Origin of the sequence: Virgibacillus ndiopensis (assembly GCF_900187325.1) — a bacterium.
Taxonomy (GTDB): domain Bacteria; phylum Bacillota; class Bacilli; order Bacillales; family Amphibacillaceae; genus Virgibacillus_E; species Virgibacillus_E ndiopensis.
Map to the genome: position 1 here is coordinate 288,358 of NZ_FZMZ01000004.1, position 57,671 is coordinate 346,028.

Consider the following 57,671-nt stretch of genomic DNA (forward strand, 5'->3'; position numbering starts at 1 on the left):
AAAAATTCAAAGGATCACGTGCCTTCTTAGAAGGCAGGCCATCTATAATTATCCATAACGGAAAATTAATACGCGAGGAAATGAAAAGGAACAAGCTAGACATTAATCAACTCCAGCATATGTTACGTGCGAAAGATGCATTTTCGATTCAGGAAGTTGCGTATGCTATTTTAGAGACAGATGGAACCGTTTCAGTTCTCAAGAAACCAGCATATCAAGCTCCAACAAAGTATGAAATGAATATTCCATTAGAAATCGAGTCGCTTGCTATGACAATTATCAATGATGGTGAAGTGTTATGGGACAATCTGAGGGAAGCAAAACTAGATGAAAACTGGCTGGAAAATCAATTAAGGGCACAAAACATAAACTCTGTTCGTGATGTGTTTTATGCAGAATGGTCAAAAGGTAAAAACCTTTTTGTCCTTCCTTTTGATCATAAGTAAAAATACGAGTGATGCTTTTGCACCTCTCGTATTTTTTACGTTTTAAACATCCACTTGCCTGCTTCTATCACACTTGTAATTTCCTCACGCTTTACCAATCCGATTAAATACGCGGTCACGGTCGTTCGGTAAAGCAACCACTGGGATAGTGATGGACTATTTATCTGAAAATGTCTACACATGTCGGCAACAATTGTCTCATGCGAGATCCCATCAGGTTTCGTTTTTACCTTGTCCAAAACCAACTTCAATAACTCTTCATGGTATGTAATATTTTTCCTCACTGTTTCCTTGAAATTGGCTTCAAAGACGCCGTATCCAGGTACAGCACCTTCACACTCAATTTCCAACAACTTTTTAAGGCTGGATACTGTCGCATCAGCATCCGTTATATAAGGGATTTTATGCTCATGTAACGCTTCTTCGCTAACGTAGCTATCTCCAGCGAACAAAATGTTATCGATTTGGATTCCAATTTGGTGAGAACTATGGCCCGGCAAAAAATGGGCCGTGAACGTGAAGTTGCCAATACTATATTCTCCACTGTCAATCACTTGATCAACATTGATGGATTTGTTTTGCTGGAATTTATTGTTTAATTCTGGAAGTAGATCATTTCCACCGAATAGATACATAGGTTCTAGTTTGGGGTTACGTAAAACTGCTTCCTCTAATACCGGGGCAATTGTATATACACCACGTCTTTTTTGCAAAAAATTAGCCCCACCATAATGGTCGGCATGTGCGTGGGTAATAAATAAATGGGTAATCGGCAAATTTCCAGCCTCGAGTTGCTTTAAGACTTTTCTCATTACAGAATCGTCAATTCCAGCATCAATTAACATGCCTTGATTTCCGTGATGGACATAACCGATATTCACAGCTGCATCAAAGTAATAACATGTATCGTTCAGCAATGCTACCTTCATATCATTCTACTCCCTTAGCCCATTCTAAATACTTTGGCTATAATTCCTTCCCTTGCCAGTTAAATCAGCGTAAATTTTATCGACTTGGGGTTGTTTTGGTTTTTGTTGAATAACCTGATGGTGCCGATGATCAGGTTCAGTAAATTCTTCGTCATTATCGTTTTGGAGAATATCTTGATGTTTTGCATCAAAAATAATTTTATACGGCCTTTCAATATAAAATGGGTCTTGTTTCACTTTCATATCACGATTCTGATAATCTTTATATTGGTAGTGCTGGATTGGTAAAACATATCCCATAAATAACCGCCTCCTTATATTATATTTATTCGAAAGTGTTTTGAAATTTATGTCCTTTTAGTTAACAATACCCATATTTTTTGCTAAATATGCTTATCCATCCATCTTTTTCTCCAGTTCTTTGATAGCCTTTTCAATCTGATCGATTCCTTTTAGAAAATCGTTATTCCATTTGTTCATGTCATTTTCAAACGTATGCATTTTTTTCTCGGGGTATTGGAACCACTTTTCATTTTTTTCCAAATGCTTCTCGATATCCCTTAAATGCTTTAACCATGGTATGTTTGGTTTTTTGTCCATAAAGTTAACTCCTTAAGAAAAGGCAGCTAGTGTTAGCTGCCTAATTTATCATGTAAAATTATATCCACGAAAATGGTCTTCTGTCGCCCCTATCGTCATCATTATGGTGATCATGGCCATGATCATGCTCATGGCTCGCTGATTCAACATCTTCATCCATATGATCTCGATGATCCCGTTCATCTCGATCATCCCGCCTACCTCCGAAAAACGGATCACGATGTGAGCGTCTTGTTGGTTCGATAAAAACATTATCAGCTTTTATAACTAAATCCCTTACATGAATTACCTTTCTCCTGTCTTCTCTTCTTTCGTCGGACATCCTTCTTTCACTCCCTCTAGAAAACTTGGTCGCTATTAGTCTATGTGGACTCCTCCCCATGGGTATAGACTCATGCCCTTATCTGATGTATTTTTAATTACTAAACTTATTTCCGATAAATGCCCACACCAACTAGACAAAGACACATATTCTATTAGAGACAATAGGTCAATAATTTTTGGGAAGGAGTAATAATTCATGGGTTGTGGAAAAAACTTCGATACGGGTAACTGTGTATGCGATATTCTTAAAGAAATAGCAGACGTACAAAGTGATGTTGTAGAAAATTGCTGTGACACGAGTTGTGAAAGGTCAATCAATGATTTACTTGGTGACAGAGACAATGGCAATAGATTAGACACGGTGCCAGTTCTATTATACTGTAAAGACGGTTGCAAACCTTTTGAAGGATTCGGAGCATTTGAAGATCCGAGAAACCAACATGGTCATGGTCACGACAGAGGAGACAGAGGTGGAGACAGAGGTGGCGACAGAGGCCACGATCACGACCGCTGTGACTTTGGCGCAGTTGTCGGAAGCTTCTTCTTCCGCGTAAAACGCGTTGACAACGATTGCTGCGCAGTTCTTGAACTATTAAGAGATGGCGATGACAAGGATAAGAATCCGGAAGATCCAACTAAGCAAAAAACATGTCAATTACGTACAACTGGAATCTGCATTAGTGTTGATCTAGACTGCTTCTGCCATGTAACATGCTTACCAGCAATCCAAGCTCAGTAAGAACAAAAAAACATTGAAAAAAAGAGGGCAAATGTCCTCTTTTTCAATGTTTTTTTATTGTTATTTTTTTAAAATCCCAGTAAGCGAATCCATTCTATTTCATCAACAGCTATTTTCACACGGCGTCTCCCTGACAACATGAAAATGTCGTCCTCTTTTTTATCATTAATTATACCGCGATAGGATCTTTCTCCCGTTTTCACTTCACATTTCATTTTCGGTAAACTACTTGGCATATTTACAAAATAATCGATTTTCTCATCAATAGTCATTTCCTTGAATTTTGCACGTCTTGACGATCTCTTATCTTCCTCATCATCATTGTCTTCATTATTTTCTTGTATTTCATTTTCTATTTGCTTATCATTTAGCTTCGTTTGCGTATCTGAAGCAGCTTTCGGAGTCATGTAGTCGTACTGCATCTTAGCTTCAGGTATATCAACATTTGGTTGATGGATATACAACAATGGGGATCTAGCCAATTTCTTTTCAGCCATCGATTAACCTCTCCTTTATACATTTCGTCAAAACCATTATATGAACCCAGATTGGGAAATGTGTTTTGGTGTGATTTTAGGGAGCATGTTCTGGTTCTCGGACTGATGTTTTGGCTTTCGAACTGATGTTTTAGTTCTCGGGCTCATGGGTTTCAGCGTTCGGGCTGATGTACTAATGTTTCGGCTCTCGGGCTGATGTTCTGGCTATCACCTCGATATCCTGACCATTCTAAATTTCTCTTCCCCAAACTAAAAAGAGCTGCTCCCTTAATTAGCTATTAATAAGTCCATAAACACTGTTGCCATACCAAAATAGATTAAAATAGAAATAATATCGTTGATTGTTGTAATAAACGGACCCGATGCAACTGCTGGGTCAATTTTCAATTTGTCCATAAGAATTGGCACGAGTGATCCCGCTAATGTTGCTACTATTAACGTTGCCATAATGGAAAGTCCGACAAGGATTCCTAAGAAAATTTCACCTTTCCATAAATAAATCACGACCGTAATGACAACTCCGCATACTGTTCCTGTTATAAACCCTGTCCCTGCTTCTCGCAATATAAGTTTTACCTTCCCTTGTTCACCATACTCACCTGTTGCTAAACCACGAACAGCAACAGCAAGTGCCTGAGTTCCAGTATTACCAGCCATCCCAGCAATCAATGGAATAAATATCGCTAAGAATGGTACTACCTCGAGGGTTTCTTCAAATCTCCCAATAAGGCTTGCCGTTAACAAGCCTAAAAATAATAAAATAATTAACCATGGCAGACGTTTTTTTGCTGAAACTAATGCGTTTTCATCTGGTCTACCAACATCAGATACTGCAGCAAACTTGGAATAATCGTCATCCGCTTCTTCTTCCATAACGTCTAAAATATCATCGACCGTAATAATTCCGAGCAAATGCTGTTGGAAATCAACAACCGGCACCGCTAAGAAATCATAGTCTCTCATCATTTGTGCAACTTCTTCTTGGTCAAGGGCCACCGATACGGAAACAATTTTCTCCCCCATAACTTCTTCAATTAGCGTATCATCATCGGCAATGATCAAATCCCTTAAGGATAGCACGCCAACCAATCGCTTATCTTCGTCAATAACATACAAATAATAGATTGTTTCGGCATCAGGAGCCTCCATTTTTAAATGCTGCATTGCTTGTTTGGCAGTATATGTTTTGTACAATGCAACAAACTCGGTTGTCATAATACTCCCGGCAGTTTTTTCTTCATAATGTAACAATTGCTTAATCTCTTCTGCGTCTTCGTTGTTCATGATCGTCAAAAAGCTTGCGACCTTATCCTTTTCCAACTCATTTAAAATATCAACAGCATCGTCTGTTGACATTTCCGCAAAAACCATTGCAGCGAAGCGTGGATCCATTTCTGAGAAAAACGGTTCCGTATCTTCTAATTCAATGTTTTCCATAATTTCTGCAGTTTCTTCAGGTGATAAATAAGCATATATTTTTAAGCGTAGTTCACGTGATTGTTCCATAAAGAACTGTGCCTGATCATATGGATGCAAACTTAAAAATTCTGTGCGAAATTCATCGATGTCTTCATTTACCAACGCTGTTTTAATTACTACTAGATGTTCAATTTGTTCATTCGTATTTTCCATATGCACACTTCCTCTCGTACAACAGTTTATCACAATTTTTCACGTGCGCTAACAGCTTATTTTACCTTTTTGAAATTCAGTAAAACACTATTCAATAACAAAATATAAAAATAACTCAAGGAACACTTAAAAAAATTACTCATTTCGTGTAAACTTGAGATTAGAGTTTTTTGCATTCTAGTCAAACAAGATTATACAGAAAGTATGGAAAAATTTATGAGCAATCAAACGATTAAATCGAATTTAGATTATACATTAATTTCTATCGTACTACTTTTAGGGTGCGTTAGTTTATTTGCACTACACACAATCGAACCTACTTTACCGGCAAAATATGATGGTTCACATTTTCTGTTAAAACAAACATTATGGTATATTGGCGGTGCTATTCTCATTTTTTGTACGATGCTGATTGATTATGACCGTTTCCGTCAGATTACTTGGATTTTGTATGGTGCGGGAATAACGTCATTACTAATGCTTTACTTTCGTTTTCCAGCAGCTATTGTCCATGAATCAAACGGTGCAGTCAGCTGGTTCAAGTTTCCTGGATTAGGCACAATTCAACCAGCAGAGTTTATGAAGGTTATACTCGTTTTGACAATTGCCCATATTCTGGTTATGCATAACGAAAAATATATAATGCGTACAATGAAAAGTGATTTATTGTTATTACTAAAAATAGCAGCTGTTGCACTCCCACCTATGGGATTAATTGCTGTACAACCGGACTTAGGTGGATTTTTAGTAATCGCAGCGATAACTGGAAGCTTAATTCTCATTTCGGGGATTAAATGGCGCATAATTTTTTCAGGATTGCTTATTGTTCTTCTTATTGTCGGTGGAGCAATTGCAATGTGGTACTTGTTTCCTGGACCGATAGCGGACTTTCTTGAGGAATCTGTTTTTAAGCATGTGTCCAGTCGTTTTTACGGTTGGCTTAATCCAGAACAGAATTCTGACGCTGGATTTCAATTAATACGTGCGATGCTAGCGATTGGTTCTGGTCAATTATTTGGTAAAGGAATCGGCGACATGCAAGTCTATATCCCCGAACGTCATACCGATATGATTTTCACAGCAATATCAGAACAATTTGGGTTCATTGGTGCAAGCCTTGTTGTAACTCTATTCTTCTTATTAATCTATCGTTTAATTCATATCGCATTATTAAGTAATGATAAATATGGTAGTTATCTTATAACCGGTCTAATAGGAATGTTTGCCTATCAAATTTTCCAAAACATTGGGATGTCGATTCAGCTATTACCAATTACCGGACTCCCCCTTCCATTTTTAAGTTATGGCGGAAGCTCTACACTAACCTATATGTTAGCAATAGGCATTGTGTTAAATGTTCATTCCAGAACAAAGAAATACATGTTTGAATAGAAAAAAATTGGCGGTTACCATTCACACTATCAAATCACGTAAAAACTCCGACGGCTCATTCTGTAGCCACGGAGTTTTATTTATACATATTTGATACATAGTAAGAGTAATATAACAAAAAAACAAGGTGTGAAATCCACATGAAAATAGATGTTATTGGTGATATACATGGCTGTCTTGAAGAATTACATGATCTTTTTTATACATTGGGCTATCAAAAAGAAACTAATATCTTTATCCATCCGGAGGGCAGAATTCCGGTTTTCCTTGGGGATATTACGGATAGAGGTCCAAAATCCATCGAAGTGATAAAGCTTGTTTGTGAAATGGTGTTGCAACGGAAGAAAGCAAAGTATGTTCCTGGCAACCATTGTAACAAGCTGTATCGTTATTTTTTAGGGAACAGGGTACAACAAAAACATGGATTAGAAACAACGGTAGTTGAATATAAAACATTGGCACAATCGGAACAGGAAATAGTTAAGCAGCAGTTCATGCGTCTGTATGAAAGTGCCCCACTTTATCTGGAAATCCCTGAAGTAAATGCAATTGTTGCACATGCGGGTATTAAGGAATCGTTCATTGGAAGGACAGATAAAAAGGTAAAATCGTTTGTACTTTATGGAGATGTCTCTGGTAAATTTGATGAGGATGGTCGCCCAATCCGTGGAGATTGGGCCAAATATTACCAAGGTGCTCGCTGGATCGTTTATGGGCATACACCAGTCTTAGAGCCACGCTTGGTAAAAAAGACGATTAACATTGATACAGGCTGCGTCTTCGGCAAGGATTTAACCGCATTTCGTCTGCCTGAAGAACAAATCGTATCTGTTCCATCAAAACAGCCTTTTCTCGAGGAGAAATTTACTCATTTTGAATGATTTTCATATCGTCTGGAATCGCCGATTGAAAATGCAAGACTTCCTTTGTAATTGGATGTTCAAAGGAAATTTCATAGCAATGTAACGCTTGCCGCTTTATCCGATTCAATGATCCACCATACAAATCATCCCCAGCAAGTGGATAACCAAGGTGTGCGAAATGAACACGAATTTGGTGGGTTCTCCCAGTTTCTAATACGACATTGACCATGGAATTACTAGTTGATTCATCAACCACCTCATAATGGGTAACTGCTCGTTTCCCTGATGGAACAACAGTACGTTCGATAATGGAACCTTCTTTTCGATCAATTGGTGTATCGATTGTACCTGTTTTCTGTGAAAGATGACCTTCGACAATGGCACGATACTTCCGCTTTATTTGCCTAGATTTTTGTTGTGTGGCGAGAATCGAATGGCTGTATCGATGCTTGGCCACAAGCAACAAACCAGATGTGTCACGATCAAGTCTAGTTACAATGTGAATCGTATAGGGGATATTATGTTTCGCATAATGAGCTAACAGTCCATTCGCAACTGTACCAGTGGGATGATGCAGTGACGGGATAGTTGCCACTCCAGCCTGCTTATCAATGACCATTACGGCATCATCTTCGTATACAATTGATAGCGGTATAGCTTCCGGTTCCATAAACGTTCCTATTTCTTCAGGTGGGAATTGAATGGTGAGTACTTCATATGCCGTTAAACGATAACGAACCGTTTGATGAACACCATTAACAAGAATCTGTCCCCCATCCAGCTTTACTGCCTTTAAAATCCTTCTGGAAAATCCATGTACCTGTTGTAAATAGTCACGAATGAGCATGCCCTCATGTTCCTTCTTGATTGTCCATTGCACTTAAGTCACCTACTAAATGGAGTCTTTTTTTCGTGTATTGTTCTCTTCCGCAACGAAGGAATCACGAACCCTGTTCCAGAATGGGAATGGTTTAAACCTAGCAAATCGAACTCTCTCTTTTGCTACACGACATTGTATCGATTTTACATTTGTATACGTTTCTGTAAAATGGTCCACTGCAATTAAAAAACTTCGATCCACAATCGGTTTCAACAAACACGTATGGTGTTTTGGTAATATCAACGGCGAACCAATTGTCCGAAACACACGATTGTTGATGGACGCCATTTCTGTCAGCTGAATTGCCTCGAGTGATGGGTGGATAATTCCCCCACCAAGTGCTTTATTGTACGCGGTACTACCAGACGGTGTCGATAAACAGAGGCCGTCACCACGAAACGTCTCAAAGTGTTCCCCTTTAATTTCCACATCAAACACAACTGAACCATCAGCAGTCTTAATGGTAGCTTCATTTAAAGCAAGATATTTATCTTCCTGTCCACCTGTATTAGACCGAATCGTTACCTCTAGTAATGGATATTCAATTACCTGAAATGGCGTTTTAGCAATTTCAATAATCAATTTTTCCACTTCATCGGGGATCCAATCAGCATAAAAGCCTAAATGACCAGTGTGTACCCCAACAAATGCTGTATTTTTTAATCGATGTACATAACGATGAAATGCTTCCAGAAACGTTCCATCACCACCAACAGAAATGACGAGATCTGGTTCATCTTTACAATATTCCAAATCAAAATCGATTAAATACTGCTTCATTGTTGCTTTAATTTTATTTGACCGTTCATCACCTTTTGATACGATTGCAAATTTCACTTTAGCCATCCCCCTCATTGACATGAATTAAATATGTATAGATTATTTCCGATGAAAAATTCGTTGTGCTTCCTGAACTTCATTTTTTATTTTCGACATTTCTTCGTCAAGTTTAAACGCCGCTTCGGCAGCACGTTGTAATCGCGCTTTTATCTCAGATGGGATTCTGCCTTCATATTTATAATTAAGTGAATGTTCATTGGTTGCCCAAAAATTCATTGCCAGTGTACGGACTTGGATTTCCGCCATGACAATTTTTTCACCATGTATGGTTTCAACAGGATAGTGAACAATCATATGATAGGAACGATATCCACTGTCTTTCTTATGTGTAATATAGTCTTTTTCCTCAATAATGGTTAAATCATTTCGCGATCGAATCATTTTAACAATTGTATAAATATCGTCAACGAATTGGCAAACAACACGAACTCCAGCAATATCTTGTATGGTTTCCTCGATTTTGTCTAATGGGGTGTGCTTTCGTTTTGCTTTTTCGATAATACTTGTGACCGGCTTAACTCTTCCAGTAATAAATTCAATTGGTGAATGTCTTGATTCGTATTCAAATTGTGAACGCATTCCTTTTAATTTTACTTTAAGCTCTTCCACAACTTGTGAATACGGTGCAAGTACTGCCTCCCAATTCATCTTTCCACCACCTATATTTCATGTATGCATGTACGACTATAGCCTTATCTATTTTACCATAACATGGTTACTCCCACCACTTACTCGCCCTTCGTAATGATGATCCGAATTCCGTGTTTTCGGGCTTTATAGGTGATCTTGGAAATTAAAATAGCATGTGGAGGTTTGATTAATCCATTTCCCCATAGTTTCTCTAGCTTTATCGTACAGGGATTTTTCTGTAAGTCCGTCAGGTGCTGGACTTAGCTTACATCAGCAAAAAAATATACTTTTAATGGATAACTTTTGCATATTTAACCAATTTTGTCCATAATCAATACTAATCCAATTTAGGAGTTAATGGAGGTTTCTACTAAATGACACAAGAAATAGAAATTGAGTATAAAAACTTATTGACAAAAGATGAATTTGACGCATGTTTACACAATTATCCTTTTCCCAAGAATGGGGTTAAACAAACAAATTACTATTTTGAAACAAACGATTTTTCGCTTAAAGAACATGGATGTGCATTACGAATTCGTGAAAAAAATGGAAAGTTCGTCCTAACCTTAAAAGAACCGCATCCGAACGGTTTATTGGAGACACATGCACCGCTTTCGAAAGAAGAAGCACTCGAAATGATTAATGGAAAAATAAATAAACGGGATACTACTATAAACAGCCAACTTATGAACTTGAATATTCCTATTCATGCGTTAGTCTACTGTGGTCAACTAACAACTGTTCGCCGGGAAATCGAATACGAAAATGTACTTCTTGTTCTCGACTATAGTATGTACAATGACACGGCAGATTACGAGTTGGAAATTGAAGCACCAACAGATGCAATTGGCAGTGAATTTTTTAACAACTTTTTAATAAAAAATAATATAAATAAAAGAGACACACCAAATAAAATTAAGCGATTTTTTGCATCATTGTCGTGATCCAAAGTCAATAGTCCAAACAGATTAATTGCCGAAATGAATGATACGTTGCTACAATGTATACAAACGTCTTAGGAGAGAATAAGAACATGACAGTACCTGGTACAATGTTTGAAGCCATTGGAGGCTTTGATTCAATAGATCGGCTTGTAACAGCCTTTTATAAACGAGTTGGAAAACACCCTGATTTAATACCGATTTTCCCTGAGGATTTAGCCGAAACAGCAAGAAAACAACGAATGTTCCTCACACAATTTTTCGGAGGTCCAAGATTATATTCCGAAGAACGCGGAAATCCCATGCTGAGAAGAAGACATTTACCATTTGAAATTACACCAACGCGAAAAGATGCATGGCTGGAATGTATGGCAAAAGCACTTGAAGAAGCTGAAATTGAGGAACCCTATCGGACAGCTATATTTGAAAAATTAACCATGACTGCACACCATATGATGAATACACCGGAATAATAGAAAGGAGAATTCGATGTGAGTTGGAATCAAACTGAGTTAGCAAGCTCACACAAATCAAACACATCGGCGGAATATAGCTTTTATGATTATGTGCAAAAACCGATTGAGATTTACGTTTTCATTGACCCACTTTGTCCCGAATGCTGGTCATTAGAACCATATTTACGAAAGCTTTCGATAGAGTACGGAAACTATTTTACGATTAGACCGATAATCAGTGGTCATTTAAATACATTAAATAAAGATAAATTTGATAAACCGAAAAAGCTAAAAGATATTTGGGAAAAAACTGCTAGCCGAACTGGTATGAGTTGTGATGGAGATCTATGGATTGAAAACCCGATCTCCCACCCATGGATTGCATCACTCGCGATAAAGGCTGCAGAACTTCAAGGTAAAAAAGCCGGCAGAGTCTTTTTACGCAAGCTACAAGAAAACCTCTTCCTAATGAAGAAAAATATTACAGATGAAGATGTCCTAATTCAATGTGCCAAGGAAGCAAACCTGGATATACGTGAATTCAAAGATGATTTATATTCACCATCCGCCAAGAAAGCATTTCAATGTGATGTGAAACTTACGCATGAAATGGAAGTTGATTATATTCCAACGATTGTATTCTTTAATCAAGAAATTGAGCAGCATGGCATAAAAATTTCAGGACTGTACCCATACGATATCTATGTACGCGTATTACAGCAAATGCTTCAAAAGGATCCCACACCTGCAGAAAAACCTCCAATTGAAGAGTTTATCGCATTATATGGAGTCGTCGGAAATAAAGAAATTGCAGTTGTTTATGACTGGACCACTGCTAAAGCAGAAAAGGAAATGAAAAAATTACAATTAAAACAAACCGTTGAAAAGATTCCTGTTAAGTATGGCGTGTTTTGGAAATATATAGGAAAGTGAAACCCTCTGGATTGGAGGGTTTTTTGTTAGGATTGGTTGGGGGTTGTGCATTCGTACAGGGTTGCGCGATCGTTCGGGGGATTGCGCGGTTATTCGAGGTTATTGCACGGTCATTCAAGGGTATTGCGCGCTTGCACGGGATTATTGCACGGTCATTTGGGGTTATTGCACGATTGTTCAAGGTTATCGCGCGGTTACTCGAGGGTATTGCACGATTATTCAAGGGATTGCACGGTTATTCAAGGTTATCGCGCGTTTGCACGGGGGATTGCGCGGTCGTTCAGGTTTTTGCACGCTTATTCGAGGTTATCGCGCGGTTACTCGAAGTTATTGCACGATTATCCGGGGGATTGCGCGGTCATTCAAGGGTATTGCACGATTGTTCGAGGTTATCGCGCGGTTACTCGAGGTTATCGCACGATTATCCGGGGATTGTGCGGTCACTCAAGGGTATCGCACGGTCACTCGGGTTTATTGTGCGCTCTCTCAAAATTATTGCACGCTCACCCTAAGCAATAATTTAATTAAGTTTCGGTTACTTTATATTATGGGGTTGGGATCCGGTACAACACAAAGAAGGATATACGGGGCAGCGTATATCCTTCACTATAATATGTCCTTGCTCTAAACAAAGGGGATGGGAGAAAGTTTCATGGTCAAACAAAGGGGTTTTTGTTTGGTAACTCATCCACATCCTTACTATATCAAGCCTATATTAATTATTCAATAAGTATGCTCATAGTTTCACAAAAATGTCACACTTCATAACACAACGCTTCTAATTTGTCATCTGCTCTCATATAATTTAATGATCTTTATGTTAATTCTATTTTGTGATTGGAGTGGTTTTATGCAAGATCTATTACCATTTTTGTTTCTACTTATGACAGTTGTTGCTTTTTTTCTTAATATACTAGGGCTAATGCAATTAATACCGCTATTTATCAGTTTACCGTTACTGTTCCTTTCAATCTACTTAACCATATACACATTCACACATAAACGCGTTTTTCGGGGGATGAGGCAATAGCTAATGAGACCGCATATGAAATGCACCTTCAAATTTTAGACACTATCTAAAATTTGAAGGTGCTTTTTTGATTGATAGGATCGCAACTTATATACTGCTTTTGACTTTATTATTTCCAACAATGCCCATTAACACTAACATCAACATATAAAATAATGATGTGAACACTGCAAATGTAGCATAATTAACGTTGAATAGCATATTAGCGCCAAAGAAAGGTGTTGTAAAAAATACATATAATGGATATTGAATGGAAGCTATAATATCCAAAATTGCGTATTTAAGTGTGTAATCCTCCAACATTTTTAATACTAAAACCAGTACACCTGCTATAATGCCAAATATGTAAAATATCCTCAATAATTTAGGACTTCTTTTAGTACCCCTCATTTTGTTCGTAAAAATTATTAATACTCCCAACAATAGAATAGTAGCAAGCAAGTTTACTAGGTTTATATTTGCATCAGGATACTTCATTGATGGTAAAAAATTAATTACAAAAGCGATTAAGTAGGAAATAATTAATAATATTCCGATTTTAATCTTCATTCGTCTCCCCTCCTTTGATTTACTTAAATCATTTCCGCATAAAATTGTATGTTTACTAATCTCCATTATACCTTCCCATCAATATGGTATTATAATAATTTCCATCAGATAAAATTTTATCTTTTTTTAAAATACCTTCCACTTCAAAGCCATATTTCTTATAAAGCTCAATAGCCCTATCATTAATTTCAAGAACATTCAACGTTATTTTCTTAATTTCATTTACAGTCGCCCAATTAATAGATTCTAGTAAAAGATATTTTCCTATACCGTATCCCCAGTACTCATTTAACACACCGACTCCAAATTCCACCTTATGTGAACTTCTTTTTAACTTGCTCCCTTCACACCTTGAAAAACCTACAATTCTCCCATTAACCTCGGCAATTAAAAATAGGTTACGTTCATTTTCTGTATCGTCCTTTATCATCTTTTTAAAACCCACTTCGTCTATGTACGCTTCGCCTTTCTCTCTATCCATACATTCCGTTTCGCCATCAATCTGTACTCTTACGTCAGACAAGTTCTTCGCATCTTTCTCTTCTGCAGACCTTATAATATAGCGTAAATTACGACTACAAATTTCCTTTTGACTAATCCTCATTACACATTCCGCCAATCTTATCTTTATATTTCAATCCTGATTCAAACGAATAAAGACGGATATAGTATTGAATAAATACATCAATGTTTTGTTAAATTATGTTTAGTTTGTGGTATTTCCATTAGCCAATTATTTTCCTCTTTCGCTTCAATTAGCTCATTTACTTCGTAAGTAGCATAGTACCCTTCTTTAATAAACGGATCACTTTCTACTAGCTTTATAGCTTCTTCAATGGTTTCACATAATAGGATTTGCATAGCTTTATCGTTGTCCTTAAATGGTCCACAAATGAAAAGGTTTCCTTCTTCATTCAGTTTTTTTAGATGCTCTATGTGCCTAATTAATAAAATCTTATTAAGTTCACCCCTTTTTTTACCCTTTAAAATAGCTACAAATTTTTGCATACATATCCTCCATTCCAGAAAGAATAACGTAAACATACGTTCTTACTTAATAATATTTTAGCATTAATCCAATCTTTTTTCAGCTTCCTGCTCCGATCTGTTGACTTGATTTTCAAGAATAGGATTTTCCCTAAGGAGAGTTATTGCCTATTGATATAGAGTATATTATCGTTAATAGTTCCACTTGGGGATGTTAATTACTTTTATTAAGTCAAAAAAAAATAACCCCTCCTATGCTTGTCCACTTCCAAGGGGTTATTTTCCAATTGCGCCATAAAGTTAGTTTATTCCATGAAATATAATCAGATTTACAATAAAAATCCACCATACAGAAGAGCTACACCAATCACAAATGCTGGATGAACCTTTATTCGCTCAATTAATAAATAACTACTAATTATAATTAAAGCTGTTTGCCAAAAACCAATACCTACATACGACTCATGGAAAAAACGCCATGCCATAATACCAAGTAATATAGCAATAACCGGGCGTACGTACAAAGTTAATCTTTTTACCTTACTGGAATCTTTGTATTTATAAAGTACACCTAATAACATAATCAGAATTATAAGTGAAGGTGCAACAGCAGCAAAAACACCAATCAAGGAACCTAAAATACCTCCCTCATCAAAACCGATATAGCCTGCCATTTTCGTTGCGATCGGCCCAGGTAATGAATTAGCCAGTGCTAGCATTTCACTGAAATCTTGGACACTCATCCATTCATATCGCTTTACAACTTCATTTTCTACAAGTGGAATGGAAGCCGGTCCACCACCATAGCCAAGGATTCCTGGGATAAAAAAGGCTAAAAATATATGCCAATATTTCATTGTTAACTCCCTTCCTTAGCCCTGACATCTTGTTTCGTTTTTTGCTCCAATTTATCTTTTTTAACTAAAGCAGCAATGAGTAGAAACCCAATTAGAATCCCAGGATGTACACCTGCAAAATATAGCAACACAAAAATCACAACTGACATAGAAATCGTCTGCATCCAGCCCATGCCCTGTACAGCCTTATGGAAAAACTGCCACGTTAACACTGCCAGCATTACACCAACTACTGGTATTACAGCTGCAGTCATTCCAGAAACCCAATGTAAATCCTCGATTGATGATAATGAAGTAAGCAGGACTATCATTAAAACAATCGTTGGTAGAATGGTAACCATAACAGCGTTTAACATTCCCCAAATTCCACAAACACGATACCCGACATAACCAGCTAATTTAGTTGCAATCGGACCAGGCAATGTATTAGCCAAAGCTAAAATATCCCCAAAGTCTTCGTCACTCATCCATTTATATTTATCTACCACTTCTTTATGAATTAGAGGAATCGATCCTGGTCCACCGCCGTAACCAAGCATGGCTATCCTAAAAAATGCTAGAAAAATATCCCTATGTTTCCTCATAAATAACATTCCTTAAGATCATTCTGCATATCTGTTACCATGCAGCAACAGTTCCATCAGTTCTTGATTCCGTACCGCCAATTAACACACCTGAATCAGGATCCCGCCATATAATTTGCCCACGCCCAAAACTGTTTGGTTCAAGAGCAATTCGAATATCATGACCTTTTTCTGCTAAAGCAGTAGCTAGATGATGCGGAAATCTGTGTTCAACTTCGACTGTCTTTTCTTTATGCCACTGCCAGCGTGGAGCATCTAATGCTGCCTGTGGGTTTAGTTCAAAATCAATTGTATTCATAACTACCTGAACATGTCCCTGAGGTTGCATAAACCCTCCCATTACACCAAATGGACCAATGGGCTGATCTCCCTTAGTTAAAAATCCTGGAATAATGGTATGGTATGTTTTCTTACCGCCTTCTAACGCGTTTACATGATTTGGATCCATTGAAAAATTGTGCCCTCTGTTTTGTAGGGCAATCCCTGTACCTGGTACAACTAAGCCCGAACCAAACCCCATGTAATTACTTTGTATAAACGAAACCATATTACCTTCATTATCGGCTGTAGCCAAATAAACAGTCCCACTTAAAGAGGGTTCGCCTGCTTTAGGAAGTATTGCCTCCTCACCAATAAGCTTTCTACGTAATTCCCCGTAGTCTTCAGATAATAAATCGCTCGTTGTACACGTCATACAATTTTCTTCCGTTATGTGTTTATGCCCATCCGCAAAAGCTAGTTTCATAGCTTCAATTTGCTTATGATAGGTGTCTGCGGATTCTTTTTCTGTAAAATTAAATCCTTTTAATATGTTTAATGCTTGAAGTGCAATAATTCCTTGCCCATTTGGCGGGATTTCCCAGACATCATAGCCTCGATAATTAACATGGATTGGTTTTACCCATTCTGCTTTAAATTCTGCAAGGTCCTCAGCGGTTAGATAGCCACCATTTTCTTTTGAAAAACTGGCAATTTTATCAGCTAACTTCCCCTTATAAAACGACTCTGCATTTGATTCAGCTATTGACTGTAACGTCTCCGCATGATCAAGTGATGACCATATTTCACCTGTTTGTGGTGCCCTTCCCCTTGGTGAAAAAGTATCAAACCAGTTGGTAAAAACGTCATCTTTTAGTTCCTTTTTAAAAACGTTGTATGCTCGTCTCCAATACTTGCTTAATGTCGGGGAAACAGGAAAACCTTCAGATGCATACGTAATGGCTGGCTTTAACACCTCTGTTAATGGAAGTTTTCCAAACTTATTGGAAAGCTCTGCCCATGAACCAGGTGCACCTGGTACTGTAACTGGTATCCATCCATACTTTGGAATTTCTTCGTGCCCTTTCGCTTTAATGGCATCGATTGAAATACTTTTAGGTGATCGACCACTTCCGTTTAGTCCATGTAATTCACCCTTAGTCCAGACTAATGCAAAGGCATCCCCCCCAATTCCATTAGAAGTTGGTTCAACAACCGTAAGACATGCTGCTGTAGCTATTGCAGCATCTATTGCATTACCGCCTTTTTTCAAAATATCTAATCCAGCCTGGGTAGCAAGCGGTTGAGATGTTGCTACCATGCCATTTTTTGCATATGTTGCATTTCGCGTATTCGCATATGGATACGATTGATGGTTAAAATTCAACATGTTAAAACACTCCTCGTATAAACTAATTTCTAGGTATATTATTATAAATAAGCGGCATCAAACTTCATGACATGCAACAAAATGCCCCTCCTCTACTTCGCGCCATTCAGGAACTTTTAGCTTACAATGCTCCTGTGCTAATGGGCATCGGGTATGAAACGGACAGCCCGATGGATAATTGGAAGCACTTGGCAGATCTCCTTCTAACTTTATATGGTTCTTTTTACGACCTGGTACGGGACGAGGAATCGCCGATAACAGTGCTCTTGTATATGGATGTATTGGATTTTTGTATATTTGATCTGATGAACCTAATTCCACCATGGTTCCGAGATACATTACTAGAACCCGATTGCACATGTGCCGAACAACACCTAAATCATGTGAAATAAACATATATGTCAATTTATACTTCTTTTGTAATTCTATTAAGAGCCTAATAATTCGCGCTTGCACCGATACGTCTAGTGCTGATACTGCTTCATCACATATAATTAATGACGGATTAAGAGCAATTGCCCGGGCAATACCAATTCGCTGTCGTTGTCCTCCACTAAATTCATGTGGATATCGATCATAATGCTCTTCTTCTAATCCAACCTCCACTAAAAGTTCACGAACCCGCTTTTCTCGATCTTTTTTTGATAAATCGGTATGAATTATAAATGCCTCTTCCAACGCATTACCAATTCGTTGTCGCGGGTTTAAAGAAGCAAACGGGTCCTGGAATATCATTTGCATATCCTTTTTATATCCTTTTAATTTACGATCTGACAGGCCTTCAATATTCTCACCACGAAATAGAATCGAGCCATTTGTAAGCTTTTCTAACCCCAGGACTGTTCTGCCAAAAGTTGATTTCCCACAGCCAGATTCACCCACAATACCAAGCGTTTCTCCCTCATATACCCTTAAACTAACATTTTCTATTGCTTTTACATTTGCCTTTGTTCGCTGCAATATCCCACTTTTTATAGGAAAATACTTTTTCAAATCCTTCACTTCAAGAAGAGGCTGTTGATTCCCCATGTATATTCACCCCCTGAAGCCAATTTTTACTATCATCATCCACATTTGGCACTGCTGCCAAAAGTCCTTTTGTGTAAGGATCTTTTGGGTTATTAAATATACTATACACATCACCCATTTCGACAACTTCACCCGCATACATTACCATTACTTGATCAGCAATCTCAGCAACAACACCCATGTCATGAGTTACAAATACAACACCCATGCCCATTTGTTCTTTTAAATCATCAATTAAATCTAAAATTTGTGACTGGATAGTTACATCTAATGCTGTAGTTGGTTCATCTGCAATTAACAAAGACGGTTCACATGCCAATGCTATAGCAATCATCACCCTTTGTCTCATTCCACCACTTAGTTCGTGAGGAAATTGCTTTAATTTTTCCTTTGGGTTTGGTATTCCTACCTTTTCAAGCAATTCAATACTAACAAGCGTGGCTTCTTTTTTTGACATTTTTCGATGTATCGTTAACGGCTCTCGAATCTGAAACCCAATAGTGAAAACGGGATTAAGAGCAGTCATTGGCTCTTGAAAGATCATCGATATTTCATTCCCTCTGATCCTTTGCAACTGCTCTTCTGTTTTCCCCACTAATTCATCTTTCTTCAAACGAATTGATCCTTCTGTGATTTTGCCGTTGGCTGGTAATAGACCCATTATGGATAAGGCAGTAGCACTTTTTCCGCTACCAGACTCTCCTACAATACATAATGTTTCTCCCTTTTCTACGGTGAATGAGATACCTTGAACAGCCGAGAACATTCCCTCGGCTGTTTTATATTGCGTAACCAGATTTTCAACTTGCAGTAACCTTTCCATATTTCACCCTACTTTCTGCTAACATTATAAAGTGACCATTTTCCAGTAGGATCAACAACTAAGCCACTAACAGATTTATCATAGGCAGCTGTTACCGTACCATGCTCCATCACTATCCAAGGTGCATCTTTTATTGCCATAATATTCGCTTCATGTAATTTTTCTTTACGAACCTCTTGATCAACAGTTGAACGTGATTCTTGTACTAATTTATCAAATGCTTCATTTTTATACCTGCTGTAATTAGAGGATCCAATATTATCTGAATGCAAATTTGGATATAACAATTCGCTACCATCAGCAGTACTGTTTGACCAGCCTAGGAACGTCATTTCATAATTTCCCTTTCTAGCAGTATCTAGGAAAGTTGCCCATTCCATTGTTTCGATTTCTACAGTAAGTCCAATTTCCGTTAATTGAGACTGAACAATTTCTGCCATTTTCATATAATTGTCGCGATTTGCTGTTAAAAGTGTAATTTTTTCACCACTATATCCATTTTCTTTAATCATTTCCTTTGCCTTTTCTTTATCAAATGGATAGCCCTCATTTTTAGCTTCTTCATTGTAACCAAACACTTTTGGACCAATAATGCTCTCATTGTATGTCCCTAAACCATTTAATTGTGCAACGTATGCCTCTTGATCAACACCATATGCCACTGCTTGTCTAAATTCTAATTCATTAAATGGTGCCTTCTCCATATTAAAACCTAGATAAGATACACGTGTCCCCTCAGACTTTTGTACCTTTACACTTTTAATTGACTCAATTCTCGGAAGCTGATCAGAAGGTAATGCATCGATAAATTGAACTTCTCCCGTTTCAAGCATCGAAATAGCCGTTGAAGTCTCTGGAACTACCTTAAACGTAACCTTTTCTAACTCAGCTGGTTCACGCCAATAGTCTTCATTTCTTTTCAATGTTACATGGTCACCTTCAACCCATTTCTCAAAAACAAAAGGACCTGTACCTACAGGGTTCTTCCCGATATCCCCCTCTTTATCAGCAGCAGGGCTAACAATGGCTGCGTTTGTATGGCTTAAAGCTGCTAACATTGGCCCATAAGGTTCCTTGGTTTTAAGAACAACTGTATATTCATCTTTTACTTCAATTGATTCTATTGGTGCAAGTAATGACGCCCTGGGTGCAGCTCTTTCGGGATCTTTAATTTGTTCAAACGTATATTTTACTGCTTCTGCATTGAATGGAGTACCATCATGAAAAGTAATTCCCTCGCGTAACTTTATCACCCAAGTATTATCATCAGGTGTCTCGTATGATTCTGCTAGTAACGGCTCTGTTTCTAATGTTTTTGGATCTTGTGTAAATAAAGTTTCATAGATTTGCCCCGTAACGTTTGATGAAACTGAATCATTCGTATCAATTGGAGATAACCCAGCAGCATCACTAGTTGATGCATATGTAAGTTCTGAAGGTGCACCACCATTACTTGTCCCACCGCTTTTACTACTGCTCTTATCGCTACATCCAACTACAACAAATACTGTGATTAATAAAAATGTTATAAACTGAAAAAGATTTTTATTCTTCATTATTAAGCCTCCTATTTGTTATAAATCTAACTCCATATTTGGATCTAATGCATCCCTTAATCCGTCACCAACAACATTGAATGCGAAAACAGTGAGCATAATAGCTATCCCTGGAATGATTGACATATGTGGAGCATTCCACATAAAATCTTGACCAGCGGCAATCATTGCACCCCATTCAGGTGTTGGCGGTTGAGCTCCTAGACCCAGGAAACTCAAAGCAGATGTAGATAAAATAGCTGTAGCCATCCTCATTGTTGCAAATACAATAATAGGTGCAGTACAATTAGGCAATATATGTTTAAGCATGATTCTTACATCACTTGCCCCCAAAGATTTCATGGCTAAAATGTATTCTTGCTTTTTAATCGATAAAACACTTCCTCTTACAATTCTTGCACACCCAGGAATAGACCAAATACTTATAGCAATAACAACATTTACTAGACTTGTTCCTAACATTGCAATGATTAACATAGCTAGAAGGATGCCAGGGAAGGCAAACAACAAATCTACAATCCGCATTACAAAACCATCAATTTTTCTATAAAAACCAGCTAGAAGACCTAAAGTAAGACCTCCAATTAGACCCAAGGCTACAGATGACAATCCTACAATAAGAGATATCCTAGCACCATAAACCAGCCGTGACCACATATCTCTTCCATAGTTATCCGTTCCAAGAATATGTCCTTCCTCTCCGATTCCAAGCTCAGTCACTGCCAAATTTTGCTCATATGGACCATAACTCGTTAAAATAGGAGCAAATATAGCTAGGATGATTTGTATGCTAATAATAATAATTCCTATAAATGCTAGTTTATTCTTGAGTACCCGTTTAAGAGTTTGAACAATATACCTTTCTTTTTTCTTAGGTGTTATATTTTTCTCATTAAACGCTACATCAGCAGGCATCAGCTTCACCTCCTTACTATTTTTAGTTGTAAGTTATTCTAGGATCAATAAACGCGTAAATTAAATCTACTATTAAATTAACGAGTACAAATATAGCAGCCACTAATAGTACAGTCCCCTGTACGATTGGAAAATCCCTTGATGCAATTGCATCAATCATCAATCTGCCAATCCCATTAATAGCAAATACTTGCTCTGTAATAATGGTACCGCCCAATAATCCACCAAAATTTATTCCGATAACTGTAACAACGGGGATCATTGCATTCCTCAAAGCATGAATCCAAATCAACGAACGCGGCTTGACACCCTTTGCTTTTGCAGTACGAATATAATCTGACCTAATCACCTCTAACATTGCCGATCTGCTCATTCGGGCGATTAAAGCTGCTGAGGCCGTTCCTAATGTAATAGCTGGTAAAATCAATTCTTTCATACCCTCAATGGTATATATGGGGGCACTTAATCCTCCAACTGGAAGCCATTGTAAATTTACAGCAAATACAAGTATTAACATTGTGCCTAGCCAGAAATTCGGTATTGATACCCCCGCCAATGCGAAGGTCGTACTTGACAGGTCAATCCAAGAATTTTGCTTTATTGCGGAAACTATACCTGTAACTATTCCAATTATTATTGCTACGATCATACTTGCAGTTGCAAGCTTTATCGTATTTGGAAATCGAGTTAAGATGGCATCTGTTACCGGTTGACCTGTTTGGAAGGAATAACCAAAGTCTCCTTGCAAGATTCCACCTAAATAATCTGCATATTGGACAATTACTGGTCTATCTAATCCCAAATCATTCCTAATCGCCTCTAGGTCTGAAGCACTTGCAGTTGGTCCGCCAATTATAGTTGCTGGATCTCCTGGAGCAATATGCATACTCATAAATACTAAGAATGAAATACCTAGTAGTAGTAAAACTAGTTGAAGAAATCTCCTAACTATTAACCCAATCACCCTATCCCTCCTTTTATTATGACTTTTATTATTTTTCACACTATTTATTAAATTATTAACATGATACAAAAGGAAGAATTAAATGTCAATATAATTATGAACAAAAGTAAACTATAATTCAAAAATAACTTTCATATATGAATATAATTTCACAAAAACGATTTCATTTTGTATAATATATTTATATCTTAGAGAAAATCTTTTGATAGTTTTTTACTTTATGATAAATAAAATAATAGTATTAGGAGAAAAGTCTATGAAATATGATGAAATTGATCACAAACTTTTAGATGAATTAATTAAAGATGGAAGAATATCGTACGTAGAATTAGCGGAAAAAGTAGGATTATCAAGGGTAGCAGTAAAAGATAGAATTCAAAATCTCAAAAATGAGGGGGTAATTGAGAAGTTCACAGTTGTCATAAATTCTGAGAAATTCGGGAAAAAGGTATCAGCATTTTTTGAAGTAGATGTCGAACCGAAACAGCTTCAGGAAGTTGCACAAAATCTTGCAGATAACCCTAACGTTGCTAGTATTTATCAAATGACAGGACCTAGTACCTTACACATGCATGTTCTAGTAGAAGACTTTAAAATGCTAGAGATATTTATTAATAATGAATTATACTCAGTTGAAGGCATAACAAGAGTAGAAAGTTCTGTTCTTTTAAAAAGATTTAAAAGCCGAACTGGTTATAAACTCTGATACATTAGAAGTGGCAATCTCCATAAGGGGAGTGGCACACGTTTTACCTGTCTGGTTTTTCCCCCAATTGAGGAATTGCTATGGATATAATGTATAACCCTACTTCAATCAGCTTGTTAACTGCTTAACATGTCCGATAAACATGGCAAAAAATAATTCCTCATGAGCTCTAAACATGGCCATTTGAGGAATTATAATTTGTACTGAGAAGGGTGGGTTATAATATGGCAAGTACAATTGCCATAATAATTTTAGTTAAGTATTGGCAATAGCTTATCAACTGAGTAAAGGTATATCGAAAAAGAAAATATGTCATCTGAGAAATACTACAATATTAGCAATTACACCATTATTATCTTGGTTACTCAGTATTACGCAACTATTGAAGACAGTGGATGGGTAGCAGTTGTATTCACACTAATAGAGTGATGGATTCTTCGGCAATAACGCAGCAAGTATCAAATAAGCAAATATAGAAACTGGGAGAAAGATAAATATTAATCTTACAATTATCGGTTCAATTCTAAAAAACTCAGCAAACCCAGCACAAACTCCAAATAAAGCCTTATCCGTCGATGATTTCATTAATCTACTCAATTCCAACACCACCTATTCTGTTTAGTTAACATAGGTTAATGAATTACAAATACTCACTGCACTTCCGCCACAAAAGTATAGGAAGCATCACCATTTGGCCAATTTGCAAAAATTTCTATGACATGTTTTCCACTTTGAGACGGCAATGTTAATTTTGACTCATTTAATGATAAACGTTTTCCTCGGACCTCTTCTTCCCATATATATGCCTCCAATTGTGGTTTGGAACCATCAGTAAATTTGACATTAGCTATTGAACCTTTTTCCACCAGTTTCGCTGCCATATCTTCGGCTAATTGATACGGTGCGGCTGCATCAGCTATAACACTACTGTTAGATAATAGTCCTTTTGTTTCCCAACTATAGGAACCTTTCGTTGTTTGGATATTTTTATCATTTATCTGTACTTTCGCTTCAGGTGGTTCCTCTTTGGTTGGCACTTCTTTGGTTACATTTGAACAACCTGCTGTTATACAGAATAATAACATGAAAAAAAACATTATACACTGATTTATTTTCACGACTAACATCCCCTTTTTCCCCGTTAGACGTTTATTTGTCAGTAATGTTACATGGTTACAAGCCATTTTCTATTTATTTCCTTATTTCTTCTAATAAAGAAATAACCTTCTCATTTTGTTCAATCATTATATCGTTTTGCTTTCGAATTCTTGCAAAATCAAACAGAAAGATGATTAAGATTACTGCAATAAAATAAATAAACATTCTATAAACCTCCTTATTTCTTCCCTGCTAGGTATTGGCCAATTTCTTTTATTTCATAAAATAACTCGTTAACAAGGAACCAATCATTGCTATAAGTGAACGATCGCAAAAAATGTACTCCTAGATAACCACAGCATTCACACTAATACACAATGAACCATCTTCTGTCAAAATCACCCCGAGTCAGCTAAACGGCTAATTTCTAAACGATAACCCAGTTTCCTTTAATGCTGACTTAAGCTTAGGTAAAGAAGCTGGCCCCATACCGTGTAATTGTAAAATCTCTTTCTCACTATATTTTGATAGTTCTTCCAATGAGGTTATCCCGTTGTTTTCCAGCGCTCGTCTTGCTGGTGCTGAGAGCAATGAAAGAAATCCATTTCCAGGTTTACGTTCTTGCTCACAGGTCGGACAGGTTGGGCAATCACTACTTTTATAATACTTGTGTCCTTTATCGCAGATCCTTAATGTTTTCTCTGAATCTGGCATTTAAATCCTCCTTTATTATGCATGTTCATAACGATCAATTTCGCTTCCTCACTCTAGATCAATAGTAACATAATATTTCTACTTCCAGTCATGAAGGATAGTAATTGTCTGAATAATTAGCGAAAAGGTCAACATAAAGAATGTACTTTTCTATTATTTCACCGTTAGAAAGAGTTATTTCGAAAAAAAGAAGCAGAGATACCTGCTTCTAACATTAGATCCTTAACTTTAATTTTAATTCTTCCATGACATATACACAATCAGCTACACGATCAATAAAAGTACGATCATGTGATACGAGAAGAACTGTTCCTTCATATGCTTTCAAAAAGCGTTCTAACGCTACAATACAAAATATATCCAAGAAATTCGTCGGCTCATCTAAAATCAACACATTATATCTGCCCAAAAAAAGCTGACACAATACTAAACGAATCGCTTCCCCACCACTTAAATCTTGCACATTCTTTTTTATGTCATTACCTGTAAAGTTCATTGCATGAAGGACTGCACGTATTTTACTTTCATCATAGTTACTTCTCTCCTTCATATATACTAGTACACTTTCACTCTTTTCAAATTGATAACCCTTTTGTTCATATGATCCCATGACAGCCTTTGGGGAAATAATAACTCCCTCTCCATGTTGTAAAATATGTCGGAACAGGGTTGTTTTGCCTGAACCATTATTTCCTGTAATCACAATGGTATTACCTAATGGAAATTGGAAATTTGCTTCTTCAAGAAGTGTTTTGTTTCCTGCCTTTAAAGTCAATCGATCTCCCATAATTGGAAACTTATTGTGTAGCTTTAGTGTGTTTGGCTGATGAAAACGAATTGTTTGATCTTCTTTTGGCGCCTCCACTGCTTCAAGTTGTTCCACCCGTTGCTCCATTGCTTTTGCTGCACGTTGAACTGACTTTTGACTTGTATCTTTTGATTTTGTCATAAACATTTTATTCGCTTTAGCTTTCGTTTCCTTTTTTGATATATGTCTATTTGCCTGCGTAATTTTGTCAGCTTTTTTCATTTTTTCCTCTGCGGCATTTATTAGACGAGATTTTTCTTTTAAATACTTTTCATGCTGATCTAGTTGTTGTTTTCGCTGAAGCTCTTTTTGTGCCTCGTAATCTGAATAGTTTCCTGTGTATTCTGCTACGCTGCCCCCTTCAACTTCCCAAATTTTTGTCACGAGTTTATCTAATAAATACCGATCATGACTGACAAGAACGAGTGCACCATAATAATAAGTCAATTCTTCGATGAAAAATTGTGTACCAGCTACGTCAAGATGAGTAGTTGGCTCATCAATCAATAAACCTTCATGATAGGTTGAGAAGAATTGAGCTAACTTCATCCGTGTTTGTTCACCACCACTTAAATTTTCAATTTCTGTTTGCGGAATGGACAGCTTTCCTACTAATTCATAATCTACTTCTTTTTCAATTGGTGATGTTAGCTGATCGAAATACGCAAAATCAGCAAAGCTTTTTACTTGCCCTGTATCTGGTGTGATTTGACCATTCATTAGTTTTAATAGTGTACTCTTCCCGGCACCATTTTTTCCAACAATACCGATACGATCAAACTGATGCACTGCTAGGCGTGGGATATTTAATATTAATTGATCAAAAAATGAGAGTTCAATATTTTCTAATTCAAGACATACTTTTTCCATTATTTGCTACCTCCTATTCGTTTTTTTACTTGGTCATTTTTTCTCTTCCTTTCGAAACTGAAAAAATCACAGGCAACTGCCTGTGATTCAGAGTAAACGGAAGAAGATCCATCCTTATTAGGTTAAGGGCTGTAAAAAAAACGCCAGCAAAATAAACCTCTTTTGAAAACAAAAGAAGAAAATAGCAAACATAAATAAAGAAAGGCAGAACAATCCGTCTTTCTGGACATTACATATTTTTTATATGAAATGAAGATTATTAAAAAAGGACAGACTAATCCCGTTTACCCTGTATATACAAACAGAGCCTTTGAACGTATTTAATTACTAGTTCAAAGTTGGGAATCGAAGTCTCATAGCATGTGTCATTTTTTAATAATCCTCCTTAACGTTTAAAAGTATGATAATTATTATAGATTCTATTTTAGAAAAAGTCAAAGGGAAAAAAGTTGGTTATTTTACTTCCTCAATTCACTATACTGTATATGAATTCTGTTTTCTGGCTTTTTGTCCACTGTATATAATGTAATAAGAAAGAGCCATTCCAACGGTTTCATTAAGAGATATACGCTATCTGCAGACCATTTTGAATTAATATGTTTACTGATTGGATAGCCATACCTATCGTAAAAGTTCCGGATAACTTTATGGAATGTTGGTAAATATTGTTCAAGTATATTTTCAAAGGCATTGGCAATTAGCAACTGGCGAGTGACCGAAATTCTTCTCCCTCTCCTAATACCTGATCTGACTGGTTTGACTAATTTTTTATGTCCCTTTGCAGAAACTGTACACAAATAATGTCCGTCCCCCTCCACTATATCAGGTTTTGGCGCTGGGATAATCGAATAGTTAAAAGAGCTTGTTTCAAGAAATACACGAATAAAACTATCTGGTCGTTGTCCAAACAGAACTAAAATTAGTTGGATGATGACCAAGATTGGAAACAAACTTATAGCCCACAGTTTTGGCATTTTTTGATAGTTATACGATATTTTAAGTAGCGTGTCTAAATGTGAGATTGCACGTTTTTTCATATTTATTGCGTGCTACTCTCTGGATACTGCGCGCTCTTTCCTCGTTATTGCACGTTTTTTCTCTTTATTGCGCGTTACGTGTTAGTTACTGCACACTTTCTTCTCTTTGTTGCACGCTTCAGGATGCTGCACGCTACTCTCCAATTACCGCGCCTTCCACCTCGTTATTGCACGTTCAACCCAATTACCGCACGCTCCCAAGAATAGTATATATACACGGCCAACCCAGCCCAACAAACTCATTCTACCACAAATTTTCAGAATATAATTTTAAAATCAAAAAATGACTACCAAATCAATGATTTGATAGCCATGTCGTAGTTCATATTCCTTTACAGACTGATCTTACTTTAAAAGCATTTGCTCCATTTCACTCAATTTTTCTTCAAATACATCGAGCGCTGCTAAGATTGGCTGTTTAGATGTCATATCAACACCTGCTTTTTTCAATACTTCAATTGGGTAGTCACTGCTTCCAGCCTTTAAGAAATCGAGATAACGGTCAACTGCACCTTCTTCGCCGGAAAGAATTTTACCAGCTAGTGCTGTTGCGGCTGAATAGCCTGTTGCATATTGATAGACATAATAATTGTAGTAAAAATGTGGAATTCGTGCCCATTCCAATCCAATTTCTTCATCTGACACAACAGCATCCCCAAAATATTTTTTGTTGAGATCGTAATAAATTTCGGTTAGTTTTTCCGCTGTTAATGCTTCACCATTTTGCATGCGAACATGAATGTCGTGCTCGAATTCAGCAAACATCGTTTGACGGAAAACTGTACCACGAAAGCCTTCAAGGAAATGATTTAGTAAATAAAGCTTTTGTTTTTCATCGTCTAAGTGCTTCAGCATGTAATCATTTAATAATGCTTCATTACAAGTTGATGCTACTTCTGCAACGAAAATTGAATAATTCCCATAACGGAAAGGCTGTGATTTTCGTGTATAATAACTGTGTAATGAGTGGCCTAATTCATGTGCCAAGGTGAACAAATCATTTACGTTGTCCTGCCAGTTTAATAAAATGTACGGATTTGTTCCGTATGCGCCAGAAGAATATGCTCCACTGCGTTTACCTTTGTTCTCTTCAACATCGATCCAGCGATTTTCGAATCCTTCTTTTAATACATTTAAATAATCTTCACCAAGCGGAGCTAATCCATCCATGACGTATGCTTTAGCCTTTTCATACGGAATGTCCATGTCAACGTTTTTCACTAATGGTGTATATACATCGTACATGTGTAGTTCATCCACTTCTAACACTTTTTTACGCAATTCCGTGTAGCGGTGAAGGAGTGGCAGCTTTTCATTTACCGCTTCTACCAAGTTATCGTAAACCTGCTCATCAATGTTGTTATTATCAAGTGCTGCCTGTCTCGCCGAATCATAATCACGGACTTTTGCATGAAAGTTATCTGCTTTCACTGTTCCTGTTAATGTGGATGAGAACGTATTTTTAAATTTACCGTACGTATCATACATCGCTTTAAATGCTTCCTCACGTACACGACGATCCTTTGACTCTAAAAATCCAACATAACGTCCATGTGTAAGATCTACTTCTTCTCCCTTTTCGTTTGTAATCGATGGGAAAGTTAAGTCTGCATTGTTCAGCATGCCAAATGTCGTTGATGCATTGGATAGTGGCTCTGACGCTTCAGCTAAAAGTGCTTCTTCACGTTCACTTAAAATGTGGGCGCGCTGACGAGTAATTTCATCTAAAGTCTTGCTATATAATTTTAGTTCTTCTTTTTCTTCAAGGAAACCTTTTAATTTAGCTTCACCAATCTCCAGAATTTCAGGAACAATATAACTCATTGAACTAGAAGCAATTGTCAAAACGTTCTCCGCTTTGGAATTCATTTCTTGATATTTTGAATTTGTGGTATCCTGATCATACCGCATATGTGCATATGTAAACAATTTACCAAGTCGTTCTGAAATATCATCCTGTAATTTAAATAAGTCGTATAGATTATCAGCTGATTCGGCAATCTTTCCTTGATATTCCTCCACTTTTGGAATATCCGCTTTTAAACTCTTAAATTCCTCTTCCCATGCTTCATCCGTTGCGAAAATATCTTCTAATTTCCATGTACGCTCTTCAGGTAATTCACTACGTTTCGGTAATTCTTTTGTTCCTTTAGCCAATTAAACTTCCTCCTTTTTGTCTATACACTATACCTTTCTCCAAAAAAGCTGGGAATTCCTTTAAAAACTTTATTATTTCTAGTATAACGAATATCTTCTTAATCATGCTTGTATTTTGTTTGGAATGTTTGTTAGTAAGGCATTGATTATTTTCTCATCTGCTTCTAACGCTTCCTCAACATTTTTATGAAAAGTAATCTCTTTTAATTTAATAAACTGTTGGGCAGCAAACTGTTTTATCACACACAGCTGTGTTAAAAGCTTTAAATATTCCTGAATTGGATTTGCATTTGATTTTATAAGAGGAAAGTAATTTGGAGAAATTAGTTGATTGCGTAGTATATGTTTACAGGTAGCGATAGAAAATTGTCCTCCGATTGGCAAAGGATTCACTACATCGATTAGAAGACGACTTTGCCAATCCCATGGGGCACTTCGCATTAAATATTGGGAAGATACTGGAAGATGGACAATTGATGGGAGAAACTCCAAGTGGGTTTGTTTGAGATATAACCATTGATGCCAGGCAAGCTCTCGTCCACGGAGATGTTGGCGCTGTTTAAGCCGAAAAAGTCGTTTTTCTATTTTCCATAGGTGGTGAAGTTTATATTGGCCAAGTAAATTATGTTGAAACAAATCGGTAAATGTCAGCTTGTTTAGTGAAACAATATGAAATCTCCCTATTGCTTGATTTAGCCTAGTAAGCTGAATATCCTGAAATACTATGAATTGATTGGTGTTGGGACAAAAGAAATAAAGTGTTTGCGGAAAATTTGGTGAAAACTGATGAATGAAATGGAGGATAAATTGATCAAGTTTTAAATGGTGTTCCTTTAAACGAGTAAATCGATTTGCACCTAGGATCCAGATTGGTGTAATTCCTGCTCGTATATATCCGTCGTTACGACTGTTGATTTGCTCAACTGGTACTCTAGCACATTGAAATTCTAGGGCAATTATTTTTTTACCGATATGAACAAGCAAATCTGGCCGTTGATTAATTTCCGGTAAATAAACTTCTAACGCTACATCAAGCTGCTGCTGTTGAAGCCATTGAAACAAAATATGTTTTCCATTTTCATGATAGTGTCCTTCCCCACTTTCATGTGAAGGGCAATTTCGTTTTGATCGATGGGCAAAGTGTGGTATCATTTTTGCCCCTGCCTTCAAAGTCACTTGTTCCTTGCATGTTGGACAGAAAAATTGTTGATTTTCTTTAGCATACGCTATCTCAGCTTTTGATAACGAAGCAGGCGTTACCAATTTCCCTTCTTTAGTTTTTGCTTGCAGCATATATTCTAAACACCTCCGTATATCTATACAATTCGACAAAGACTGACAAAATCCTGTTTTTTCAGAAAGAATGTTTTTAAAATTATTGTTGCTTAGGAATGAGTCAGAGCTTGTATAAAATCCAAATAAAAAAAGACACCCAATGGATGCCTTATAGTTGTGCCGGGAAAAACGATTTAACTTGTGAAAATGTGTTGTTCTCAAACACCTTTTTCCCATATTCTTCTAGAAAATGAATGGTTATATCTGTATCATTGCCAAACTCTAGAATTTGACTAATTAAGTCTTCCTGGTCATCTTCTTCGAGTATACCTTGTGAAAATTCGATATAGAGATAATAATCATTACTGTAATGGAATAAACTATCCTCTTCAATGCCTGAACTGATCTCCTGAAAATAGTGACTCAATTGAATGACATCTTCAAAGTCGCTAAAGCTTACAATCAAAGATAAATTACCCTCATCATCTGTACTATCTAATTCCGGATAGTCATTATCATCACTTTTTCCATATTTATTATCTAACATGTTTTCAATATTTTCATCTTCAGACAGATCAATCATTTTACCATTCTCAGTTGGGATCTCAATATTCTCACCATTTTTGGATACTTGTGCTTTGGTTACAAGAATTTCTAAACCTTTTTCCAAAGCCTGCACTTGAATCCATAATGGACCTTCGACACTAAAATCCTCTTTATAATTAACTTCTTCCATCATTTGCCAGAATAATTGTTCGCTGCGTTCACGGTTATACCAAATTTCTTCTCTGCCAAAACCGCGATCTTCAATATCGATATAAGAAATATAAAATTTTATTGTGTTTTCGTTAATTCTTTCTATATCCATCCTAATTCTCTCCCTTCTCTATAATAGTTAGGTGGAAGAGACAACTTCACCTTCAATTATGCTGAATACATTGCTAACCATTCATCTTTATCTATATTGTCATTGTATGACAGAAAGTAGCATTTTGAAAATTTAAATGCCTATAATAGTTAATTTTATATTTTAACGTATGTTATTTGTTTTGTCATTACATATTTTGATTTTTTTATAAGATATAATGAAAGCAAAAACGCAGACCTAAACTCAAAGGTTCTGCGTTTTATTGTTGTATCAAAGTTCTACATCGTTATTGAAAAATTAGTTTACCATGCGTTGAGCTTCGCGTAATTGAAACGTACGCACAGTTCTAGGTAGGAAACGACGAATCTCGTCTTCATTATATCCAACCTGTAGACGTTTTTCATCAAGAATAATGGGTCTACGTAATAATCCAGGATTTTGTTGAATTAAATTAAACAAATCCTTTAAAGGCAATTGATCAATATTTACGTCTAATTTTTGAAATACTTTAGAACGGGTTGAGATAATCTCATCAGTTCCATCTTCAGTCATACGCAATATTTCTTTGATCTCATTTAGCGACAACGGCTCTGAGAATATATTTCGTTCAGTGAACGGTATCTCCTGTTCTTCAAGCCATGCTTTTGCCTTTCTGCAAGATGTACAACTTGGTGAGGTATAAAGTGTTACCATGAAACTTCACTCCTCATTTCTATAAGTGTAGGGTCATTTCATAAACTTTGAAAAACTTATCAGATTAAAATAAGTTTAAATAACCTTATATGTATAATTATACTACATTTGTCAAGTAAAAGGTAGAGGGTATCCATGAAAAGTTAGTTGAAATTCAAATGTTCACGAAATGTTAATATTTATGATTAAGATACCCGTTTTATTTTCAATTAAACCCTTTATTTGAAAAAATATTTACTTTTTATTTGTATAGCCCCTTACCCGTGGAGCAAGGGGCTACTTGTATCATGCTTTTTCAGGTTCTCGCAAGCCTTCAAAAATATTATTTGATTCCCGGTCTTCATCATAACTTAAAACCTCTTCAACTGGTTGATATGACTTCCCGTAAATTTCTTCATCTTTATACGTATGAATATCTTCATACATTTTCTTCATCTTCTCATAAATGACATCTTCGGAATCTTCGTTTGGAGACCAAAATAGAATTTCCATTGGAGTTTCTTCATTCGTAGCGAGTGACCGACGATTATAACCGATAGACTGCGCGTGGGTGAATCCTTCTCTTTGATAAAAATGAAGTCTTTTCTCTGTATCAGAGTCCTCATAATCAACAGGCTCCACTTCTAAGATAATTGGCTTGTTTTTTTGTTTTAGCTTCTCAATTAACTTATGTCCAATCCCTTGACCTCTCGATTTTGCCGAAACATATACATAATCTATAAAGATAAATGTGTCAAATTCAGCATACATTAAAACGTGATAAGGACCTTCATCCTTATAATACACGTCTCCTTTTTCCTTTAGAAGCATTTCCATATGTTCTTTAGATTTCATTTCTTCTACAGGAAAATACTTGTTTAACTTTTCATACCAATTCATAGATCTACTCCTTTTTTAGTAGTCCTCCTTATTATAACGAAAGATTCACAATTTGTTAAATCGCTGAGAAAATGGAACTGGACATGTCAACATGCTATAGCCAAATTTATATCTATAGATCACCTTTTAGAAAAAGCTTCATACTTAGTTTAACCTAACAATGTGTTTTAAAACGTTTTTGTTTTTTCTAATACAAACAGAAAATGCCCCAAAAAAGCTGCAAGCCCTTGGGACATTTCTCACATTAATTCATTGGGGTATAATCAACATTCTCCGTATAAATGTTACCAGCATTCCAAATTAAAAATTCGTTTATGCCATTTTCCTGCAAAGCTTTTATTTGTGCTTCCACTTCTTCTTTGCCATATTGTTTCGGTGCTCCATCGTATAGCCATGGTGCTTCAAAATCCTGGATCCACGGTCTTGATGTTGGCCTGTTTTCAAGTTTTCCTAATACGTCATTTTCCACTTTGGCATATTCCGTCACTAATTTATATGGTTCTTTGTCTGGAAATTCAATTCCGAAATAAGTTGTCCAATGACTTGGATAAATCATCGATGAAATAACATCCACATTGCTAGATATTTTTGAGAAGTTTTGCCCAATACCTGGTGCTTCCGGAATTGTTGCTGAATAGCCAAAAATATCAACAGCTACATCAACACCATAATATGCTAACTCCTTTTTTGCATAAGAAACAAAATCGGTTACAGCTTTTACTCGGCGCTGAACATTACTTATATCCTCATTTTTATAGTCTCCTTGGTCGTAATTCAGGTTTTTTTCATACCGTTCGAACCCTTCAGGAAAACGAACATAATCAAACTGAATTTCCTGGAAACCTAGCTCTGCCGCTTGTTTTGCAATGTCCACATTATATTTCCAAACCTCTTTTTGAAAAGGACTTACAAAAGCTTCCCCTTTTCCATTCGTCCATACCTTTCCATTTTCAGTAAATGACAAATCTGGACGTTTTTTTGCTAAAACAGAATCTTTAAAAACGACAATCCGGGCAATTGGATAAATTCCTTTTTTCTCAAGTACCTTAAGCATTTTTCTTGGTTCATTAATATAATTAAGCGCGATATCTTCGTACGGTGACCCTTCTTGAGGTTTTATAGTAAGGTTACCATGGTCCTCTTTTATATCGATTACCATTGCATTTAAATCTGTGTTGTCCACTAATTTGAGAAGTTGATCAAACCTGCTTCCACCAGCTGATGGACCAGTAACATAAATTCCTCTTACCGCATCAGGGTATTCGAAATTCAGGCCTGAATTATATGTAAAGCATTGGAATTTTTTTGAAGTATCTATTTTTTCCAAACTTGTCTCTTTTGTTGTATGTAATTTTACGAAATGTGATTCATCTCCACTACTTTTATGAATAGTAAACGGTATACCGATCCCTAATAGGAGAATTCCAATGAATGTATATATCTTAAGTTGTTTTTTCCCCATATCTATCAATCTCCTATTCTCATTTTAATTCTATTATAAAGGACGAACTAAAATTTTTGAACGGATAATTGAAGATTTATGTCGAAATTTTGTATTTGTTGCTATAAAAAACACTTGCAAAATTCGTTGTGAATTTGCAAGTGTTTTATGCACTTGATAAAACTCATTTGATAATTCGTATGCCCATCATTGAATCGTCACTTCAATAGTACGTACTCCCCATTCCATTGCGGCTTGTTCGGTTGGAACATAAACATCAATTTTGTTACCATTAATTGCACTGCCAATATCGCCTGCAATCGCATAACCATATCCTTCTACATGGACAACTGACCCCAACGGAATAACATTTGGATCGACTGCGATTACTTTCGTGTTCGGATTTTCCCTTAAATCGATTCCAGTGTAAGTCATTCCAGAGCCTCCAGCGCTATCCAGTGTATAGGCTGTTGCAGTAACAGTAAATGTTTTTTTGCCATCGTTGTCTTGTTTTTCCTGTTTAGGTTCTTTTATCTCTGTTATTGCTTCTTTTTCTGATTTTGATTTAGCTTCTGCTTCCGCCTTTGCTTTTGCTTCATTTCTTCTTTCTGCTGCTTGTTCAGCTTGCAATGCTCTTTTTTCTGCTGCTTCAATATTATGTTTTACTTCCATTTCAAGTGAAGCAAGACTTTTATCTTTAGTTTGTAACTTCTCTATTAATGCAATCAACTCTTGCTGTTTCTTTTCTAATGTCGCTCTATGCTGCTCATTTTGCAGCTTTTCTTCTTTAATTTGCGTCAGTGTTTTCTCCTGCTTTTCTTTCATCGCGTTTAATTCATCAAGCTTTTCCAGTGCAAGCTTTTGCTTTTTTGCTACTTTATGTATATCATTTTCGAGATTGTCTATTAAAGACTCATCGGATTCTGTAATTTTCGTGACGATCGAAACACGGCTAATAAAATCACTAAAACTTTGGGCACCAAAAATAACTTCTAAATAACTCATCTTACCACCCGATTTTTGATAAGCAGCAATTCGATTCTTTAAAAGTTCCTGGCGTTTTTCAATATCTGCCTCTAATTCTTTAATTTCATCCTGAAGGACTCTAATATCTTCTATTATAGTTGTAGTATTCTGTTCCGTTTTTTCAATCAGATCTTGCTTTTCATTTAATGATTGATTTACTCGTTCAATTTCTTTATTCAGGTCTTCTATCTCAGCCATAAGGTTAGCAACCTGTCTATCTGCTTCTGATAGATTTTCTTTAACATTCTTGCGTTGTTCCTGAATATTTTCTAAGTCTTGATTTGTGTCTGCATAGCTATAATTGCTAAAAGATAAGCTTCCTAAAACGATTGAAGTTGCTAGGGTAATTACAGTTAATTTTCTCGTCAACTTTTTCCCTCGCTTCCCATTTTTAGTTAGTATTTTTCCTCCAATAGTATATCATCTCAAAATGACACTATTATTATGATGATATTACATTTATATTTCACTAGGTAAATCAATTGGGAAAAATAAGTCTAAATTTTATTATAATCGAAAGCATATAAAAGGAGCTCAACAAGAGCTCCTTTTATATAGATTCGTTGACTTTTTTAAAAATTCATATTACTTAGCCAAACACGGTTTAATGTTTTGTAGAGTCAAGCTCTTCCATTGCCTCCTGAACAAGTGTTACAGACTGACTCATAGATGCTCCACCGCCAAAAGCAGAAGAAACACCGATTGCTTCATAGATTTCATCCTCTGTACATCCCTGATCAAGGCAACCCTTTGTATGATAAATGATACAATACTCATTCTGCTCATTTACACTAATAGCTAAAGCAATAAGCTGTTTATGTTTTTGGGTTAAGCTTCCTTCTTGAAAACAAGCCTGCGTGAAATCATTATACTTTTTTATGATATTAGGCATCTTATCGGTAAAATGTCCAATCCCTTCTTTGTAATGTATTAATGAGCTTTCAATTGAATTAATTGATTGCTGCTCCTGACGCATCATTTTCGCCTCCTCGTTTAAATAACTATATTATTTGGCGAACCTCCCTTTTTATGCTTAGTTTTTCAGTTATATACTATAATTAATTGCATAATACTCACTCGAATACTAAATAATACAAGAAAGGATGTCTCATTTAGCTGCATCCCTTCTTTTTTAATTGTTATACAATTTGTTCATAGAGGTGATAACTTGAAAATAGTATTGATTTTTGGAATCATCCTATTACCTTTAATAATGTTCTTTGCCCAAAAATACTTGATAAAATTTCGACTTATTTTTAATATAGGTGCCTTAATATCCACATTTGTTTTTGGAAATATTACTTCATTATCGATTTACCAAATTATTAAAGATAATACCGTCTTGATGACAAATATTCATGCTGTATTCTTAAACCCGTTTTTCTTAATTACTGGTTCTTATATGGGGGTGTACATCCTTTACCGGTTACTAATCGTGACCGCAAAAGAATAACAATCATGTAAAATATTCAATCTTTGCTTCAGGAAAAAACTTATGAATATACCCTCCTAAAGTATCTTTAATATCCTCTTGTTCCTCATTTGTATAAACGTATTTACCAATTCCATACCTTCCCCATTTCCACTTCCGTTTCGACTCATCCAGTTCAAGTTTTGTCATTGGATAATTTTCTTGAATAACACGCTTTGCCGGTTTCGTAAATTGGTGCTGAATCATTTCAAAAGTAAGATCTTTTTTCACAAATTCCGGTAGTGCAGCCTTTAACTTTTCTAACATTTCATGGTAGCCAGTTTTCCAACCATCATGTAAATAAATTGGAGCAATAATGAACCCTAAGGGGTAGCCTGCTTCAGCAACTTTCACAGCTGCATTAATCCGTTCGTTTAGCCTTGAGGTTCCTGGTTCAAAATATTTAATAATATAATCGTCATTAATACTAAAACGAAAACGCGTCCTACCATTGTGTTCGGCATCTAGAAGATGATCTACATGTTCAAATTTCGTTACGAAACGAAGCTTTCCATACTCCGATCTGCCAAAGAATTCAATTGCTTTTTTTAATGTATGCGTTAAATGGTCCACACCTACTATGTCAGAAGTACAAGAAGCCTCGAATCTTGTTGTTTCAGGTGCACGTTCTTGCATATATACTTCTGCGGCATCAAAAATTTCATCCGTATTTACATAGGTCCGAATATACGGTTTACTCCCCATCGTTGTTTGCAAATAGCAATAATGACAATGCCCCATACAGCCTGTTGCAAAAGGAATCGCATACTCCGCTGAAGGCTTCGATGTATCAAATTTTAATGTTTTACGAATACCAATAACGAGGGTTGATTTCGCATTCCGATACTTTTGAAAATGATTCTCCCCTGGCAAGTTTCTGATTTGGTTATGGGAAGTGGTTTCCCTTATTTCAATTCCCATTTTTTCAAACTTATTAGTAAGTTCTCTACCAAGTGAGTATTCTAACGCACGAGGTTCAACATAAATTAATTGGGGGACAAAGGCTTTAACCATAGATTCCACCTTCCTCAGGTGAACCAAATGCTTCATAAAATGCTTTTTCCGCTTCCGACTCTGTTTTAAATACAGCAAGTTCATCTGTCAAAGGGAAGTAATTCTCATGTGAAAACAGTGCTAGTTCAGTGGGGTTATCTGGATTCTGTACTACAGCCGCCTGTTGTACATTAGCTACATCTTGAGCATGGGGATTACGAATGATTATATATACGACCTCACCAGTGTATATATTTGATTAATATTCATTATTTCACCTAATTTCTTTGAATTTTCCCTCCTATTATTCCGCTATTATATTTAATTATGTTCGAGTTTTTAGTATGAAAAAAGTATTACGGTAAAAAATAAATATGACTCTTATCAATTCATGGGAAAGGGTGTTGTTATGAAAAACATTCGAGAGGGAATGATTCCAACTGTTTTAGGAACTGCGGTTACAACAACTGGATTAGCCCTTCGTAACAATAGAAACATGAAACCGATTTTCACTGGATCGATAATCGGATTTGGGGTTGCCCATGTTGTGTTAGGAGCAATTGATTTAGTCGAAAATCGCTAAACGTATTGTAAACAGATCCTCTTATCAACTTTTTTGGAGGTGAAAAGGATATGGACACACTAAAGCGTATAGCTCTAGCTCTTGTTATCATTGGGGCCATAAACTGGGGACTAATTGGTTTTTTCCAGTTTGATTTAGTTGCAGCAATTTTTGGTGGCCAGGATGGTGCCCTAGCAAGAGTTATATATGCACTTGTCGGATTGAGTGGTTTATATTGCTTAACGATGTTATTTGATCCGATAGGGGACAAGGAAGAAGATAACTCCACTCAGACTGGAAGATTGAATTATGGAACTGAGTTCGGAGAAGAAACTGACTTATCTAATCTAAAGAATCATGACCAAGAAACGTTTAATAAAAACGAATAAACAAGTTAAAGCCATACATTTTGTATGGCTTTAACTTGTTATAATAAGATGAAGCAATTTCACTCTATTAACCATCCTGTTATCTAATTCATACAGTAATTCAGGGGGGATAATGATGGAGTCTGCTGGAGCATTTTTACAAGAAATGTTTGTACTTTATGGAATTGCAATGTTGGGATTTGTCGTTAGAAAAATAGGAATTCTAAATGAAAATGCAAATGATGTTCTAACACAACTTATTTTATATATTACATTACCTGCCCTTATTTTATTCTCCCTAGATATCTCTTTTTCCATAACCTTAGTGAAAGAATTTATATGGCTTGTATCTATGTCAATATATGTACTGGTGATATCCTGTTTTTTGGCCAATTGGATGACACAACGCTCTAATCTTCCAGAGCAGCAAAAAAGTGTTTATGAAGGTCTAATTATTTTTGGCAACCAAGGCTTTATAGGTTATGCCATCAGTTTTATTCTTTTGGGAGAGCAAGGAATCGTTTATTTAACCATGTTTAACCTATGTTATTTAATTCTCATATGGACCTATGGGATATACTTGTTCAGTAAAAATTCAGATACGATTAACTGGAAAAATATTTTATTGAATCCAGGAATACTTTCCACCTTAACAGGACTAGTCATTTTTTTCTTACCAATAAGTTGGCCAGTTATGATCTCCAGCGGACTAGAAAGTGTTGGCAAAATGACCATTCCCCTTTCCATGATGCTGATAGGAAGTTTAATCGCAAATGTAAAGTTCAAGGATTTTATTTTATTGATAAAAAACAGCTACCTGTGGAAGTCAGCGGTAACTAGATTAATTTTTATTCCTATACTCTTAATTCCTTTTGCTGCTCTGTCTGTACCATTTTCTATCCTTCTGATCGCTGTAGTAGTCTCCGGGATGCCTTCTGCTCCAACAATTTCCGTTTACTCACAAAAATATGGTGGTGATACTTTATTTGCATCATTCGGCGCACTATTGACTACATTATTATGTATTATTACCATTCCATTCCTTTATTTCATTGTAAATATTGTAAGTAACTAAAGTTCTTCCATTTTAAGAAGCCATTATAAAATAATACCTTTTCGTCTTAGATTTTTAATACATTCCTGTAGATAATCTTCATTATGCTCAGGATATTCTGAAGTTTCATCTGTCGATTTAAACATTCAGTACAAATCTTCATGCCACAACCGCATTTTATATCCCCTTCTCCCATCAAGTGTTCGAATTTCTTGCTAAAATAGTTCTGTAAAACCATGCAGGTGATGGAGAGCTAAGGAAATTACTTCAAGAATCTATTCAAACTGGGCAACAAGAAATTAAACAGATTGAAGCACTACTAAAAGAAAACGGAATTGGTTTACCAACAACTCCACCGGAACGTCCTAAAGCAAACGCAGAAGACATTCCAGTTGGAGCTCGTTTTCAAGACCCCGAAATAGCAGCGTATATTGCAAAACAAAATGCTGCAGGACTAATTTCATGTAGTCAGATTATGGGTGAATCAATTCGTGAAGACATTGCAATGATGTTTGGGCAATTCCACACACAAATAGCTGCTCTGGGTGTAAAGATTCTTAAGCTTAATAAAGAAAAAGGTTGGCTAGTCACTCCACCGTTACACCAAAATAAAGTTGAAAAATAGAGCAAAAAAAGAAATATATGAGGTAACCCTCAGACATGGAATTTAGTCTTTTTAACATATGACGAATTATTATTAGTATCACATCTTTACCTAAGTTAATTCGGCTCATAACTTTCTCTAACTCACCATATGACATATGTAGTGGTTACTACGATATTGACGTAATAATTATGAAAATATAAGGACACTAAACAAGCTTTTGCTTTCTAGTGTCCTTTAGTTCATCAATAAGGTCTTTTAACTTTTGGTTTTCTTATTCCTTGAAACCTTTTCTTCGTATATTCTTTCCATCGTGCGTTTTTAATTCATCATTACTATCTACCTCATCTATTTTCCCATCAATGGTCCCTTCCATATAATCATCCGAGACCTGTTCATGTGTTATTGCTATGCCTTTGTCTAACTGATTTTTGCTATCATAATAAGAAACATCATACATTTTTCCGGCTACTTTATTAGCGTTTTCTATTGTTTCTTTATCATTTTGATCGTTGCCCATCATTTTGTCCTCCTTTTCCCCATTATGATTGCCAATCAAGAGAAAAATATGTTTAACAGATAATTATAAATTTGTAAGCTTAATTTGTTCATCTATAATCTAAAACATTACCTTTGATACATATGATACGATATGTATCATTTGACTCATGGAAACGTTACTAGTTGAATGTTTCTACTATTACTGTTGTTTATTCTGATGTTCTTCTTGTTTTCGAACACCTTGCCAAAATAACCCGATTATCTGCTCTGCAACCTCCTCTATTGTCGAAAAGATTTGTTTTTTTTCATTGTTATAATTACTTACCTTTAAAAGTGATAAATAGGTTTGTGCAAGAAATGTCGGATTCATTTCACGTATTTCGTTTTTTGCAATTGCATCAATAAAAGCATTCTCTATTGCTTCATACATACTTGCTTCTGCTTGTTTTATTTTTACTTTTTGATCTGCTGATAATGTATTTTTTGTCCCCTTCATAAATCCATCCATTTTAACATCAACGGTGCCTTTTAAGTGTGACTTTGTTATATTCAAAAGACGTTCTTTCAAAGGAAGGTTCTCTTGAAGCAGCATACGTATTTTTTCACGAATACGAACCATCATCTGAACCATTGTTTGAGTAAATAATTCAGCTTTACTAGCATAATAATAATAGACCGTCGCTTTCGTCACATTGCATTTTTCAGCGACATCATCAATAGATACATTTTGATAGCCATTTTCCATAAACAACAACGCTGCTACCTGGATAATTAATTCATTTGTAGGTTGTTTTTTATCAGTTTGTCGTGGTCTGCCCAATGGGCGTTGCTGCTTCTCATTCACCTTAGCTCTCTCCTTGTATTGTTCTTTTTGCTAAATTATATCATAATTTATTTCATTTTCATTGATAATTAACTAACCAGTATATATAATTAATTCATTATATCTTTGTACTTTTTAATTAATCCTTAGAAAGGGGGATTGGATGTATAACTTTTTAACGAAATGGGGAAAAATAATTGCAGGTTCAAAGAGCCGCTTCGCAACACTAGTTATCTGGATTCTTGTTATTGGAATTCTTACCTTTTTTTGGCCACAAGTAAATAAAGAAGAAACAGCTTCAACAAATTTGTTACCAGCTGATGCCATGTCTGTTGAGGCAGGAAAAATTATGGATGAACAATTTCCTAATAACACTGGTGTGCCGTTGCTACTTGTCTGGTATCGTGATGGTGGATTAACCGAAGCGGATTATCAAGCTGTAAAATCTCTCTATAAACAATTAAGGCAGGACCCACTTGCCCAGCAAGTGTCAGTACCAGATTTTGGAGAAACTCCTGTAAAGGTATTAAAACAATCTGCTTCAAAAGATGGTGAAGCTTTGACAACACCAGTTTTTTTTGAAAAAAGCTCTTCTACTGAAACATTGCAAAAATCATTAGATTCGTTAAAAGATAATGTCATAGATATAACAACAGATCAACCATTCACCGGAAAATTAACAGGTGATAGTTTACATGTCCGTTTTACTGGTCCAGCAGGAATTCAAACAGATGCAACCGAATTATTTAGTCAAGCAGATATTACGTTATTAATAGCAACGGTTATTCTAGTATTAATACTACTTATTGTTTTATATCGTTCTCCAATTCTAGCTGTCGTTCCATTAATCAGTGTTGGAATTGCATATGGTCTAATCAGTCCTTTGCTTGGATTTATGGCAAATCAAGGTTGGATTGAAGTAGATGCGCAAGCAATATCGATTATGACTGTATTATTATTTGGCGCTGGAACAGATTATTGCTTATTCCTGATTTCCAGGTATCGTGATGAATTGCAGCTGGAAACAAACAAATATACTGCGCTTCATAACGCAATTGGTCATTCTGGAGGAGCAATTATGATGAGCTGTCTAACGACTGTTATTGGTCTTTTTACATTATCACTAGCACAATATGCCTCCTATGACAGGTTCGCTGTTCCGTTTGGCTTGGCAATTTTTATAATGGGTATTGCTGTACTTACTTTATTGCCTTCTATTTTATCAATGCTTGGCCGTATCGCCTTCTTCCCTTTCATTCCTCGTACGGAAAAAATGGCCCAGGAATTGGAAGAGAAAAAAGGCAAACCTGTTCGACACCCGAAAACAAGAAGCCGTTTTAGTAAATCAGTCGGTCGATTGGTTACAGAGAAACCATGGCGCATTATTATTATTTGTACAGTTTTCTTAGGAGCTCTAGCATTAGTAGTACCAAAAATTTCGTTTTCCTATGGCGTTCTTGATTCTTTTCCTGAGGATATGCCTTCACGGGAAGGATTCACGATTATTACTGGGCACTATCCACCTGGTACAATTGCACCTGTCCAGGTAATAGTAGATACGGAGGGTAAAGATGTCTCGTTACAGGATAAGCTTGACTCATTAGATATAACTGAAAGTGTCACTACTCCAAGGATTGGAAAAGTGAATACAGATTATCAAGTTTATGAGATGACATTAGCAATTGATCCATATTCGCTTGACGCCGTCGACCAAATTCCAGAAATAAAGGCTACTGTAACAGAAATACTGGAGAACGCAAGAATCGATAATGCTAATGATAACGTTTGGATTGGTGGAGAAACGGCAACCCTTTATGATACGGAAGAAGTTACAAGTCAAGATCAAAACCTGATCATTCCAGTGGTATTGATTATTATTGCGGCTCTACTACTTGCTTACCTGCGATCTATTGTGGCAATGATTTATCTCTTACTAACGGTCGTATTGTCTTATCTTTCCGCACTGGGACTAGGTTGGTTAGTGATTCATTATGGATTTGATGCTCCTGCGATGCAAGGATTGATTCCGCTATATGCATTTGTCTTTCTTGTGGCGCTAGGTGAGGATTACAACATCTTTATGATATCAAGCATTTGGAAAAATCGTAAACATATGTTGATGAAGGAGGCTATTTCAGAAGGTGTTGGCCAAACAAGTGGTGTAATCAGTTCGGCCGGTTTAATTTTAGCTGGAACTTTCTCTGTATTAGCTGTTCTGCCTCTTCAAGTACTCGTACAATTTGGTACTGTAACGGCAATTGGTGTTTTACTGGATACATTTATCGTCAGACCATTACTTGTTCCATCCATTACAACGGTACTGGGTAGATTTGCATTTTGGCCAGGCAGCTTTTGGAATGGTGATGGGTAATTTATAAATAAAATGAAGGGACTTCAATCAAGCCCCTTCATTTTACGTTTTAAACCACATCATAACCTTGATCTTCAATAGCTTCTTTCATTTTTTCTTTATCTACTTTACCCTCATCATAGTTGACTTCAACTTTACCTGTTTCTAAGTTTACTTCCACATTACTAATGCCTTCTAAGTCTGTGAGCGCACCATTTACAGCCATTTTACAATGTCCACATGTCATACCTTTTACATCAAGTGTTACATTTTTCATTATTAAATACCTCCTATAATCGTTATTCTATATTTTTACACGTTTTAAACGCAAAGCATTTGAAACGACAGAAACAGAACTAAATGCCATTGCCGCTCCAGCAATCCATGGTTGAAGAAGTCCTAGTGCTGCAATCGGAATACCTGCAGTGTTATAAGCTAATGCCCAAAATAGATTTTGCCGGATATTTGTCATTGTCTTTCTACTTAACCCAATCGCTTTTGGAATATTGATGAGATCCCCACCAACTAAAGTTATACCTGCAGTCTCGATTGCTACATCGGTTCCAGTACCAATTGCTATACCAATGTCAGCAGTCGCTAGAGCAGGTGCATCATTAATGCCATCTCCTACCATCGCAACTTTCTTGCCTTGTTCTTGAATTGATTTTACATGATTTGCCTTATCCTCTGGTAAAACCTCTGCAAATACATGGTCAATACCTACCTGTTTAGCAATTGCTTTAGCAGTTCGTTCATTATCACCAGTAATCATATAAACTTCAATAGCATGGGCTTTCAACTGTTCTACTGCTTGTCTTGCATTTTCTTTTACTGTATCCGCAACAGCAACAATTCCAGCTAGTTTGCCATCTATTGCAAACATCATAGCCGTTTTACCTTCCATTTCATATTGTGAAACCTGACCCTCATGGGTATCATACACAATATTGTTTTCGTTCATTAACTTACGCGTACCAACAAGGATTTCTTTGTTGTCGATTAGAGCCTTTATCCCATGACCAGGGATTGCTTCAAAGGTCTCTACTTTCACTGGTTCAACATTCTCTTTCTTTCCGTATTCGACAATAGCTTCTGCAAGTGGATGTTCTGATGAACGTTCTGCAGCAACTACATATGGTAATAAATCTTCTTTGGTAAAATACTGAATATCTGTTACTTCTGGTTTACCTTTTGTTATGGTACCCGTTTTATCTAATACAATTGCATTAATCTTGTGTGCAGCTTCTAAGTGTTCACCTCCTTTAAAGAGGACACCTGATTCAGCGCCTTTTCCTGTTCCAACCATTATCGATGTTGGTGTAGCTAATCCTAACGCACAGGGACAAGCAATCACGAGAACTGCAATTGCTGCTTCAAGCGCTGAGGGCCAACTTTGCGGATCAACTATAAAGAACCAAACAAGAAATGTTAGTACTGCAATTCCTACAACAATTGGAACAAAAATACCTGATATGACATCAGCCATACGTTGAATTGGCGCTTTTGATCCTTGAGCATCTTCTACAACTTTAATAATTGCTGCTAAAGCCGTATCTTTACCTACTTTTGTTGCCTCCATTTGTAATGTTCCATTTTTATTTATCGTAGAGCCAATTAAATTATCTCCAACACTCTTTTCAATTGGAATGGATTCTCCCGTTATCATTGATTCGTCAACAGCAGATTTTCCAAAAACAATTTGTCCATCAACAGGAATCTTCTCACCAGGTTTGACAACAATTCTATCTCCGACGATAACCTGTTCTAATGGTACTTTTATTTCTTGACCACCACGAATTACCGTTGCATCCTTTGCTTGCAGGCTCAAAAGCTTTGAAATAGCAGCTGTTGTTCGGCCCTTAGCCATCGCTTCAAAAAGTTTTCCAACTAAAATAAGTGTGATTAACACGGCACTAGTTTCATAGTATAAATGTGGTTCATAGCTTGGATCAAAGCCTGCGTGAATTCCTTCCACTAAACTATAAAAATATGCCGCGGACGTACCTAAGGCAACGAGCACATCCATATTTGCACTTTTGTTCCTAAGATTTTTATAGGCGCCAACATAAAACTGCCAACCAATATAAAATTGAACCGGTGTAGCGAAAAGAAATTGCACCCATGGATTCATTAGAAGTTCAGGCATTGGCAATCCTAAGTCCCATGGAATGTGTCCAATCATAGAATATAGAAGTGGTAGTGTTAAAAGACTTGAAATCAATAGTTTGATTTTTTTATCATGAATTTCCTCTTCTTTATGATTTCGTTGTTCATCACGACTTTGACTAAGTTTTGCTTCATAGCCAAGTTTGGCCACTCTTTCGGTTATTTCGTTGATCCCCACTAGACCAGGTTCGTATTCAATCAACCCTTTTTCAGTTGTTAGATTAATTGAAGCATTTACCCCGTCCATTTTATTTAATGTTTTCTCAATTCGAGTAGAACAAGCTGCACACGTCATCCCATATATATCAAGCTCCGCCTTTTCTTTCTGTACGCCATATCCAAGTTTTTCGATATGGTTGGAAAGGTCACGAGGAGTTACTTTTTCTTCATCATAGTTGACAGAAGCTTTTTCCATCGCAAGATTAACATTTGCTTCTACTCCGTCTATCTTATTGAGTGTCTTTTCGATCCTGGAAGAACAGGCTGCGCACGTCATTCCGGTAATCCCCATCTTTACATGTTTACTTGACATAAGCTAATCACCCCTCTTACTTTGAAAATTGCTGCACTACTTTCATTAATTCTTCAATTGATTCATCACCTGTCCCTGTATTAATGGCATGGGAGACACAATGATGCATATGCCTTTCCATTAATTGAAATCCGGTGTTTTTCAGTGCTGAATTAATAGCAGATATTTGAACTAGTATATCGATACAATAACGATCTTCTTCGATCATTTTTTGAATACCTCTAACTTGACCTTCTATACGTTTTAAGCGATTGATCACTTTTTGTTGTTCTGACTCCGTACGTGGTTTGATTGGCTTTTTTTCTTGATCCATATCCCCACTTCCTTTCTTTTTATATTTATACCCTACCATGGTATCGTATTGAAAACAACTAAAAAGTGTTACAAGTTTATTTATCACTACTTTATTATGTATCTATCTAGTTGATTTCTATTCATAATTGCTACTCATTCGTAGTGACTAATTCACCTGTACTTATATAACAAATTCAGTTTAAGTACATACATTATTATGAAATAACCAATGACCTATTGACGGAAGGTGGAAACTAGATGGCAGATTTACCTGCTGTAGATCTTGGGATAATGGCGGAACATTTGTCTAGCCATGAGGGTGTAATTAATAAATTGAAGGTTTATTATGAGAAAGTAACAACTATTGAATTAAAAGAGATTATCGCTTTACAAGTGAACATGATGCGTGTTCACGTCAGGGTTATGTTAGCTTTAATTGATCCACGGAATGACGATTATGTTGAAGTTCCAGATTTAAATGTTTACAGGGGAAAAAATTATACAAACTGGGAAGGAAAACCAAGGATTGATTATGACGATAAATGGATTACATTAGAAGCACATACCACCGCTAAATGTATGTCAAATGAGAATTATGTATCTGCATTAATGATGAAGGACAGTAATGTTAGAAATGCACATGTTAGAATGGCATTACAACAATTAGAGGTTCAACAAATGTATTCTAAGTTTATCAATAAAATGGGTTGGTCATTTGTTCCCCATGTATCTGTTCAGGATCAAATGAATACTTACGGGCATTTTCAACACATGTTAAATCATTGAAAAAACATTTGAAACAAATAAAGGGTAATCATAAAGCAATTTGTTACGATTAAAAAGGATCTGTTAAAGTTCAATGTTGATATTAAGCGTAAAGACATACTAAGATTAGTGGGTAAAATCATCCGTCGATGAGCTTACCCACTAATCTTAGTATGTTTTTAATTATTAAACTAAACCACCCGTTTTGTACAACAAGCATAAGAAATGTTATCGTTTTACAGGATGTTCATTATCAACCTGTGACCGTCTAAGTACTCCTTCACACAGGTAAATACTTCATCAACGCATCTCCATAAGATTCGTGCCGTGAAAATTTGAGCACTACTAACTAATCAATCCCCTCATCCTCCAGAATCCTTGACAATTTTTTCACATCAACCACAAGGTTTTTGATGACTTCATGTGCATTGGATACGGGATTCGCAATCCTACACTTCAAAAAATAGTAATCCAAACCTAAATAATGCCCAATTTTTATAAATTCGTCTGAAGTTGACGTAAATAACTGAATAATTTTCGTTCCCGGTTGACAGAACATAATATTTGCGAGCCCGGCACCATTCGGGCTTATGATAACTTTGGCTGAAGAAAAAATATTGATTTGTTCCTGTACGGTTAGAGAACTCAAAATAACTTTTCTGAATCCCTTTTTGTTCAAAAGTGTCATAAGTTTGGATTCATTGGCAACCTTTCTCCACGAGGCATCTTCCCGGCTGACATAGATACGTTCAAAATCACTTGAGCTTGTATGGGATTTTGATTTAAGAAATGAATCCCTGAGAAATTCAATTGTCCACTTCACACATGTTCCTGCGTTAAACGGAACAGATGGTAAAATCAAATTTTCAGCTTTCAAGTGCTTTCCTGGGGGAAGCTGTAAGATTTTATTCTCCGGGATGCCAAGCATTTTAACCGTCTCCCGCTGAAATGGCAATGTCAGAAGCGGTAGGACATATTTATCGATCTTAAAGCCGCTAAGCTGTAGCAAATGATAACGCCCTAGTGTATCGTGTAACCAATGCCAGTAATTGGAGTGACCAGCCCAGGCTAGAACGCCCAAATTACCATAATAAGGGGTGGCAGAAGGGATTTTATCGACTGCAACCTTTTCAAAATACTTCCAATATAGATGAAATACCATATCATGCAAACACTTGTGATCTGGCGTCAATGCATAAACCATGCCCTCCCCTTTATCACTCATCCATATACTTCCATTTTCTATCTTCGAAACATAAGATTTGCCAAACTTGTGATCCTCCCCAAATCTTGGGGGATCTACCCAATCAACCCATTGCGGCTGATCCCCTTTTGGCAGCGTATATTTTACCGTTTCATTTGTATAAAATTCCTTATATACATCTTGTATATCTGATTTTGGGGTTGCTTTTTCAATCCAATCTTTCGTATGAATAAATATATCTGTCATATATATCTCCTTTTCAATAAGCGACCTTGGCCTATGCCCTATTTTTGCACATATCTTTGAATACTCCATAATATGTAGAAAAGTCATTAACAGTGTTAAACTATTGTCCAACTATACCAACTGGATAAATGGTGATAAACAGGAACGGGGGAACCATTAAATGATAAACGTACTAGTAACCGGTGCAGGCGGATTTATCGGTAAAAATCTTATCGATAGGTTGCACAAAGAAAAAGGAGTCTCTGTCAAACAGTATCATCGCGGGGATGACCCGTCACTTCTGTATAGACATTTAAACGAATCGGATATCATCTATCATCTTGCTGGGGTGAACAGACCCCAACGCAACGCGGAATTTGCAAGAATTAATAGTGGGCTTACTGAACTAATCGTCAACTATTTAAGAGAGAATCAAAAGACGCCGAAAATCGTTTTTTCCTCCTCCACCCAAGCAGCATTTGATACACCTTATGGTTTAAGTAAAAAAGCTGCCGAAGAAGCGCTTAAAAATTATAGTAATGAAACCGGTGCAGAAGTTTACATTTTTCGACTGCCAGGTGTCTTCGGCAAGTGGTGTAAACCGCATTATAACTCAGTCGTTGCTACTTTTTGCCATGAAATTTCTCATGATAATGAAATCGAGATCCATGATGCGAACAAGACGCTTGAACTTGTATATATTGACGATGTTGTAGACAATTTTATAGATTGTCTTACGCGGAAAAAGACAGAAGAGAAATTCTATTATCATATCAGTCAAATCTTCCATACAACGGTAGGAGAACTGGCTCGTCAGCTCTACGAAATAAAGGGCACGCGAAAATCACTAATAATACCTGATATGTCTGACAAATTAACAAAGTACTTGTATACGACTTATCTATCTTATTTAGACGAGAATAATTTTTCATATGATTTGCCGGTATACCAAGATGAACGAGGAAGTCTGGTTGAGTTAATCAAATCACACCAGGCAGGTCAAGTCTTTATCTCAACATCACGAAAGGGTGTCATAAGAGGAAACCATTATCACCATACAAAAGTAGAGAAATTTTGTGTCATCAAAGGAGCAGCAACCATTAAATTAAGAAAGATCAATTCCGATGAACTGATCACTTATACGGTCTCAGACCAAAACATCCAGATTGTAGACATACCTCCAGGTTTTACCCATTCGATTGAAAACGTAACAGATGGTGAGATGATTGTTTTGTTTTGGGCCAATGAACTTTTTGATCAGGATAACCCGGATACTTTTCCCTTGAAAGTGCAGCAGATCAAAGATGATGAAAAGAAAGGATGATAACCGTGTCAACAGACAGGACATATACATTTCAGGAAGACGATATTTGTATTGTAGCCTATCCTAAATCAGGGAACAATTTCCTATTATTTCTCGTCGCCATGCTATTGTACCGAAAAAAAATGGATTGGGCCACAAAAGGTGAAATGATTCAAAACGTGTCAAGCAAACCAATCGAAAACTTGCCATCCCCACATCTTGTATGGAGTCATGATAGTTACGACCCATCCTATCCCAAAGTCATTTACCTAGTAAGGGATCCCAGGGATGTTGTCATTTCCTATTATCATCATTTCAAGAAGTATTATGGTGAAAGCCGTGATTTTGATAAATTTTTTGAAGCATTTATGGATGGAAAAATTGGTCATGGAAAATGGGATACAAATATAGAAAGCTGGATTGATAATCAGAAAAAGGTTAAAAATGGTTTTCTACTTGTTAAATATGAGAACCTTCTTCAAGATACTACCAAAGAAGCGCACAGGATTATTAGCTTCTTAAACTTAGATAGAACAGAACAAGAAATCAACGAAGCAGTGAATTGGGCTTCTTTCGATAATATGAAAACATTGGAACAGAAACAGCAGTCTCATTTAAACGGCGATTCACCGATCGTCAATCGAACCATGCCTTTTGTAAGGGAAGGTAAAGCAAATAAGTGGAAATCTGTTTTGAGCAAAGAGCAGCAGCAGCAGATCAATCAAACATTTAATAAGACTTTAACAAGGTTAGGGTATAAATAAAGCGCTCATTCTAAAAGCCTTCTAATTATGGAGGGCTTTTTTATTTCAGGAGGTGTGGATAACCGATGCTAAAATTATTGCTGATTGTGGCCGATACTTCTCATTTTACAAATAATAATTATTACTATTTAGAGAAGGAATTAGCAAAAATAACGATGCTAATGGTTTATCGAAAATCCGGTCCTATAAACAAAATATTACGAAACATTCCCGAAAAGCCGGATTACATCTTAATAGTAAATGACGTAGGGAAAACGTTTGCTCCTGTCGTTACCGGTTTATCCGATATCAGCATACCTGTCGGGCTGATAGTAAACGATGCGCACCGGTTTGTGGGACAGCGAAGAAGGTATATTACAAATAATCATATCAGGACATTCTTTGTCATATGTCGTCATAATTTTTACAATCATTATCCCCGTCAAAGGCATGATCAGGTATACTTTCTCCCTCAATTTGCCAATACCTCAATTTTTAGAGATTACGGTGGTGAAAAAACGATCGATTTAATGATGTTGGGAGAAGTTTCTCTTCCACAAATCTACCCATTAAGAGAAAAGATCTTACAGCATTATACAGATACCCCCGGATTTTTTAACCGTCCTCATCCAGGATGGAGAGATTTTACAACGAAACAGGCAGAAAAAGCTTTGATAGGTGAAAACTATGCCAGGACCATTAATCAGGCAAAACTATTTTTTGCCTGCGGGTCTGTTCGTCAAGTTGTGACATTTAAATATTTTGAAGTGCCAGCGTGTCGTACATTACTAATGGCTCCTGCCTTACCGGAACTTGAGGAGATTGGCTTGATACCAGGTAAGCATTTTGTCGATATAAACGAGGAAAACTTTTCAGAAAGAGCTAAATACTATTTAAAAGATACTAAAGAGCGCGAAAGGATTACCGAAGAGGGGTATCGCTTCGTTTATAACCATCATTCAACCGCTCATCGGGCAAAGCAATTAGTCCAGCAGATAAAGAGGGTTTTATAGAACGGGGGTATTAGCGTCCTTTAAAATCCCTTACCATTTTTATAATGATAAGGGATTTTGTTGGATATTTGACTGCCTTTTGTGTCTCTACTGATCGCTCGCATTAAAAAAGAGCTTGTGTTGTGATAACATTTGCTTTCATAAGAATTTGTTCAATTTCGTTGGATGTCATTAATTCATCATTGGATTGATATCGTTTGAAGGCGACCTTTGGTAAATTCTCGTACCTTTTCTTTACATCCTCTGAAGCATTGACAGGTAAAATGACATAGTAATTCTCATCAAATTTATAAGTGTCCCGGGATTCGGCATTTGACACTAACACCTCGTGGAATTTCTCACCTGGACGTATCCCAATCTCATTTATGACAATATCTTTTGCGGCAAAATGTCTTTCTAGAACACCAATCAAATCGACAATCCTGCATGCTTTCATTTTCATGACAAATGTTTCCCCGCCAATCGCTTGTTCAGATGCGTGTATCAGTAAATCAATGGCTTGAGAAACAGTCAAGAAAAAGCGTGTCATTTCCCTGGATGTAAGTGGAACTGTATGATGGGTTGCAATCTGTTCTTTAAAAAATGGAATCACACTGCCATTTGTCCCAATAACATTGCCACCACGAATACAGACAAAACGTGTATGACTGCTTAATTGATTGGCGTGAATGATTAGTTTTTCACCGATCGCTTTCGTAAGTCCATAAAAGTTGATTGGTTCAACAGCTTTATCTGTCGAAACATCAATGACTTTTTTAACCTTTTGATTTAAACTTGCTTTGATAATATTCTCCGTACCATATACATTGGTTTTTAAAGCTTCTGAAGGCTGATCTTCACATATTGGTACGTGTTTGAGAGCAGAAAGATGGAATATATAATCAACATTTTTTGCTGCTTCGTTCACTGCTTCAAAATCTCTTACATCACCAATCACAAATTTTAAATAAGGATTATCTGAGAATATCCTTTTCATTTTCACCTGAGCAAATTCATTACGTGAAAAGATTCTTATTTCCTTCGGTTGAAATGAAAGCAGTTTCTTGACGAGTTCATATCCCCAGGAACCTGTCCCTCCGGTAATCAATATTGTTGTATCTTGAAACATATTTAAACAACTCCCTACAGTGATAATGCCTATTCTTTATAATCATCAGAATAATAGATACATTCGAACACGGCTGATGACTTGGATAACAGGAATTCTACTCAAATAGATTTCCAAATTGATTCGTTTATACGCTATTTGATAACCGACATCATTACATTCAAATAGGTTATACCTTAATTTATGAAGAAAATAGTAGATTGTATATGATATACGTTTAAGTAAAGACAAAAGAGGCAATTGCTAGGAGTCCAAATACGTCATATGGAGTACAAGAAAATCTGACCGCTTTGGAGAGACGTGCAATCAGATCATAAGAAAAAAAGTTGGAGGGATTATCGCTATTAATTGACGCTCAGTTGAGCTGGAATTTGGCCATAGAGGCATCACTTTACTTCCATGGCGTTTTTACTTCAGCTTGATATTCCCTGCTTCCGGTTAGTGTGGTTCATCCAGGGGGCCACCAGTACAAAAACGCAAGCGCTCGTTTAGAGATGTGTGGACTGCACCCTGCTAAGCAAGGTAGTTCGGTGTTGCCACACATATCGGTTTTAACCGATTATTCCTACCGCAGGAGATAAGGGAAGTGCATCAGTCGTTGGGTGCTGGAGCTGGCCGTGACTGATACAGTTGTTTAGTTATCCACTGTAATCAAATTTTTAATTTCCTAAGCAATTAAAAAACAGGACAAATTATTTGCCCTGTCACGATTACCGCTTTACCAAAAACCAGCCATTCTTCAAATTTTCCCGGTTATAATAAAGGCGCTCATGATCCTCATACCGCAGCATAGTTCCACCAGCAGCTTCAACAATCGCCTGGCCCGCGCCGGTGTCCCATTCCATTGTTGGGGCATAGCGCGGGTAGTAGTCAGCTTTTCCCTCTGCCACAAGACAAAATTTCAGGGAGCTTCCGGCTGTTACCACATCGACTTCATGGTCACGCTGCAACTCTTCAATAAATACCTCGGTTTCTTCTGACATGTGGGAGCGACTCGCGACAACATTGACAACGCCACTCGGGTCAGCAACCGGCAACCGTATACTTTGCTTAATTAGCGCCTCATCATCAGCCAAATCCACACGTGACGCATCTTCCAATTTAAAAGCACCCAGACTGACCCGTCCAAAGTAAAATGAATCCAGCACCGGAGCATAAATGACACCCATCACAGGATAGCCGTTCTCAATCAACGCAATATTCACCGTAAACTCATCATTTTTTTTAATGAACTCTTTCGTGCCATCCAACGGGTCTATCAGGAAAAATAAAGTCCAATCCTTGCGTTTGGCATACGGAATCTCACTGCCTTCCTCGCTTAAAACAGGAATTCTGCTATATGCCTCCCGAATTCCGTTAATAATCGACTGATGCGAACGCCGATCAGCCTCTGTCAGAGGTGAGTCGTCTTCTTTCGTCTCAATCGAAAATTCCTGATTGTAAACGTCCAGAATTTCCCGGCCGGCATCCAATGATATATCCAGCATTGTCTTTAAGCTCACATCAATCATTATTCCAGGTATCCTTGCGTTTTCAAATATGACATGATCGCCCGTACCGATTCCTCAATGCTCTGGTTATCTGTATTCACCGTGATTTCCGGGTTCACCGGTGCTTCATATGGTGCATCAATCCCCGTAAATCCTTTAATTTCACCCGCGCGTGCTTTCTTATAAAGTCCTTTTGGATCACGTGATTCACACGTTTCTATACTTGCATCGACAAACACCTCAATGAATTCACCGGTGTCCAGCAATTCACGTATTTCATCACGGTCTTCGCGATACGGTGAAATGAAAGCGGACAATGTAACCAATCCGGCATCAACCATCAACTTGGATACTTCCCCAATGCGCCGAATGTTTTCTTTCCGATCTTTCGGACTGAAACCAAGATTTTTATTCAGACCATGGCGGATATTGTCCCCATCTAAACGGTACGTCCGGACACCCACATTATGCAGTTCTTTTTCCAGTTCAACCGAAATAGTCGATTTGCCGGAACCGGACAGGCCGGTGAACCACACCACGGCACTCTTATGATGATTCAAATGCCTTCGATGTTCTTTCGTGACTTTCGAATGATGCCATTCAATATTTTCTGATTCAGCCATAAACATTTCCTCCTAAAACCATACATAATAAATGATCAAAACAGACGTCACCATCACTAATAAACTAAGCGGGAACCCAACTTTTACGTAATCTGTAAATTTGTAGCCGCCGGGGCCATACACGATCAAATTCGTCTGGTAACCGATTGGTGTGATGAAACTAGCCGAAGCGGCTATCGCAATAAGGACAGCTATTCCCATCGGCTCGACAGCAAGAGATTGCGCGATTTCAATCCCTATCGGAAGCATCATGACGGCTGCGGCGCTGTTGGTGATAATCTCCGTAAACACATTTGTCAGGATATAGATGATAAACAGAATGACCACTAGTCCCAATGGCTCGCCAAAATCTAATAGTACGTTCGCAATCCATTCCGCAAGTCCCGTTTTCCTCATGGCAGTGCCAATTCCAAGCGAACTGGCAATCAATAATAAAACATTAAAGTGAACATATTCCTTGGCTTCCTGAGGTGTAATAACTTTCGTAGTCAAAAATACCAAGACAGCCAGTGCCATCGCTTTAAACATGCTGAGCCACCCCATTGTCACCATCACAATCATCGAAAGTAGTATGATGATGGAAAACCAACCTTTCTTAGAGCTCTGATTCAGGGCAGCCGGTGTATCCAATGGCGATACAACAAAAAAGTCTTTCGATTGCTGATATTTTTCGACAAAGTCAGTACCCGCCACAAGCAATAATGAATCCCCAGGTTTTAAAACGATGTCCCCGATCTTACTCCTGATCCGCTCATTATTCCGGTGTACCGCAATGACACCTGCATCATACCGTGATCGAAACTGCGAACGTTTAATTGACTTGGATAAAAGTGACGACTGGTCTGACACAACGGCATCCAC

62 protein-coding genes and 2 pseudogenes (2 of these 64 only partly in view) are annotated in these 57,671 nt (G+C 36.8%); 18 read left to right on the plus strand and 46 right to left on the minus strand.

Annotated elements, in window-relative coordinates; all coding sequences use genetic code 11:
* Positions 1 to 446, plus strand: the 3' portion of a protein-coding gene (locus CS937_RS03620; protein WP_099157106.1) for a DUF421 domain-containing protein. The gene continues 241 nt to the left of window position 1, outside the view; 446 of the gene's 687 nt are visible here — the last part of the coding sequence; its start codon lies off the left edge, out of view; it ends in the stop codon at positions 444 to 446.
* A 35-nt stretch (positions 447 to 481) separates the two neighbouring features.
* Here CS937_RS03620 and CS937_RS03625 read toward each other — a convergent pair whose 3' ends face one another.
* The 4 genes from CS937_RS03625 to CS937_RS03640 form a co-directional block, all read right to left on the minus strand.
* A complete protein-coding gene (locus tag CS937_RS03625) occupies positions 482 to 1,375 on the minus strand; it encodes an MBL fold metallo-hydrolase (protein ID WP_099157107.1) in 894 nt (297 codons plus the stop codon).
* Positions 1,376 to 1,399: 24 nt separating this feature from the next.
* Positions 1,400 to 1,675, minus strand: a complete 276-nt coding sequence (locus tag CS937_RS03630) for a hypothetical protein (protein WP_099157108.1) — start codon at positions 1,673 to 1,675, stop codon at positions 1,400 to 1,402.
* Between the two features lie 93 nt (positions 1,676 to 1,768).
* A complete protein-coding gene (locus CS937_RS03635) occupies positions 1,769 to 1,975 on the minus strand; it encodes a hypothetical protein (RefSeq protein WP_099157109.1) in 207 nt (68 codons plus the stop codon).
* A 58-nt stretch (positions 1,976 to 2,033) separates the two neighbouring features.
* Entirely contained in the window at positions 2,034 to 2,297 is a 264-nt protein-coding gene (locus tag CS937_RS03640) for a hypothetical protein (protein ID WP_099157110.1), read from the minus strand.
* 198 nt (positions 2,298 to 2,495) lie between these two features.
* Here CS937_RS03640 and CS937_RS03645 point away from each other — a divergent pair, with 198 nt between their 5' ends.
* Positions 2,496 to 3,038: a CotY/CotZ family spore coat protein gene (locus CS937_RS03645; RefSeq protein ID WP_099157111.1), complete on the plus strand. Its 543-nt coding sequence runs from the start codon at positions 2,496 to 2,498 to the stop codon at positions 3,036 to 3,038.
* 68 nt (positions 3,039 to 3,106) lie between these two features.
* Here the strand turns inward: CS937_RS03645 and CS937_RS03650 are convergent, their stop codons facing one another.
* Together CS937_RS03650 and mgtE are read right to left on the minus strand one after the other, a co-directional pair.
* The gene (locus tag CS937_RS03650) at positions 3,107 to 3,535 is read right to left on the minus strand and encodes a CotO family spore coat protein (protein WP_099157112.1); all 429 of its coding nucleotides are present in this window, start codon (positions 3,533 to 3,535) and stop codon (positions 3,107 to 3,109) included.
* A 267-nt stretch (positions 3,536 to 3,802) separates the two neighbouring features.
* Positions 3,803 to 5,167: a magnesium transporter gene (gene mgtE, locus CS937_RS03655; RefSeq protein ID WP_099157113.1), complete on the minus strand. Its 1,365-nt coding sequence runs from the start codon at positions 5,165 to 5,167 to the stop codon at positions 3,803 to 3,805.
* A 216-nt stretch (positions 5,168 to 5,383) separates the two neighbouring features.
* Between mgtE and CS937_RS03660 the strand changes: the two genes are divergently transcribed.
* Both CS937_RS03660 and prpE read left to right on the plus strand, forming a co-directional pair.
* A complete protein-coding gene (locus CS937_RS03660; protein WP_099157774.1) occupies positions 5,384 to 6,559 on the plus strand; it encodes an FtsW/RodA/SpoVE family cell cycle protein in 1,176 nt (391 codons plus the stop codon).
* Positions 6,560 to 6,699: 140 nt separating this feature from the next.
* Positions 6,700 to 7,440, plus strand: coding sequence for a bis(5'-nucleosyl)-tetraphosphatase PrpE (gene prpE, locus CS937_RS03665; protein WP_099157114.1), 741 nt, complete (start codon positions 6,700 to 6,702; stop codon positions 7,438 to 7,440).
* On the opposite strand, the gene CS937_RS03670 is transcribed toward prpE, so the two are convergent.
* The 3 genes from CS937_RS03670 to yjbM are packed head-to-tail and all read right to left on the minus strand — an operon-like array spanning position 7,424 to position 9,790.
* Positions 7,424 to 8,302, minus strand: coding sequence for an RluA family pseudouridine synthase (locus CS937_RS03670; RefSeq protein WP_099157115.1), 879 nt, complete (start codon positions 8,300 to 8,302; stop codon positions 7,424 to 7,426). The genes prpE and CS937_RS03670 overlap by 17 nt on opposite strands.
* Positions 8,303 to 8,314: 12 nt before the next feature.
* Entirely contained in the window at positions 8,315 to 9,139 is an 825-nt protein-coding gene (locus CS937_RS03675) for an NAD kinase (protein ID WP_099157116.1), read from the minus strand.
* A gap of 42 nt (positions 9,140 to 9,181) precedes the next feature.
* A complete protein-coding gene (yjbM, locus tag CS937_RS03680; protein ID WP_099157117.1) occupies positions 9,182 to 9,790 on the minus strand; it encodes a GTP diphosphokinase in 609 nt (202 codons plus the stop codon).
* 356 nt (positions 9,791 to 10,146) lie between these two features.
* Between yjbM and CS937_RS03685 the strand changes: the two genes are divergently transcribed.
* From CS937_RS03685 to CS937_RS03695, 3 genes are all read left to right on the plus strand, one after another.
* Positions 10,147 to 10,719, plus strand: coding sequence for a CYTH domain-containing protein (locus CS937_RS03685; RefSeq protein WP_099157118.1), 573 nt, complete (start codon positions 10,147 to 10,149; stop codon positions 10,717 to 10,719).
* Between the two features lie 89 nt (positions 10,720 to 10,808).
* Positions 10,809 to 11,189 (plus strand): globin domain-containing protein, encoded by a 381-nt coding sequence (locus tag CS937_RS03690; protein WP_099157119.1) that lies wholly within the window; start codon positions 10,809 to 10,811, stop codon positions 11,187 to 11,189.
* A gap of 18 nt (positions 11,190 to 11,207) precedes the next feature.
* Positions 11,208 to 12,104 carry a ClpXP adapter SpxH family protein gene (locus tag CS937_RS03695; RefSeq protein ID WP_099157120.1) on the plus strand — a complete coding sequence of 299 codons (897 nt, stop codon included), beginning with the start codon at positions 11,208 to 11,210 and terminating at the stop codon, positions 12,102 to 12,104.
* Between the two features lie 1,117 nt (positions 12,105 to 13,221).
* On the opposite strand, the gene CS937_RS03705 is transcribed toward CS937_RS03695, so the two are convergent.
* From CS937_RS03705 to nikB, 11 genes are all read right to left on the minus strand, one after another.
* Entirely contained in the window at positions 13,222 to 13,683 is a 462-nt protein-coding gene (locus CS937_RS03705) for a hypothetical protein (protein WP_099157122.1), read from the minus strand.
* A gap of 55 nt (positions 13,684 to 13,738) precedes the next feature.
* Positions 13,739 to 14,287 carry a GNAT family N-acetyltransferase gene (locus tag CS937_RS03710; RefSeq protein WP_099157123.1) on the minus strand — a complete coding sequence of 183 codons (549 nt, stop codon included), beginning with the start codon at positions 14,285 to 14,287 and terminating at the stop codon, positions 13,739 to 13,741.
* A gap of 80 nt (positions 14,288 to 14,367) precedes the next feature.
* Positions 14,368 to 14,691 (minus strand): YciI family protein, encoded by a 324-nt coding sequence (locus tag CS937_RS03715; RefSeq protein WP_099157124.1) that lies wholly within the window; start codon positions 14,689 to 14,691, stop codon positions 14,368 to 14,370.
* A 308-nt stretch (positions 14,692 to 14,999) separates the two neighbouring features.
* A complete protein-coding gene (locus tag CS937_RS03720; protein WP_099157125.1) occupies positions 15,000 to 15,527 on the minus strand; it encodes a chromate transporter in 528 nt (175 codons plus the stop codon).
* 2 nt (positions 15,528 to 15,529) lie between these two features.
* Positions 15,530 to 16,111 carry a chromate transporter gene (locus tag CS937_RS03725; RefSeq protein WP_099157126.1) on the minus strand — a complete coding sequence of 194 codons (582 nt, stop codon included), beginning with the start codon at positions 16,109 to 16,111 and terminating at the stop codon, positions 15,530 to 15,532.
* 34 nt (positions 16,112 to 16,145) lie between these two features.
* Entirely contained in the window at positions 16,146 to 17,759 is a 1,614-nt protein-coding gene (ggt, locus tag CS937_RS03730) for a gamma-glutamyltransferase (RefSeq protein ID WP_176555737.1), read from the minus strand.
* Between the two features lie 57 nt (positions 17,760 to 17,816).
* The gene (locus tag CS937_RS03735; protein ID WP_099157127.1) at positions 17,817 to 18,788 is read right to left on the minus strand and encodes an ABC transporter ATP-binding protein; all 972 of its coding nucleotides are present in this window, start codon (positions 18,786 to 18,788) and stop codon (positions 17,817 to 17,819) included.
* Complete coding sequence (locus CS937_RS03740; protein WP_099157128.1) at positions 18,763 to 19,611, minus strand: ABC transporter ATP-binding protein; 849 nt, start codon at positions 19,609 to 19,611, stop codon at positions 18,763 to 18,765. The genes CS937_RS03735 and CS937_RS03740 overlap by 26 nt, the downstream gene beginning before the upstream one ends.
* Before the next feature lie 8 nt (positions 19,612 to 19,619).
* Complete coding sequence (locus CS937_RS03745; protein ID WP_099157129.1) at positions 19,620 to 21,167, minus strand: glutathione ABC transporter substrate-binding protein; 1,548 nt, start codon at positions 21,165 to 21,167, stop codon at positions 19,620 to 19,622.
* A gap of 18 nt (positions 21,168 to 21,185) precedes the next feature.
* The gene (locus tag CS937_RS03750) at positions 21,186 to 22,082 is read right to left on the minus strand and encodes an ABC transporter permease (protein WP_099157130.1); all 897 of its coding nucleotides are present in this window, start codon (positions 22,080 to 22,082) and stop codon (positions 21,186 to 21,188) included.
* A gap of 22 nt (positions 22,083 to 22,104) precedes the next feature.
* The gene (gene nikB / locus CS937_RS03755) at positions 22,105 to 23,046 is read right to left on the minus strand and encodes a nickel ABC transporter permease (RefSeq protein WP_099157131.1); all 942 of its coding nucleotides are present in this window, start codon (positions 23,044 to 23,046) and stop codon (positions 22,105 to 22,107) included.
* 256 nt (positions 23,047 to 23,302) lie between these two features.
* Between nikB and CS937_RS03760 the strand changes: the two genes are divergently transcribed.
* Entirely contained in the window at positions 23,303 to 23,752 is a 450-nt protein-coding gene (locus CS937_RS03760) for an Lrp/AsnC family transcriptional regulator (protein ID WP_099157132.1), read from the plus strand.
* A 417-nt stretch (positions 23,753 to 24,169) separates the two neighbouring features.
* On the opposite strand, the gene CS937_RS03765 is transcribed toward CS937_RS03760, so the two are convergent.
* From CS937_RS03765 to CS937_RS03825, 14 genes and pseudogenes are all read right to left on the minus strand, one after another.
* On the minus strand, positions 24,170 to 24,349 hold the full coding sequence (locus CS937_RS03765) for a PspC domain-containing protein (RefSeq protein WP_425445447.1): 180 nt from the start codon (positions 24,347 to 24,349) through the stop codon (positions 24,170 to 24,172).
* 53 nt (positions 24,350 to 24,402) lie between these two features.
* Positions 24,403 to 24,870: a hypothetical protein gene (locus tag CS937_RS03770; protein WP_099157133.1), complete on the minus strand. Its 468-nt coding sequence runs from the start codon at positions 24,868 to 24,870 to the stop codon at positions 24,403 to 24,405.
* A gap of 73 nt (positions 24,871 to 24,943) precedes the next feature.
* A complete protein-coding gene (locus tag CS937_RS19785; protein WP_281251871.1) occupies positions 24,944 to 25,075 on the minus strand; it encodes a hypothetical protein in 132 nt (43 codons plus the stop codon).
* A 195-nt stretch (positions 25,076 to 25,270) separates the two neighbouring features.
* On the minus strand, positions 25,271 to 25,564 hold the full coding sequence (locus tag CS937_RS03775) for an RNA polymerase alpha subunit C-terminal domain-containing protein (RefSeq protein WP_099157134.1): 294 nt from the start codon (positions 25,562 to 25,564) through the stop codon (positions 25,271 to 25,273).
* 214 nt (positions 25,565 to 25,778) lie between these two features.
* Positions 25,779 to 27,242 carry an Msr family ABC-F type ribosomal protection protein gene (locus CS937_RS03780; protein WP_099157135.1) on the minus strand — a complete coding sequence of 488 codons (1,464 nt, stop codon included), beginning with the start codon at positions 27,240 to 27,242 and terminating at the stop codon, positions 25,779 to 25,781.
* 458 nt (positions 27,243 to 27,700) lie between these two features.
* Positions 27,701 to 28,246: pseudogene (locus CS937_RS03785) on the minus strand (DUF6688 domain-containing protein); the annotation flags it as partial.
* 378 nt (positions 28,247 to 28,624) lie between these two features.
* Positions 28,625 to 30,436 carry an oligoendopeptidase F gene (pepF, locus tag CS937_RS03790; RefSeq protein WP_099157136.1) on the minus strand — a complete coding sequence of 604 codons (1,812 nt, stop codon included), beginning with the start codon at positions 30,434 to 30,436 and terminating at the stop codon, positions 28,625 to 28,627.
* Positions 30,437 to 30,538: 102 nt separating this feature from the next.
* Complete coding sequence (locus CS937_RS03795) at positions 30,539 to 31,729, minus strand: competence protein CoiA (RefSeq protein ID WP_176555738.1); 1,191 nt, start codon at positions 31,727 to 31,729, stop codon at positions 30,539 to 30,541.
* 151 nt (positions 31,730 to 31,880) lie between these two features.
* Positions 31,881 to 32,579, minus strand: coding sequence for an adaptor protein MecA (gene mecA, locus CS937_RS03800; protein WP_099157138.1), 699 nt, complete (start codon positions 32,577 to 32,579; stop codon positions 31,881 to 31,883).
* 297 nt (positions 32,580 to 32,876) lie between these two features.
* The gene (spxA, locus tag CS937_RS03805) at positions 32,877 to 33,272 is read right to left on the minus strand and encodes a transcriptional regulator SpxA (RefSeq protein WP_099157139.1); all 396 of its coding nucleotides are present in this window, start codon (positions 33,270 to 33,272) and stop codon (positions 32,877 to 32,879) included.
* Between the two features lie 285 nt (positions 33,273 to 33,557).
* The gene (locus CS937_RS03810) at positions 33,558 to 34,151 is read right to left on the minus strand and encodes a GNAT family N-acetyltransferase (RefSeq protein ID WP_099157140.1); all 594 of its coding nucleotides are present in this window, start codon (positions 34,149 to 34,151) and stop codon (positions 33,558 to 33,560) included.
* 244 nt (positions 34,152 to 34,395) lie between these two features.
* A complete protein-coding gene (locus CS937_RS03815; protein ID WP_099157141.1) occupies positions 34,396 to 35,613 on the minus strand; it encodes a putative glycoside hydrolase in 1,218 nt (405 codons plus the stop codon).
* A 186-nt stretch (positions 35,614 to 35,799) separates the two neighbouring features.
* Positions 35,800 to 36,987, minus strand: a complete 1,188-nt coding sequence (locus tag CS937_RS03820; RefSeq protein WP_099157142.1) for a PcsB-like coiled-coil domain-containing protein — start codon at positions 36,985 to 36,987, stop codon at positions 35,800 to 35,802.
* A 235-nt stretch (positions 36,988 to 37,222) separates the two neighbouring features.
* Entirely contained in the window at positions 37,223 to 37,597 is a 375-nt protein-coding gene (locus CS937_RS03825) for a carboxymuconolactone decarboxylase family protein (protein WP_425445448.1), read from the minus strand.
* Between the two features lie 189 nt (positions 37,598 to 37,786).
* Here CS937_RS03825 and CS937_RS03830 point away from each other — a divergent pair, with 189 nt between their 5' ends.
* Positions 37,787 to 38,071 (plus strand): transposase, encoded by a 285-nt coding sequence (locus CS937_RS03830; RefSeq protein ID WP_099157144.1) that lies wholly within the window; start codon positions 37,787 to 37,789, stop codon positions 38,069 to 38,071.
* A 3-nt stretch (positions 38,072 to 38,074) separates the two neighbouring features.
* On the opposite strand, the gene splB is transcribed toward CS937_RS03830, so the two are convergent.
* Entirely contained in the window at positions 38,075 to 39,103 is a 1,029-nt protein-coding gene (gene splB, locus CS937_RS03835) for a spore photoproduct lyase (RefSeq protein WP_099157145.1), read from the minus strand.
* Positions 39,096 to 39,335 carry a transcriptional regulator SplA domain-containing protein gene (locus tag CS937_RS03840; protein WP_099157146.1) on the minus strand — a complete coding sequence of 80 codons (240 nt, stop codon included), beginning with the start codon at positions 39,333 to 39,335 and terminating at the stop codon, positions 39,096 to 39,098. Before CS937_RS03840 ends, splB begins: the two co-directional genes overlap by 8 nt.
* Positions 39,336 to 39,491: 156 nt before the next feature.
* On the opposite strand from CS937_RS03840, the gene CS937_RS03845 reads away from it, so the two are divergent.
* The 4 genes and pseudogenes from CS937_RS03845 to CS937_RS03865 all read left to right on the plus strand — a co-directional run.
* Positions 39,492 to 39,665 (plus strand): asparagine synthase, encoded by a 174-nt coding sequence (locus CS937_RS03845; RefSeq protein WP_099157147.1) that lies wholly within the window; start codon positions 39,492 to 39,494, stop codon positions 39,663 to 39,665.
* A gap of 50 nt (positions 39,666 to 39,715) precedes the next feature.
* Complete coding sequence (locus tag CS937_RS03850) at positions 39,716 to 40,033, plus strand: DUF378 domain-containing protein (protein WP_099157148.1); 318 nt, start codon at positions 39,716 to 39,718, stop codon at positions 40,031 to 40,033.
* A 115-nt stretch (positions 40,034 to 40,148) separates the two neighbouring features.
* Entirely contained in the window at positions 40,149 to 41,087 is a 939-nt protein-coding gene (locus CS937_RS03855; RefSeq protein WP_099157149.1) for an AEC family transporter, read from the plus strand.
* A 211-nt stretch (positions 41,088 to 41,298) separates the two neighbouring features.
* Positions 41,299 to 41,691: pseudogene (locus CS937_RS03865) on the plus strand (DUF3231 family protein); the annotation flags it as partial.
* 253 nt (positions 41,692 to 41,944) lie between these two features.
* Here the strand turns inward: CS937_RS03865 and CS937_RS03870 are convergent.
* Both CS937_RS03870 and CS937_RS03875 read right to left on the minus strand, forming a co-directional pair.
* Complete coding sequence (locus CS937_RS03870) at positions 41,945 to 42,190, minus strand: YozQ family protein (RefSeq protein WP_099157151.1); 246 nt, start codon at positions 42,188 to 42,190, stop codon at positions 41,945 to 41,947.
* Positions 42,191 to 42,370: 180 nt separating this feature from the next.
* On the minus strand, positions 42,371 to 43,015 hold the full coding sequence (locus CS937_RS03875) for a TetR/AcrR family transcriptional regulator (RefSeq protein WP_099157152.1): 645 nt from the start codon (positions 43,013 to 43,015) through the stop codon (positions 42,371 to 42,373).
* Between the two features lie 142 nt (positions 43,016 to 43,157).
* Between CS937_RS03875 and CS937_RS03880 the strand changes: the two genes are divergently transcribed.
* Positions 43,158 to 45,365, plus strand: coding sequence for an MMPL family transporter (locus CS937_RS03880; RefSeq protein ID WP_099157153.1), 2,208 nt, complete (start codon positions 43,158 to 43,160; stop codon positions 45,363 to 45,365).
* Positions 45,366 to 45,414: 49 nt separating this feature from the next.
* Here the strand turns inward: CS937_RS03880 and copZ are convergent, their stop codons facing one another.
* Genes copZ through CS937_RS03895 form a run of 3 tightly spaced genes read right to left on the minus strand, consistent with a single transcriptional unit; the run spans position 45,415 to position 48,355 of the window.
* Positions 45,415 to 45,621: a copper chaperone CopZ gene (copZ, locus tag CS937_RS03885; RefSeq protein ID WP_099157154.1), complete on the minus strand. Its 207-nt coding sequence runs from the start codon at positions 45,619 to 45,621 to the stop codon at positions 45,415 to 45,417.
* 27 nt (positions 45,622 to 45,648) lie between these two features.
* Complete coding sequence (locus CS937_RS03890; RefSeq protein ID WP_099157155.1) at positions 45,649 to 48,042, minus strand: heavy metal translocating P-type ATPase; 2,394 nt, start codon at positions 48,040 to 48,042, stop codon at positions 45,649 to 45,651.
* A gap of 16 nt (positions 48,043 to 48,058) precedes the next feature.
* Complete coding sequence (locus tag CS937_RS03895; RefSeq protein WP_099157156.1) at positions 48,059 to 48,355, minus strand: metal-sensing transcriptional repressor; 297 nt, start codon at positions 48,353 to 48,355, stop codon at positions 48,059 to 48,061.
* Positions 48,356 to 48,594: 239 nt separating this feature from the next.
* On the opposite strand from CS937_RS03895, the gene CS937_RS03900 reads away from it, so the two are divergent.
* Positions 48,595 to 49,122, plus strand: a complete 528-nt coding sequence (locus tag CS937_RS03900) for a hypothetical protein (RefSeq protein WP_099157157.1) — start codon at positions 48,595 to 48,597, stop codon at positions 49,120 to 49,122.
* Positions 49,123 to 49,450: 328 nt separating this feature from the next.
* Here CS937_RS03900 and CS937_RS03905 read toward each other — a convergent pair whose 3' ends face one another.
* Positions 49,451 to 50,551 (minus strand): glycosyltransferase family 61 protein, encoded by a 1,101-nt coding sequence (locus CS937_RS03905; RefSeq protein ID WP_176555740.1) that lies wholly within the window; start codon positions 50,549 to 50,551, stop codon positions 49,451 to 49,453.
* 160 nt (positions 50,552 to 50,711) lie between these two features.
* Here CS937_RS03905 and CS937_RS03910 point away from each other — a divergent pair, with 160 nt between their 5' ends.
* The 3 genes from CS937_RS03910 to CS937_RS03920 all read left to right on the plus strand — a co-directional run bounded on the left by CS937_RS03910 (position 50,712) and on the right by CS937_RS03920 (position 53,589).
* Positions 50,712 to 51,854 carry a polysaccharide biosynthesis C-terminal domain-containing protein gene (locus CS937_RS03910; protein WP_099157159.1) on the plus strand — a complete coding sequence of 381 codons (1,143 nt, stop codon included), beginning with the start codon at positions 50,712 to 50,714 and terminating at the stop codon, positions 51,852 to 51,854.
* A 5-nt stretch (positions 51,855 to 51,859) separates the two neighbouring features.
* The gene (locus CS937_RS03915; RefSeq protein ID WP_176555741.1) at positions 51,860 to 52,597 is read left to right on the plus strand and encodes a sulfotransferase domain-containing protein; all 738 of its coding nucleotides are present in this window, start codon (positions 51,860 to 51,862) and stop codon (positions 52,595 to 52,597) included.
* 65 nt (positions 52,598 to 52,662) lie between these two features.
* A complete protein-coding gene (locus tag CS937_RS03920) occupies positions 52,663 to 53,589 on the plus strand; it encodes a glycosyltransferase (RefSeq protein ID WP_099157161.1) in 927 nt (308 codons plus the stop codon).
* A 103-nt stretch (positions 53,590 to 53,692) separates the two neighbouring features.
* On the opposite strand, the gene CS937_RS03925 is transcribed toward CS937_RS03920, so the two are convergent.
* The 4 genes from CS937_RS03925 to CS937_RS03940 all read right to left on the minus strand — a co-directional run.
* Positions 53,693 to 54,697, minus strand: coding sequence for a polysaccharide biosynthesis protein (locus CS937_RS03925; RefSeq protein ID WP_099157162.1), 1,005 nt, complete (start codon positions 54,695 to 54,697; stop codon positions 53,693 to 53,695).
* A gap of 710 nt (positions 54,698 to 55,407) precedes the next feature.
* Complete coding sequence (cysQ, locus tag CS937_RS03930) at positions 55,408 to 56,208, minus strand: 3'(2'),5'-bisphosphate nucleotidase CysQ (protein ID WP_099157163.1); 801 nt, start codon at positions 56,206 to 56,208, stop codon at positions 55,408 to 55,410.
* Positions 56,208 to 56,810: an adenylyl-sulfate kinase gene (cysC, locus tag CS937_RS03935; protein WP_099157164.1), complete on the minus strand. Its 603-nt coding sequence runs from the start codon at positions 56,808 to 56,810 to the stop codon at positions 56,208 to 56,210. Before cysC ends, cysQ begins: the two co-directional genes overlap by 1 nt.
* A gap of 12 nt (positions 56,811 to 56,822) precedes the next feature.
* Positions 56,823 to 57,671: the final stretch of an SLC13 family permease gene (locus tag CS937_RS03940; protein ID WP_099157165.1), read on the minus strand. Its footprint extends 930 nt past the window's final position; 849 of the gene's 1,779 nt are visible here — the last part of the coding sequence; the start codon falls outside the window, past its right edge; its stop codon occupies positions 56,823 to 56,825.

What these genes read in the sequence shown, in the direction of transcription:
- cysC (WP_099157164.1), bottom strand. Translation starts at nt 56,810, where the DNA reads ATGGCTGAATCAGAAAATATTGAATGGCATCATTCGAAAGTCACGAAA.
- CS937_RS03760 (WP_099157132.1), top strand. Translation starts at nt 23,303, where the DNA reads ATGAAATATGATGAAATTGATCACAAACTTTTAGATGAATTAATTAAA.
- CS937_RS03645 (WP_099157111.1), top strand. Translation starts at nt 2,496, where the DNA reads ATGGGTTGTGGAAAAAACTTCGATACGGGTAACTGTGTATGCGATATT.
- CS937_RS03635 (WP_099157109.1), bottom strand. Translation starts at nt 1,975, where the DNA reads ATGGACAAAAAACCAAACATACCATGGTTAAAGCATTTAAGGGATATC.
- CS937_RS03650 (WP_099157112.1), bottom strand. Translation starts at nt 3,535, where the DNA reads ATGGCTGAAAAGAAATTGGCTAGATCCCCATTGTTGTATATCCATCAA.
- CS937_RS03725 (WP_099157126.1), bottom strand. Translation starts at nt 16,111, where the DNA reads ATGAGGAAACATAGGGATATTTTTCTAGCATTTTTTAGGATAGCCATG.
- CS937_RS03720 (WP_099157125.1), bottom strand. Translation starts at nt 15,527, where the DNA reads ATGAAATATTGGCATATATTTTTAGCCTTTTTTATCCCAGGAATCCTT.
- CS937_RS03640 (WP_099157110.1), bottom strand. Translation starts at nt 2,297, where the DNA reads ATGTCCGACGAAAGAAGAGAAGACAGGAGAAAGGTAATTCATGTAAGG.
- CS937_RS03775 (WP_099157134.1), bottom strand. Translation starts at nt 25,564, where the DNA reads ATGCCAGATTCAGAGAAAACATTAAGGATCTGCGATAAAGGACACAAG.
- CS937_RS03890 (WP_099157155.1), bottom strand. Translation starts at nt 48,042, where the DNA reads ATGTCAAGTAAACATGTAAAGATGGGGATTACCGGAATGACGTGCGCA.
- CS937_RS03745 (WP_099157129.1), bottom strand. Translation starts at nt 21,167, where the DNA reads ATGAAGAATAAAAATCTTTTTCAGTTTATAACATTTTTATTAATCACA.
- CS937_RS03850 (WP_099157148.1), top strand. Translation starts at nt 39,716, where the DNA reads ATGGACACACTAAAGCGTATAGCTCTAGCTCTTGTTATCATTGGGGCC.
- CS937_RS03715 (WP_099157124.1), bottom strand. Translation starts at nt 14,691, where the DNA reads ATGCAAAAATTTGTAGCTATTTTAAAGGGTAAAAAAAGGGGTGAACTT.
- CS937_RS03710 (WP_099157123.1), bottom strand. Translation starts at nt 14,287, where the DNA reads ATGAGGATTAGTCAAAAGGAAATTTGTAGTCGTAATTTACGCTATATT.
- spxA (WP_099157139.1), bottom strand. Translation starts at nt 33,272, where the DNA reads ATGGTAACACTTTATACCTCACCAAGTTGTACATCTTGCAGAAAGGCA.
- CS937_RS03750 (WP_099157130.1), bottom strand. Translation starts at nt 22,082, where the DNA reads ATGCCTGCTGATGTAGCGTTTAATGAGAAAAATATAACACCTAAGAAA.
- CS937_RS03795 (WP_176555738.1), bottom strand. Translation starts at nt 31,729, where the DNA reads ATGCTGCAAGCAAAAACTAAAGAAGGGAAATTGGTAACGCCTGCTTCG.
- yjbM (WP_099157117.1), bottom strand. Translation starts at nt 9,790, where the DNA reads ATGAATTGGGAGGCAGTACTTGCACCGTATTCACAAGTTGTGGAAGAG.
- CS937_RS03925 (WP_099157162.1), bottom strand. Translation starts at nt 54,697, where the DNA reads ATGTTTCAAGATACAACAATATTGATTACCGGAGGGACAGGTTCCTGG.
- CS937_RS03780 (WP_099157135.1), bottom strand. Translation starts at nt 27,242, where the DNA reads ATGGAAAAAGTATGTCTTGAATTAGAAAATATTGAACTCTCATTTTTT.
- CS937_RS03735 (WP_099157127.1), bottom strand. Translation starts at nt 18,788, where the DNA reads ATGGGGAATCAACAGCCTCTTCTTGAAGTGAAGGATTTGAAAAAGTAT.
- CS937_RS03630 (WP_099157108.1), bottom strand. Translation starts at nt 1,675, where the DNA reads ATGGGATATGTTTTACCAATCCAGCACTACCAATATAAAGATTATCAG.
- CS937_RS03880 (WP_099157153.1), top strand. Translation starts at nt 43,158, where the DNA reads ATGTATAACTTTTTAACGAAATGGGGAAAAATAATTGCAGGTTCAAAG.
- CS937_RS03660 (WP_099157774.1), top strand. Translation starts at nt 5,384, where the DNA reads ATGAGCAATCAAACGATTAAATCGAATTTAGATTATACATTAATTTCT.
- CS937_RS03920 (WP_099157161.1), top strand. Translation starts at nt 52,663, where the DNA reads ATGCTAAAATTATTGCTGATTGTGGCCGATACTTCTCATTTTACAAAT.
- CS937_RS03625 (WP_099157107.1), bottom strand. Translation starts at nt 1,375, where the DNA reads ATGAAGGTAGCATTGCTGAACGATACATGTTATTACTTTGATGCAGCT.
- cysQ (WP_099157163.1), bottom strand. Translation starts at nt 56,208, where the DNA reads ATGATTGATGTGAGCTTAAAGACAATGCTGGATATATCATTGGATGCC.
- CS937_RS03690 (WP_099157119.1), top strand. Translation starts at nt 10,809, where the DNA reads ATGACAGTACCTGGTACAATGTTTGAAGCCATTGGAGGCTTTGATTCA.
- CS937_RS03815 (WP_099157141.1), bottom strand. Translation starts at nt 35,613, where the DNA reads ATGGGGAAAAAACAACTTAAGATATATACATTCATTGGAATTCTCCTA.
- mecA (WP_099157138.1), bottom strand. Translation starts at nt 32,579, where the DNA reads ATGGATATAGAAAGAATTAACGAAAACACAATAAAATTTTATATTTCT.
- CS937_RS19785 (WP_281251871.1), bottom strand. Translation starts at nt 25,075, where the DNA reads ATGTTTATTTATTTTATTGCAGTAATCTTAATCATCTTTCTGTTTGAT.
- CS937_RS03910 (WP_099157159.1), top strand. Translation starts at nt 50,712, where the DNA reads ATGATAAACGTACTAGTAACCGGTGCAGGCGGATTTATCGGTAAAAAT.
- mgtE (WP_099157113.1), bottom strand. Translation starts at nt 5,167, where the DNA reads ATGGAAAATACGAATGAACAAATTGAACATCTAGTAGTAATTAAAACA.
- CS937_RS03895 (WP_099157156.1), bottom strand. Translation starts at nt 48,355, where the DNA reads ATGGATCAAGAAAAAAAGCCAATCAAACCACGTACGGAGTCAGAACAA.
- ggt (WP_176555737.1), bottom strand. Translation starts at nt 17,759, where the DNA reads ATGTTGAATTTTAACCATCAATCGTATCCATATGCGAATACGCGAAAT.
- CS937_RS03825 (WP_425445448.1), bottom strand. Translation starts at nt 37,597, where the DNA reads ATGATGCGTCAGGAGCAGCAATCAATTAATTCAATTGAAAGCTCATTA.
- CS937_RS03855 (WP_099157149.1), top strand. Translation starts at nt 40,149, where the DNA reads ATGGAGTCTGCTGGAGCATTTTTACAAGAAATGTTTGTACTTTATGGA.
- prpE (WP_099157114.1), top strand. Translation starts at nt 6,700, where the DNA reads ATGAAAATAGATGTTATTGGTGATATACATGGCTGTCTTGAAGAATTA.
- CS937_RS03705 (WP_099157122.1), bottom strand. Translation starts at nt 13,683, where the DNA reads ATGAAGATTAAAATCGGAATATTATTAATTATTTCCTACTTAATCGCT.
- CS937_RS03685 (WP_099157118.1), top strand. Translation starts at nt 10,147, where the DNA reads ATGACACAAGAAATAGAAATTGAGTATAAAAACTTATTGACAAAAGAT.
- CS937_RS03900 (WP_099157157.1), top strand. Translation starts at nt 48,595, where the DNA reads ATGGCAGATTTACCTGCTGTAGATCTTGGGATAATGGCGGAACATTTG.
- CS937_RS03740 (WP_099157128.1), bottom strand. Translation starts at nt 19,611, where the DNA reads ATGGAAAGGTTACTGCAAGTTGAAAATCTGGTTACGCAATATAAAACA.
- CS937_RS03905 (WP_176555740.1), bottom strand. Translation starts at nt 50,551, where the DNA reads ATGACAGATATATTTATTCATACGAAAGATTGGATTGAAAAAGCAACC.
- CS937_RS03870 (WP_099157151.1), bottom strand. Translation starts at nt 42,190, where the DNA reads ATGGGCAACGATCAAAATGATAAAGAAACAATAGAAAACGCTAATAAA.
- CS937_RS03845 (WP_099157147.1), top strand. Translation starts at nt 39,492, where the DNA reads ATGAAAAACATTCGAGAGGGAATGATTCCAACTGTTTTAGGAACTGCG.
- copZ (WP_099157154.1), bottom strand. Translation starts at nt 45,621, where the DNA reads ATGAAAAATGTAACACTTGATGTAAAAGGTATGACATGTGGACATTGT.
- CS937_RS03810 (WP_099157140.1), bottom strand. Translation starts at nt 34,151, where the DNA reads ATGAATTGGTATGAAAAGTTAAACAAGTATTTTCCTGTAGAAGAAATG.
- splB (WP_099157145.1), bottom strand. Translation starts at nt 39,103, where the DNA reads ATGGTTAAAGCCTTTGTCCCCCAATTAATTTATGTTGAACCTCGTGCG.